This window comes from Providencia sp. Me31A (assembly GCF_050487165.1).
GTDB lineage: Bacteria > Pseudomonadota > Gammaproteobacteria > Enterobacterales > Enterobacteriaceae > Providencia.
Genome location: NZ_JBKQGZ010000025.1, coordinates 1 through 57671 on the forward strand (window position 1 = coordinate 1; position 57671 = coordinate 57671).

Below are 57671 nucleotides of genomic sequence, written 5' to 3' on the forward strand. Positions count from 1 at the left end.
TTGCAGCTCTAGAATTGCAGTCCAGTATTCTCGTTTACTTTGTTGTTCCATAGTCCCTCCAATGAAAAAGCTACTATGGCAAATGACGAGTTTGTTTAGTATGTGTGGTTCATTAACCGCTTACGTTGATTTGAAGATATTAAAGCTCAACTCTTGGCGGTAAAACTTCCATTGGTATTTTGCGGCATCAATTTTATTTTGAGTCATACCCGAGTCGGTACGATAATCAGCAAGTACATAGGGGCAGCAGTAAGCAGTATGACCTTGAGCAAGTATTTTTAACCATAATCCCATATCCTGTCTTTTTCTAATCAATGGCATAAACTGCTTACCTAATATTTTTGTGTCATAGATAGCAGTTAAGCAGCCAATAACGTTACAATAAAGTAGTTCATTGTATGTCACTGTATTTGGTGGGATTACCAGCTTTCCTTTTCCATCTTGTGTAAACTTCTGATATTGAGTATACGAGAGAGGGTGGTTTCCTTTTACCATATACTTTAATTGCGTTTCCAATTTATTTGAGCGCCATAGGTCATCACTATCTAAGAAAGCAATAAATCGACCTTTTGCCGCTTTAATACCCGTATTTCTAGCGACACCTGCCCCACAGTTTTGTTCTAATCTAATAAGTTTGATTCTATTATCACTAAATGAATTAATAATATTAATTGAATTATCTGTAGATAGGTCATCAATAATAATTAACTCAAAGTGAGAATAGGTTTGAGTTAATACAGAATTAATTGAGTCTTTAATATATTGCTCAGCATTATAGCAAGGCATGATAATAGAAACTAATTCTTGGGTTACAATTTCAGACATATTATCACTACTAAGTTAATCATTTCCAAACAAATCTCGAGTATAGACTTTATCCGCTACATCTTCGATTTCAGGTACCATACGGTTAGCGAGAATAATGTCGCATTGGGTTTTGAATTCAGCCAAGTCATTCACCACTTTTGAATGGAAAAAATCAGCTTCTTTCATCACTGGTTCATACACCACAACTTCAATACCTTTAGCTTTGATGCGTTTCATCACGCCTTGCACCGCAGAAGCACGGAAGTTATCAGAGCCCGCTTTCATCACTAAGCGATAAACCCCGACTTTATGCGGCGCTTTGGCGATAATGGCATCCGAAATGAAGTCTTTACGGGTACGGTTAGATTCCACAATGGCGTTAATCAAGTTATTTGGCACGTCATCGTAGTTGGCCAACAATTGCTTGGTATCTTTCGGTAAACAATAACCCCCGTAACCGAATGAAGGGTTGTTATAATGGCTACCAATACGTGGGTCTAAAGAGACGCCCTCAATAATTTGACGGGCATTTAACCCTCGGCTTTCTGCGTAGGTATCGAGCTCGTTAAAGTAGGCGACACGCATCGCTAAGTAGGTGTTAGCAAACAATTTAATGGCTTCGGCTTCCGTACCATCGGTAAACAGCACAGGTACATCTTTCTTAATCGCGCCTTCTAATAGTAAGTCAGCAAAGATTTTCGCACGCTCAGAACGTTCACCCACCACAATGCGAGATGGATACAGGTTATCCCACAATGCACGGCCTTCACGTAAAAATTCAGGAGAGAAAATCACGTTACTGTAGCCATATTCTTCATGTAAACGGGCCGTAAAGCCGACAGGAATGGTGGATTTAACGATAATGGTCGCGGCTGGGTTGATTTCATTCACATCATGAATAACGGACTCGACTGATTTGGTATTGAAATAGTTAGTTTTCGGGTCGTAATCTGTCGGTGTCGCAACAATGACGTACTGAGCCTCTGTGTAGGCATCAACTTTGTCTTCCGTCGCGCGGAAATTCAATGTTTTTTCCGCTAAAAATTGTTCAATTTCGGCGTCAACAATCGGCGATTGCTTATTGTTTAACATCACCACTTTTTCAGGAATGATGTCCACCGCCACGACTTCATGGTGTTGTGACAGTAACATGGCGTTAGATAAGCCGACGTAGCCGGTTCCTGCGATTGCTATTTTCATAGATATAAAATACCCAAAATTATGAGAGGTTATTGAATTTTAGTTTGAAAATTAATGTGTTCCATGAATGTCGATTTGAAAAATCGACATATGAGCCTGATTTACTTTCATCTAAATCAGGCTCATTATTAAATACGTCTGCGAAGCTTTCAGGAGTATTTTTAGGTACATATGTAACTAAACTAGGAAAGTCTTCATAAATGCTTTTAGTGGCGGTGTCTACATTTTCTATATTGCTATCTAATGCAACAATTGGTAAGCCACTACAAGAGGCTTCTAACAAAACTTGTCCAAAAGGTTCATAAGTTGAAGGAAGGCAAAATACATCACTAATACTATAAAAGCTTTCAGGGTTTAATGTTTTGTCAAAAATATAAACTCTATCATCTAGGTTGTTAATTTTAATAAACTCTTGATATGAGGTTAGTTCATTACCACTCCCTACAAGTATTAATATGTGATCATTATTAACGAGAGGCATAGCTTGGAGTATGGTATGAAAATTTTTTATTTTTACGAACCGACCAATACATAAGATGATTCTTTTTTCTAGAGGAATATGTAGTTCTCTCTTTAAAATCTTCTTGTCTTCTGCTGATATTTTATGGAATCTTTTTGTATCAACACCTGGTGATATTAACTCTATATTTTTATTCTTAACAATGCTGGAAATTTGATCTTTCATTGACTTGCTAAATACAAAAATATTTTTGCTATTTTTAAAGGCTGCTTTTTCAAATTGGCAGTGAATTAAGTACTTAATTTTTTGTATTATATTAAAGTTAGTCTTGTTCTGGTATTTATAGACCCCTGGTACAATGAAGTTATATTTATGACAATTTAATAAGCTTAAAGCTAATGATGTTACAGTGCTTCTACTTATAATTATATTATAACTTGATAGATCTGATTTTTTTAATAGTTTAATTAGATTTATAAAACCTAGCCCTAATTTTCCTTGCTTGTATCTGGTTACTTTTGCTCCAAACATGTATTCGATTGGTTTAAGTGTGAAGTTATCACTCGCTACTATATCAACCTCCCAACCTTGTTTAGATAATTCTTCACTTATACTTCTAAACGAATTTTCTACTCCGCCAATATTAGGATAAAAAGAGGTGTTAATTAATAATGCTTTCATGGCTATTTATACTCTCTTTTTGTAATTAAGGATATAGCATTAGTGAAACTGTGAATGGAATCAAATTTTTTTATGTTTTTAAATAAGTAAATAATATATAATAAACTACCATTGAATTTACCAAATATCCTTTTGAAACAGAGCAATCTAGATATGAAAGCATTTTTATTATTGAAAATGTTGCCACTCGATTCCACTGGATGATACCCAATGGAAATAGGTATATAATAACCATCAATTCCTGACTTGATGAAATTAGACAAAAAAACAGGCTCATCACATAAAAAATATTTACTTCCAGCTCCCATATCTTCAGGGAATGTAATTGATAAGTTTGTTAATAGTGCTTTTTTGCAAGATATTTGAATTGTGCCGATGCTTAAAATTGTAAGTAATGTATGTTTGAAACTATTATCTTTGAATTTTTTAGATTTGATCTTTTTTATATCTTCAGTGTATGCAAATGTGAGAAAGCCTGCATGAATATTTTCTCTGTATGCATTTAAGATGTTTTTTTGAATATCACCATTGTATATGACATCATCATCACAGAAAAGTAAGATTTCACCAGTTGATTTGGCTATTGCTAAGTTTCTACTTTTAGTAACGCCTTTATCATTAGAAGAAAAGTAACGAATATCTTTCCTATTATTTAATAAATCTATATGCTTTTGATATTCATGCGGGGCTCTGGTTTGATGTATTATTATTATCTCAGTATTATAGTGTGCTTCTGGTAGATGTTCAATTAATGAAATTAACCTATCATCATAAGTTGCGTATAGCATGCTTAGTTTCATCTTTATCTCTTGGGTTGGCGGCTAGTTGATAACATACAAATATAATTGAGGAGATCCAGGAAAAATGAGTTGTAGTATATTCTGACCGATATATAGATGTAATAAGTAAGCTTAGGAATAAAAATAAAGCGATGGTGCCATATTTATTATTCCTAGCAGAGCGATTAAGACTTAAAAATAATAGGAAGAATCCAAAAGAAAAACAAAAAAGACCTATTAGACCAGAATCCCATAATATATCAATGTAAAGGCTATTTGATACCGAGAAATTTATATTGTAATTGTTATTCGCTAATTCATTAAATAATTGTAATGTATTGACTCCGTGTCCAAATAGTAAATTAAGGAAACCTGAGTTGAAAATTTCATATATAATGGTGGAATAAATATATGTTCTGCTGGATTCACCATTCATTTCATTTAGTAATTTATTGGTAAAATAATTTTCTTGCAATGTTAGATAGTAAATAAGGGAAAGTAAAGAAGTTAATAGTATGATTGTTGTAATTAACTTTGTTAATTTATTTCGCCCAATAAATATAAATAAAAGAATCGATATTAATGCGAAGTGGATATATGCACCAGTTGAATAAGTTTTATATATAAGAAAGATGCTAAATATAACATAAAAATATAGTGTGCTTCTTTTTAGAAAAAGAAACGAAAGTAAAAAAGACTCAATTAGTATAGGGGCATAAAAATTTGGCTCTCTAGCTATAGATGTGATTCTTATACCAAGGCTCTGTTGTATTTCGTAGGATGCTCCGTATATGTATGAACGTGTTTCTATAAATGGTAAATTATAATGATGAGCTAAAATTTGGTAAATAGCGATGACGGCAAATATAATAGTTGAAAAAAAAGCGATTTTAAGAAAATTAAGTAGTTTTCTAACTTCTTGATTGTGAATCCAAGTTGAGATACAGATTAAAATTATTAACGTTAATGATATAGTACTTAATCTAGATAATAGATTTGTTAAGTGATTTTCTGATGTTATATCTGATAAAGAAATTAATGTGCTAAACAGACCGATTAAGCTAAATGCGAGGTATGAAAAAATAAATATTTTATTAACTCTATTGGTATGAGTTTTTTTTTTATTTATTGATATTAGAAAGAATAAAAATGAAAATAATATAACGCAAAATATCAAGTTATAAGAGTCAAGAAATGTTGTTGATAATGGTCCTATAAATGCAAATGTATATACAATAAAATCGGTAGGGTTAACTTTAAAAGTTTTCATTTTCATGTTCATAAATTGTTTTATATTTGTCTATATAGCTCTCTATGGATTTTATTTTTTGGGCTGGATTTCCGGCATAGACACTGTTACCTTCTAAGTTTCTTGAAACCACAGAGCCTGCAGCAACGATAACGTTATCACCAATATTTACACCAGGCAAAATAATAGTCCCGACCCCTATAAATACATTATTTCCAACATGAATAGGTTTACGATATGATTTTCTTGAGCCTTTCAAGTACACATTGTTTTTTAAAACTAATTCTTTCAAAAATAATGTTGGGGATGCATCATGCCCAATAAAGGTTGCTCCAGTGATTGTACAATTATCGCCTATATGAAAAAAATCACCTTTATTGCTGTGAGAGAATTTTGTATTATAGATAATGGTGTTTTTCCCTATTAATACATTATTCATCTTCAGAAGTTTTTTTTCTAAATTATATAGACGAAATCGTATGTAGTCATCGATGGAGTTAAATTTTGGTGAAATGTGTAGTAGTGTGCGCAATATAATTTTCTCAATTTTTAAAAATAATTTATTTATTTTCATATTTCCTCTTTGTTTTAGGTCATGATAGATATTTCACAATGGTCAGCTGTATATTGATAATTGAGTAAAATATAGGATAAATAAAGCCGGAGATAAATGATTTTATAGCATAGCTACCGCACTGGGTTATCGGGTCCCAGAGCACCATTGAATTTGTAAATGCATACTTATTAATTGAAAACGTTAGAGTTTTTGCTATCGCGATCAATTGATAAGCATGGCTTATTGTTTTTTGACCGCCAAAGGGTATTCCTGATGGCTTGTGTGGTCAAGTAAAAGCGCCTAATAATACCACTAAATATATCCAGTGACTATCGTAGTGATAGTCTTAGAGAATAGTCTTAATAAGAGTGTCAATAGAATAAATTATTTTAAATTATCAGGTTATAATACTATTGTTGCACTCTACGCGCTATTAAATATTTAAGTTAAGTTACTCCTTATATATCATTGTCTTTTATATAGACAGAATAAGTGTGTAATCAAAAGATATTTGTATTCACACCAATTCTGAGTATAAATAGATGATTAGATTGTTTGATTGATTACTTTAATTAACCGAAAAAAAAATAGGATTCATTTACCTGATATAGCTTTTCCTTGAAATAAGGATATTTATGATAAAAACGGATTATGCGCAAAACATAATCCGTTTTCTTTGTTGTTTAGGTATTATCTATGGGGATTACCACTTAAATGGCACGTTTACCGTTACTGCAGCGCCTAAATCATTGCGTGTTTCGTAATCAGTTTTAGAAATCCAAAATTTGGCATCAGTACTGATATCATTTTCAAAGTTATGCCACCAACCTAAATCAGCACCTTTAATGGTTTCAGATTTAGGGAATAGTTTGTTGCCATCAAAGTTAGATTTATTCACTTTCGCATACATTAAACGAGTACTGACGCGGTTATCATCATCAAGAGTATATTCCACTTTGGTGGTGAGCATACGGCCATCACCGCCCATGGCATGACCTAGCGCTGCACCTTGCTGATAGTAACCATCTTTATAAATAAAGTGCCGATACATAACGTTATCTTTATCCCATGTACTATGGGTATTAGCACCTTCAAGATACCAATTTAGAGGTTGTCCCCACAGGGTGTGGTAACCCTCAATCCCACCCATAAATGCATTTTGTGATGGGAAGAAATTATTAACATCTTCCCCAACTACTTGGCCATAAAGACTGACAGGTAAGTCAATTAATGGGTAAAGTTTTAATTTGAAATCTAAGCCAGCCAGTTGGTTACCTGGATCTTTGTTGCGGTCACCTGTGTTATCATCACCTTTAGCGGCATCCCAGAATGAGTTCCAGTTATTTGGTCGCCCATCTCCACCCCACATAATGACGCGAGAACCACCGAGTTCAAAGAAATTAGTCGGATTCATGGTCATACGCAGCCCAAAGAGCTTGGTTTCAGGGACTGCAGCATATTGTTTAATCTGCCCAGCGGTTAATTGATACTGCCATGAGCCAATCCAAGAAAGCCAAGGGGTTTCAAATGGGCTTTGGTCTGCACGTTGAATTAAGAATCCTGTCACAGGGCGGGCTGCATCGGTACGAATTAAGCTACCATCATGGCCGGGTCCCCACCATTGCGGGATTTCACCAAAGGTCACCCACTGGTTCCAAATTTTGACACCACCGTATGAGCCATTCAGGTTATAGTCTGAGCCGTTTTCAACGCGTAGTGCGCGTTCGCCATTAGCGGTGAGGTTTAAATCGATATCGTCAGTGCTATAGTTACCGGAAACCGTGTATCGAATGTCACTTTTTTCACTTTGAGCAAAACCTTGCGGCATAGAATTGTGGCTAGATGCGAAGTGAGTTTCTAATTGAACGCTATTCTTAGTGCGGTTTAGGTTCTTTTTAACGCGTTGAATAATCGCTTCTTGTTCGCTATTGGTGATATTGGCATTGTTTAAAGAGCGGGTGATCTCTTCTTGAGATAATGGCCAAGTTGATAAGCTAATTTGAATAACATTACGTTCAGAAAGCCATGCAAGGTCGCTACGTAAGTTATTGTTTGGCAGGACTAATCCCCCCGCAATGCTGTGTGTACTTATCGCGCCTAGTACAGCAAACATCGCTAGCTTGGTAAGCTTGAATTTTTTCATTGATAAATCCATTTGAAGTTGAGTTCGCCTAATATTGAACAGGTTAATAAATTAAAAACCTATAAATTGAATCGATTTAAAACATGATTATTATCAGTACATATTATAAGTATCTTGATTTGAACTGAATTGGGCTTCTGTGCCTTCTTATCATGTTTTAATTACTACACATTAATTAAGAAAAATAGAATATCAGATTAATAAGTTAGGTATAGAAAGGGGTAACACATTCAGAAATAGAGTTATGTTTATTTTTTAAAGTTTATATTTCAAAAATACAACATACCCGTGTCAATTATTCTTATGTTTCTCAGTATTTGTTAAGAAAAAAGAGTTATCTATTGGTGCGGTGTTTAGGGATTATTGCTTTTAGAATGAATATAGGAATATTCTATACCAAACAGGTTTACATTGACTTTGCATATAGATATAGAAAAGCCTTCTTTATAAATAGAAGGCTTTTAGTGAGTTAGGCAAAACGAGGCTAGCGGCCGTGCTCAGGTAACCAAATTTGTAACCTTAAACCGCCAAGTGGGCTATCATCAGCTTTAACCCAACCTTTATGCTGTGTAATAGCAGTTTCAACAATCGCTAATCCTAATCCTGTTCCGCCAGTTTCTCGGTCTCGTGCTTCATCAGTACGATAGAATGGACGGAAAATATGTTCACGGTCAGCTGGGCTAACACCTGGACCATCATCATCGACAGTGATTAGGATACCGTTGTTTTCTTCTTTAAAATCAACAGCAATATGTGTATTTGAATAACGTAATGCGTTACGTACAATATTTTCAAACGCACTGCCGACTGCGGATGGGTTGCAGTATAGTGGCCAAGAGCCTGGATGAGAGGTGACATCTAGCGTCTTGTTCATCTGCTCAGCTTCAAAGCTGGCATCGTCTAAGATATCTCCCCAAAGCTCGTCAGCTTTAATATTTTCACGCAGGATCTCATTTTTGTGCTGACTGCGAGAAAGAACGAGTAAATCATTGATCATACTGTCTAAACGGTGCGTTTCGGTCTCAATACGTTCCAGCTCTTTACTTTCTCCATGTCGACGACGTAATAGCGCGGTAGCTAACTGTAACCGCGTGAGTGGGGTACGCAATTCATGTGAAATGTCAGAGATTAAACGTTGTTGAGCGCTAACCATGCCGTCGAGTGCGCTGATCATCTGGTTAAAACTGTTCCCCGCAGAGAGGAATTCTTGTGGCCCGGCTTCAAGTTCAGGGTGAGGGCGTAAATTCCCTTTCGCGACATCGTCTGCTGCCATTTTTAATTTACGGGCAGGACGGGCGAGGCTCCAAGATAGCCATAATAGCAATGGCGCACTGATTAACATCGTGGCAATCAGTAGTAAGAATGGCCTATCAAACAATAAGTTAATAAAGTCAGATTGTGGACTGCTTGCTGGACGAACTAAATACAGCTGATAGTGGTCTTCCCCATCTCGGATAGAGAATGGGCCTAGAATTTCGGCTCGACCGTATTTTTTCTTTTTAGGGTGGTCTGCGTTATCAGACTGCCCAATGAAGTTACGAATAACTTGCATTTCACTTGGCATTGCACCAATCACACGGCCTTCACTGGTGACAATAATGAGTCGCTGGCCGGGAGGAGCCCATTTTTTGATGGCATTAGAGATACGCCGCCACCAAAGTAAGTCATTCATCGGCGCTTGTGCGAGTTCTGCTTCTATATGTTGCTCAAGCATTTCTCCTTGGCGTTGTTCACTTTCCATTAAAACAGTGATTTGCCGTGAGTCGAGCTTGGGCACCATCAGCACTAGCATTAATACTAGTGCGAGGGTAAACCAGAAAATTGCAAATATCCTTGCGGTTAAACTGTTGATCATGTGGCAGAAACCATTAAGTACCCGCGACCACGTAGAGTTTTAAACCACGGTTGGCCATCAGTACGTTCCGGAAGTTTGCGGCGTAAGTTGGAAATATGCATATCAATAGCACGGTCGAACGGTGTTAAGCGCTTCCCAAGGACTTCTTGGCTAAGGTGCTCACGAGAAACCACTTGGCCTAGGTGCTGTGCGAGTAGATATAACAACGTAAATTCAGTACCGGTTAAGTCCAAAATTTCATCATCAAAGCTGGCTTCTTGGCGACCTGGGTTAAGTTGCAGTTTATCAACTTGTAAAACAGGGGTATTGCTATTGTCCCCTTGAGTTTGCTCGCTCCAGTTAGAACGGCGTAATAAAGCGCGAATGCGTGCGACCAGTTCACGGTCATTGAACGGTTTTGGCAAATAGTCATCTGCACCTAATTCTAAGCCCAATACTTTATCAAGCTCGCTGCCCCGAGCCGTTAACATTATGACGGGAGTTTGGTGTAATTGGCGCAATTCTTTTAATGTCTCAATACCATTTTTTTTCGGCATCATGACATCAAGTAATAGCAGGTCAATGGATGAGTCTATTTGTTGCAATGCCTGTTCACCATCATAGGCGATGACAACATTGAAACCTTCCATTTCCAGCAGTTCTTTTAATAGCGACGTGAGTTCACGGTCGTCATCAACTAATAGGATTTTATGCATTTTTTAAGTCCTCCAACTGCCAAAATACGATAACAATCTGCACGATTCCATGACTTTACGTTCTTTTACATGCTCTGACGCTAGTTTGCAGCCATAGGTGTATATTTGTTCACATTGAATCACGAGCACAGTTCGGAGACAAGGTGTCAAATGCTGAGAACAACGCATAGCAAAGTACATAATACAGTACATAAAACTGCAATGTTAGTTTTAGCTTCTGCATTTGTGTTCGGGCCAACAGTTGCTTTCGCAGAAGTTTCGCAAAGCCCTGCAAGTGAAAGTTCAACGCCTTTGATGTTACAAATGCAAGCTGAGACTCCGGCATCGACGGCTCATGCCGTTGTGCCATTTCAACATAATGAAATGTTTAGCAGCGAAGAACGTGCAAGTACTTTTATGTTTAATGGTATCACGTTAAATGAAAAACAGCGTCAGCAATTGCGTGATTTAATGGCAACACAGCGCCACTATCATGTTGATAACGCAGCTGTAGCCCAAGAGCGAGAGGCGTTACACAAATTAATTATAGCGGATAGCTTTGATGATAAAGCAGTTCGTGAGCAACTTGAAAGAAGAATGCAAAAAGAGCTGGAACAACGTGTTGAAATGGCACGAATTCACCATGAATTATACCAGTTATTAACACCGGAACAGAAAACAGAGCTTGAGCATATTCATCAACAAAAAATGGCTGAATATCAAGCAATGCAGTTTCAGTAAAGCCTGCAATAGTAATGCAGCTAGTTAGTTTCATATCTTGAGTTCTAAAGTAAGTAGTGAAGTAGCAATAAGTGAAGTTTTTCCTTGCCATAGACACCATCCCTGTCTTTTATAGCCCCTATTAGGGGCTTTTTTTTCAATAAGTCATATCTTCAATCTTTTAAAAACAGCAAGTTATAAACTTTCAAAAGGCGATGAAAGTTCATCAAAGTTCGTAGCGGTGGACGGAAAGTGGACAGTAGCCTACCTCGAGTTAATTGTTTTGGATTGGGAAATGCGATGAATTCACCATATAATTCATAATAAGAATCACAGTGAACGAGTATGGTTTTATTGGTTGGATAGATTATATCCCAAATCAATAAAAAATCAGGTTGTATGTGGCATTCATGGTAAGAGCTACAATTTTAAACTGGTTTTTAAAAAGACATTTTTTCTTGAAAGTCTGCTATTTTTATCTTTCTTTCTCACTATAAAAAAGTATCCACTAAAGAATGGTTAACCTTATGGCTCAGATATTAACGATGCAAGATTATCGCAATATGCCTTGGAAAAACGGCCAAGGATCGACACTTGAATTGGCGCGGAGCCATGGTGAGGGGTTAGATGATTTTGATTGGCGAGTGTCAATAGCAGATGTTAAAACGGCAGGATCGTTTTCTTTTTTTCAAAAGCGGCAACGTATTATTGGCGTATTGGAAGGAAAAGGACTTATTTTGCATGTTGATAAGAAACCTGCGGTGACATTAAAGCAAAAAGAGTTTTTTGCTTTTAATGGGGAAAGCGAAGTTTACGCAGAACTCGTTCAAGGCGCAATTCGTGATTTTAATCTCATCTATAACCCCGAAAAATATCAAGCTCGATTACAGTGGGTGGATTCCGCGCTCATTAATACTTGGGTGAGTGGAGCAAGTGAGATCTTAATTTTTAATATTACGCCCAATACGAGTATTAATATCAATTCAGCTTCCTTTTGTTTAAAGCCATTTGATACTTTACTAATCCGAGAGAATCGGGAAGTCCTACAATTTATTGTTGAGAATAATACCAGAAATGATTTTTGTATTATTGAACTATTTATTAAATAGTTAGGGTGATATTTGGCCATTGCTCTAATGGCCATTTGCATGCAATCTATATGTATTTATTACTGGAATAATATTCTGTCTATTTTGCAATTTTAATAAAAACGTTATCAAATTCATATATTGGGTAATTATGGCTTTATTCCTATTGTTATTTTTCGCAGAATTTATAGTCTTTAGCGTCATTAAAAAATAATACCTATATATTAATATTAAAGGAAAAATGTTCTATGAAGATGAAAGCGCTTGTGGCAGTTGCTGTTTCTGCTGTTATTTTAACGGGTTGTAAAAATTTAGACCAAGGGATGTTAACAAATTCAGGCATGCAATTATTGCAAGCTGCGACACTGAGTGACTCAGATGTTAAACAATTAAGCGACCAATCTTGTAAAGAAATGGATGCGCAAAATAAGATTGCCCCAGCTTCGAGCAAGTACTCGAAACGTTTAGACAAAATTGCAAAAGCGCTGGGTAATGAAGTTGGTGGTACTCCAGTAAACTATAAAGTTTACCTGACCAGTGATGTGAACGCATGGGCAATGGCAAATGGTTGTGTGCGTGTATATAGCGGTCTGATGGATGTAATGAACGATAATGAAGTTGAAGGCGTTCTGGGCCATGAAATGGGTCATGTGGCATTAGGCCATACGCGTAAAGCAATGCAAGTTGCTTATACAGCGGTTGCAGCACGTACTGCCGCAGCGTCAGCGGGCGGTCTTGCAGAACAACTGAGCACATCACAATTAGCTGCTCTGGGCGAAAAACTGGTGAATTCTCAGTTCTCTCAGCACCAAGAAAGTGAAGCGGACAATTTCTCTTATGATCTACTGAAAAAACGTGGTGTGAAAACTGACGGTTTAGTGACTGCCTTTGAGAAATTAGCAAAAATGGGTGGCCAAGAGACAAGCATGTTTGATTCTCACCCACCTTCAAGTGAGCGTGCACAAAATATCCGTGACCGTATCGCTGCAGACAAAAAATAATACTTAATTATTTACAGTTTGCTTGGTGTAGTAATATCTATAAGGTATTACTACACCAATTGCCTATTATTTGCTATCTATCTCATTATCCCCTTTCTTATATTTAGAAATCAGAACTTATCCCGTTGAACTCCCAGAACTGACTCTCTATCTTAATTATTAAACGATATTCAGGTTTTTTTCATAATTTTGCTGTTTTAGTTTGATAAACCATAAGCAAGGAAAAAAATGGAAAAAGTGCAAAAAGTTTCTCTTCTTGCGAAGGGGATGGGCATGCTGTTATCGGGAACTTGCCGTTTATTAACTGGGGTTCGCACCCGTTGGGTTGGATGTCAACCATCGATGACATCACGTATTTACTATGCCAATCATTCGAGTCATCTGGATGGGTTAGTAATATGGTCAGGGTTGCCACCTTTAATGCGCCATTTTGTTCACCCTGTTGCTGCAAAAGATTATTGGGATAAAACGCCATTTCGTCGATACTTGGTTAATAAGGTTTTTCGTGCAGTATTGGTCGACAGAAAAGGGAATAAGCCAATACAACATAATATATTAGAACCTTTAGAATCCGTATTGGATGCCCAGCACTCGCTGATCTTCTTTCCTGAAGGAACTCGAGGTGATGGTGAAAAAATCAGTCAATTCAAAAGTGGTTTATATCATCTCGCCAAAAAATACCCCCATGTTGAGGTTGTTCCTGTGTATCTAGAAAATTTAAACCGCGTGTTACCAAAGGGCTCGAAGTTAGTTGTACCGATAATTTGTTCTGCAATGGTAGGAAAGCCATTGTCGTTTTTGATGGAAAATGAAAGTAAAACCGTATTCTTGCAGCGAGCAAAAGAAGCGCTTGAGGAGCTAATGCCATGAGTTTTTGGGATAGTGAGTTAGCGCTATTATTATTTGGTGTGTTTGGTATTCTGGTTTTTGCTAGTGTGATAGGGGGCGTTTTAGCTTATCGTTATTCAGGGGAAAAAAGTAACCCAACGATTGATAACCTGAATGCACGTATACGTGCATGGTGGGTTATGTGTATTGTGTGTGTTCTCGCCGTAGTGATAGGTAATATCGGTGTGGTGATCTTATTCGCCTTGATATCATTTTTTGCATTACGTGAGTTTATTACGCTAACTCCAACGCGTAGGAGCGATCATGAAGCGCTGTTTTGGTGTTTCTTTATTTTTATTCCGCTGCAATATGTATTAGTGGGGATCGAGTGGTACGGGTTATTTTCGATTTTTGTTCCTGTTTTTGTGTTTCTTTTTTTACCGACCCGTATTGCGCTTGCTGGGGATACCTTTCATTTCCTTGAACGTACAGCAAAAATTCAGTGGGGCATGTTAGTTGCTGTTTTTTTGTTTGAGTCATGTGCCTGCTTTGCTGATGTTAAATATCGAAGGGTATGAAGGGGAAAATGTAAAACTATTACTGTTCCTGATCATCGTGACACAGATTTCAGATGTACTTCAGTATGTCTTTGGTAAATTAATAGGTAAACGGCCGATTGTGCCGAAACTAAGTCCAAATAAAACTATTGAAGGTTTTGTGGGGGGGATTTTATCGTCTGTACTCATTGGGATTTGTCTTTATTGGGTGACCCCATTTAGCTGGTGGATTGCTGGTCTGATGTCATTCGCAATCACTATAATGGGTTTTGTAGGAGGCTTATGTATGTCAGCTATTAAACGAGATAGTGGAATTAAAGATTTTGGGGCAATCATTGAAGGACATGGTGGAATGTTAGACCGAATTGACTCACTGTGTTTTGCTGCCCCCATTTTTTTTCATTTAACGCGTTATTACTATACTTAAGCGTATTTTGTTTTCGTTTTTGTTCGTTTATTAAAATAAGCACTAAATGAGCACTAAATGGTGCTTTTCTTTTATTTTGTAGATACAGCATAGGTGGAATTTAAGTGTTATCATCAGCCCTTAATTTTTACCTCAAATTAAAATGCGCGGTACTAACCGTACGCATTAGCAGCTGTGTGAATACTTTTTCCTAGCTGAAATATTTACCTGTTGGGTTCATTCACTAGAATTATGTAAACTGGATCACAATAAAACATAAAATCTTGATTGAAAGCAGAGGCATAATCATTACTTTACCGTATTATGCCTGTAGTTGAATCAATTCAGCAGAAGTTATTGTGCGCAATGAGCGCCAAAAAATTGAGCCGCTTAATGGTTTTTACAGATTTGCAATTTTATATTCATTAATCAGAGGTCATCATGGTCAAGCAGATTAAAAGAATTGGGGTTTTAACGAGCGGTGGTGATGCACCGGGAATGAATGCTGCGATCCGCGGTGTAGTACGCGCAGCATTAGGTGAAGGTTTAGAAGTCATGGGGATTTTTGATGGATATCTTGGCCTGTACGAAAACCGCATGAAGCAATTAGACCGCTATAGCGTGTCGGATATGATTAACCGTGGTGGCACATTCTTAGGTTCGGCTCGTTTCCCTCAATTTCGTGACGAAAAAGTACGTGCTATCGCATTCGAAAATCTGAAAAAAAACCATATTGATGCGTTAGTGGTTATCGGAGGTGACGGTTCTTACCTTGGTGCGAAATCACTCACAGAGGCTGGATTCCCCTGTATAGGTTTACCGGGCACGATTGATAATGACGTAGCGGGTACTGACTACACTATCGGTTATTTTACTGCGCTTGAAACCGTTGTTGAGGCGATTGACCGCTTACGTGATACATCAACTTCCCATAAACGTATTTCTATCGTAGAAGTGATGGGACGTTATTGCGGCGATCTCACTTTATCTGCGGCGATTGCAGGTGGGTGTGAATTTTTAGTATTGCCCGAGCAGGAAATGGCGTTTGACCGCGAGGAATTGTTGTCTGAAATTAAACGTGGCATCGAAAAAGGGAAGCGTCACGCTATAGTTGCTATCACTGAACACGTTTGTGATGTTAGTGAATTAGCTAGATATATTGAGCAAGAAACGCATCACGAAACCCGTGCAACAGTGCTTGGTCACATTCAACGTGGTGGCTCACCGGTTGCTTATGACCGTATCTTAGCCTCGCGTATGGGGGCATACTCTATTCAGCTATTGCTAGAAGGCTATGGCGGTCGCTGTGTGGGTATTCAAAATGAGAAATTAGTGCACCATGATATTATTGACGCTGTAATGAATATGAAGCGGGCCTTTAAGAAAGATTGGTTTGATACAGCGAAAAAACTGTACTAATCCGTCTATAATTGCAAATCTCTCCTGCATAGTGCTTTGTTGCTATGCAGGTTTGATTTAGTATCCCACCAAATGTTCTATTCATATATTCCTCGTAAGTATAAGTTTTTCTTTTTAATTATTTCCCGTGATTGATTCTATCTGTCAGCCTTGCTTTATCTTAAATTTGGCGAGGGTAAAAAATGGCACATTCATGGCAAGTTACAAAATCACAGCTTACAACAGCATTGCTATTGGTATTGACGACAGGAGCGTGGGCGAAAAACATTCAACTGCTAAATGTCTCTTATGACCCGACGCGTGAGTTTTATCAGCAATATAATCAAGAGTTTAGTAATTATTGGAAAAATAAAACGGGTGATTCTGTGACGATTCGCCAGTCTCATGGTGGCTCGGGAAAGCAAGCGATATCGGTGATGAATGGATTAGAGGCTGATGTAGTGACGCTTGCATTGGCCTATGATGTGGATGCAATTGCAGACAGCGGGCGCATTGATAAAGGTTGGATTAAAAAACTTCCTGATAATTCAGCGCCGTATACTTCTACTATCGTATTTTTAGTCCGTAAGGATAATCCCAAAAAGATTAAAGATTGGGATGATTTGATTCGCAAAGATGTCTCAGTCGTCACTCCAAATCCGAAGACATCGGGCGGAGCTCGCTGGAATTATTTAGCAGCATGGGGTTACGCTTTAGATAAAAACCAGCAAGATCCTGAAAAAGCAAAACAATTTGTAAAGCAGTTATATCAGAATGTTGAAGTGTTAGACTCTGGTGCGCGTGGTGCAACAAACAGTTTTGTGGAGCGTGGAATAGGGGATGTATTAATTGCTTGGGAAAATGAGGCGTTACTTGCTATCAATGAGTTAGGGGAAAGAGGGCAATTTGAAATTGTGACACCAAGTATTTCTATTTTGGCGGAACCCACGGTGGCAGTGGTGGATAAGACTGTCGATAAACGTGACCACAGAGAAGTTGCTCAGGCTTATTTAGCTCACTTGTACTCATTAGAAGGGCAGGAAATAGCTGCGAAAAACTATTATCGCCCACGAAATGCGGAAGTGGCTAAAAAATATCAGTCGCAGTTCCCAGAGCTTAAATTACTGACGGTAGATGAAAGTTTCGGCGGCTGGCAAGCGGCACAAGCAACGCATTTTGCTAATGGTGGAGTATTTGACGAAATCATTCGTCGGTAATACTCGCCATATTCCGCACTGTAGCGTTATTGGCTGCGTTTGCTAACCCTAGTCACATACTGGTGTATGCTCCTAGGGATTAGCTTCTCTTGCCGTGGTGCTACAGTACGAGCTATTTAGAGTATTGTTTTAGACATGGCATAGGTAATAATTAATGAGAGAATAGGGATACTTTACTGCCACTGGTATTTCACACCTAATTGGCCGAGGTAGAAAGTTTGACGATTATTACTGCCCGAAGTGATCCCAGCATTTTTCGCATTTTCCCATGTACTCGGCTCAACTGCAAAGCCACCCCATAGGGTCAGTTTTGGTGTTAAGTTATAGAATACTTGTGTACCTACACGGTAGCCATCTTTCACTTTCTGGGTCGTACGTTTGTTACTGTCGTAGTTATGTTCGTTTAAGTAGTAGCGAAAATAAGGCATGACACTCCAATCTTGATTGAGTGTAACTGGAAAGTAGCCACGGATTTGGTTCTGCTCCCAGGTTTTGTTGAAATCTTTATCCCATGTCCAGTCGGTATACATGTAGACTTTTGCTGTTGCGGAATCATTGATTTTGTAAACTAAGCCATGCTCAGACTCCCACTCATAGCTATTTGGCGCATGGAAATTATCATAGTGATAAACGGCATCCCAGAAGTTAAAGGCCCATTTATCTGTAATGTTGTAAGTACCACTAGGCATCAGCCAAAACATGGTGTTAGACGGGCGCGCCTGAGTACCCGGTGCAGAGTCATTAGATTCTTTTCGATAAGTGACATTTAGATTGAACTGACCGAGATCACTCGCATACATTTTCCGTGTAGCACCAATTTGTGTACGGTTGCGAATGAATGAATCTTTAGATGTTGAGAAGTCGTGGTTATAGCTTCTGAGTGATTCTTTATGCTCAAGGAAGAAGCTCCATTTTGATTCAGGATTAACTAAAAATAGTTGTCCCACCATACTTGTTTTGTCAAAAACTTTGCGGCCGCTAGTGTTGTGGTGTCCTTCAAATTTTTCCAGTTCCATATAAACGTTGGATGATATACGCCAATAATCATTGGTTGGTAGTTCGGCAGCGACAGTGGATGCGCTTAGGCCAGATAGAGTAACAAGAAGTAAACCATTTAGTGAAGTTTTCATTTTAACCCTTTAATTTTTATATGTTTTTATTTTTAATCGCCTTTATTGAAGGCGTTAGTCTCTGGCCTGGTATAAAGGCTAATGAGTTGATGATCAGTAGAAATTAACGTGCTGTGTGGTAAGTTTCACCATGGCCATAAGGGAATAGAACTTGGTTCCCTTGCGGATTTTTGATATTGACAGGCAGCAATCCTTTAGGCGAATTAAGTGGTTGAGCGTTGCTATTTGCAAACAAGGTACGCAGCCCACTACGGATATTGGTTTCGAGTGAGTTACGGTTGTTATTAGTAATATCAAACCCAGTAATTCCGTAAATTGCGATATTGGCTTTGACATCATTGAGATAAGCAATATCGTAAGGGTTACGTGAAGAAATCACGACCAGTGGAATTTTGGCTTTATTTGCAGCATCAATAATTAGTTGAGCATTTTTTGGGGTGTCTTTTAGGTTATAAGTGGCCAGTAAAATTAAATCTTGGTTGGTAACGAGCTTTCTCACATCACTTTTTGACAAGGTATCCTCATTTAATTTCACTACCTGTTCACTGCTCTTGATGGTGACAGCCGTTTCAGCAGCGATATCATTTAAATGTTTTTGGATCAGAGCATTGCGTGGTTTTTCATCTGAAATGACTAAAATACGGTTCTGTGGTTTTAGGACATAAGGCAAAATATTATCATTTTTGACTAGTGTAATAGCTTGTTCTGAAACCATATTTTCGAGATCTTTATGGCTCTTTGAGGCAACAACTTGTTCAGCTATAGCGACATCAACAGGTTGAGCTGTAATTTGTTGTTGAAGTTTTTTCAATACGACGCGCTTTGCGGATTCATCAATACGTTTTTGTAGCTCTGGATTTTTCGCCGCTTGTGTTTCTAGATAGCGATACATATTATCTAGGCGCGTAATGGCTTCTGTATCCCACATTTTAATTGGCATTAGGACAATATCTGAGCCTGCAAGTAGCGAGGTCTCTACCGCCCAATTGATATCAAAATTGTCCGCAATAGCCCCCATGTCCATCGCATCTGTGACAATCAGCCCATCGTATTTTAGTTCGTTGCGTAAAATGCCATGTAAAATGGGTTTTGATAATGTTGCTGGTGTTCCCACTTCTTTGCCAGTGAGTGTAATAATTTTATTATTATCAAGGGCTGGGACGATGATATGTGCTGTCATAACCGCATCAGAGCCATGAGCGAGTGCATATTGAAACGGAGCCAGTTCAATAGAGCGCCATGTTTTGGCATCAGAGTTTACAATAGGTAAATCAACATGAGAGTCAGAGGAAACATTACCATGACCTGGAAAATGCTTAAGGGAGGTCAGCAGGTTATATTTATGAACCCCTTTGATGTAGTTGATAGATAAGGCTTCAACTAAGTCTTTGTTATCCGAGTATGAGCGAACACCGATGACTGGGTTATTTTGATTGTTATTTATATCGACAACTGGGCCGAAGTTGACATTAAACCCAAGGCTGGAGAGCTCATATCCATGGATCATTCCTGTTAGTTCTGCAAGAGCTGGATTGCGAGTGGCTCCTAGAGCCATATTTCCAGGCATTTCAGTGCCAACCCGCAGGCGAGTCACGTATCCCCCCTCTTGGTCGGTACCGATGAACAGTGGTAAATTGCTGCGGGATGACTGTAATTGATTGATTAGCTCAACAGTTTGTGGGGTATCAATCAAGTTTTCACGGAACAAGATAACAGATCCAAGGTGATATTGGTTGATCACTTTGGAGACTTCATCATTCATGGTAAGAAATGGTGCAGGTTCCCCATTGCTGTCTTTATTCCAATATCTAAAATCGAGCATGAATAGCTGACCAATTTTTTCAGCTTCTGACATATTGCTTACTATTTCTTCAGCTGATTTTTGTTTATCTTTCCATAGCTCATTAAGCTGAGCTTGGGTCATGGGTTCCGCGATGGATAACGCGCTGAAAAGGCAAGCGGTAAGTAAGGTAAGCTTTTGCATGTTATTCTCTCTGGGTTATTTTTCGAGGAATAATAAGTAGCTAAGTTTATTTATGATGTGAGAAAAATCACAGTTGATAGTATTCTTAATTTTGAATTAATGAGAATATGGGATAAACCCTTAGTTATAGTAGCTTAGTGTATTTGTATGATATTAAAGGTAAATTAAATCGGAATAGTTTATTTTTAGTTGGAATAATTTCGGTTTGGTATTATTTGGATATGTGATCTATGCCCTAAACACGAGCAAACAATATATTAATCTTTAATCTGTTTGAAATTGTTTATTTAAAAACTATAAATTTGTTGTTTATCATTTTTTATGTGTTGGTAAATATAAAATTAGATATGGAATAGATAAGCCACATGAAAATAGTATGCAGCTTATTTTTCACAATAAAATAACTGAATCTTACTAATAAATGATTACCAATTATATTTCATGCCTATTTTCCCGACATAGAGCACTTGTTTATTATTTTCACCTGATGTGATTTTATTATGTTTAGCATAATTCCATGTAGTTGGCTCATAAGCGACCCCTCCCCATAGTGCTAAGGACGGTGTTATTTGGTATTGCACATCAGCACCAACACGGAAACCGTTATTAACTTTTTGAGTTAAATAACCATTTTTATCGTAAGCATGCTCACCTAAATAATAACGCAAGTAAGGCGTAAACTGCCAATTTGAACTAAGTTTGATAGGTAAATAGGTACGAATCTGTGCTTGTAAAAAACGATCGTGAAAGCTTTTATCCCATAATTTATCAATATAAATATTTAGTTTGGCACTTATGGTGTCAGAGTGTCGGTAAGTCACGCCATACTCTGTTTCTGCTTCATAACTATTAGTATTGAAATAATTACTGTAATAAATATAGGAAATCCAATAATTAAAAGACCAAGTATCATCAAAGTTATAGCTACCTGATGGAGTCACAGCATAAAGACGATTAGCTGATCGTGCTGTAGTTCCCGGCGCAGAGTCATTGGATTCTTTACGATATCGAAAACCTACAGAGATATTCGATTTCTTTGATTTTATGAATTGTTTGATAGCCTCAAACTGTGTGCGGTTGCGAGTATAAGAATCCCGTGACATGCTAAAATTACGCCCATGATTTCTTAGGGTTTCTCGGTGTTCAAATAAAAAACGCCAGTCTGAGGTGGGATTATTGAGACTTAGCTGCCCAATGGTGCTGATTTTATCATAGACTTTATTATTAAATGAATCTTGTTGGTCTTGGTATTCCTCTATTTCCATGTAAACATTCGTTTTGACATACCAATTATTATTTTCCGCAGTACATAACGTAGGGAATATAATTATGATGCTATAAATTAGACTAATTATATATTTCATATTTATCCTTCATAACGACTTTATTAACTTTCCATTTTTTTGCAGGGTAAATCTGAATTAATTTTTATTTTCTGTCTATGATATTTATTTGTGGGAATAGTTATTAAATTGATTATTAACCAATGCTTTTGTTTTAATTTGCTGTTATTTATGATTTTTTTGTTTTTTCTCTTGATTGTTTTTTTTGAAAAAAAAGTCAAACATTCGTTTTTTAAATGATAATAATTAAATTTATTGGCTTTATATTAAATATGATTGTTTATTATTGTAGATAATGGAAAGTAATAATATATAAAAAAACCGCCAAGGAAAAAGGCGGTTTAATCATAGAAATCTTAAAAGATTATTTTGCTTTTTTAGCTTCAGCCGCAGCTTTAACGATGACAGCAAATGCATCAGCTTTCAGTGATGCACCACCAACTAGTGCACCGTCAATATCTGGTTGTGTGAATAACTCAGCAGCATTGCTGGCATTAACAGAACCGCCGTATTGGATGATGACTTGTTCAGCAACTGCCGCATCTTTCTTCGCGATATGAGTACGAATGAATTTATGAATTGCTTGCGCCTGTGCTGGCGTTGCAGATTTACCAGTTCCAATAGCCCAGATTGGCTCATAAGCAATCACTGCACCTTGGAATGCTTCTGCGCCCAGTGAATTTAGTACCGCATCAATTTGACGAGCACAGACTTCTTCCGTTTTACCCGCTTCGTTTTCTGCTTCTGTTTCACCGATACACAGAACTGGAATTAATCCTTGTTCTTTTAATACAGCGAATTTTTTTGCAATAAATTCATCACTTTCTTTGTGATAGGTACGGCGTTCAGAATGGCCGATGATGATGTATTTAGCACCGACATCTTTGAGCATTTCAGCAGATATTTCACCTGTGAATGCGCCTGATAAGTTAACGTCAACGTTTTGTGCACCTAATGCAATTCGGCTACCTGCTAAGGCATGTTTAGCTTGAGTTAGGTAGATTGCTGGTGGCGCAATCGCTACATCACAGCCATCAACACTGCTAAGCTCATTACGCAGACCGGCTACCAAGTCATTGACCATATGGGTGCTACCGTTTAGTTTCCAGTTACCCATTACCAATGGATGTCGCATGTTATTTCCTCCAACCAGACAGTTTAAATGTTAAATCAATAAATTATTCATTGTGCTTATCTTTCATGCACAATGTGACAGTTCTGTCGCCATTCACCGACTGTATTATAAGAACAATAGGTGATAATAGCTTTGCTTTTGATCACGCTTGTTCTTAGCGCGTGATCACAGCCAGTTTAGGGTGTTTGTTGTTCTAGCTTAATCGGTTCAACAGCAAAAGTAAGCACATTATTGTCACTTTTTACTAAAATATATCGTAAAGCTCCCAGTTTTGCTTCTTCCGCATGGGTCGAATCTTTATTCGCCACGAATTTACTCAAGGCGTTAGCCAATTCAGGGGCTTTATCAAGAGAGACCTCTGGCGCAAACTGGTGGATCAACGCAATAGTATAGCGTTCCATAAGTTGTCGATTTTCTGCGGCTTCTTGTGGGTTATCAGTTGGCAGTAACGTGATTTGTAAGCTTTTAATTTTTTCACTTCCTCGCTCTAATACGGCGGAGGAGTAAATCTGTTGGTTGATACGAGAAGCGGCTCGAATATAGGGAGCGGCGATATCTTGGCTCGCAATGACTTTATATTCATGAAGATATAAATCTTGATAAGCTTGATTAAATTGATTGCGTAATTCAGGAATGGTGAGGTCAAAAGAAGGAGCGTCGGGCGCTAAATAGGAGACCTCAAAGTCTGAATCTGGCAATGTTGGGACTTTCTGTGCGAACGTGAGTTGTGGCACACTAAGTGCGAAAATAGTTATGATGGCGTATATTGAGCGAAATAAGGTTTGAGTCATTTTTCTGGCCACGCATTTTTTGGGGTTTCACATTGTATCAGGATTATCGGTAATGACATTACAACAATGGGCTTTTTCCTTCAAAGGCCGCATGGGACGACGGCCATTTTGGGCAGGTATTGCCGCTATTTTTATTTTAATGACGGTCGTCAGCTTATTACAGAGTGCATTTTTATTGCCTGAGATATTAACACTTTTCTTATATATTTTACTACTTTACCCGTTAGCGGCGATTTTTGTTAAGCGCTTGCATGATAGGGGAAAATCAGGTGGTTGGTTCGCATTAATTTTACTGGCTTTTGCATTATTTTCGATTGATGTCAGTCAGTTTGAACCTATTTGGCAGTGGGGTATTGGACGATTTTTACCCCTATTAATTACCATGATTATGATATTAGATTGTGGTGCCTTTTTGGGGACGGAAAGTGCCAACACATATGGTGAAAAAACAGAACTTGTTGATTATTTATAGTTATCGAGCCCCTGAAAGGCGCCAGTGGCTCGATATCGCAAATTTACCAGTATTGCTCACTGGAGATATGGCCGGGTTTACGGCGTAGGTGTTTGATCATTCCATGACTATTTTTTAGCATATCACGAGTGTCTTTCACCATTTCAGGGTTACCGCAGAGCATGACGTGGCAAGTATCTGGAGATAGTGTTAATCCGACGCTATTTTCTAAGGTATGGTTTTCGATTAAAGCAGGTACACGGCCATGTAATGCTCCCTCAGATTGTTCTCTGCTGACTACGGTAATTATTTTAAGTTTACCTGAGTATCGTTTTTCGAGCGCTTTCATTAATGGTAGATAACTTAAGTCTTTTTCGTAACGAACGGCATGTAATAACACAATATTTTCGAAACGTTCCAAGTCTTTACCTTCTTGTAAGATTGATAAGAAAGGGCCAATCGCTGTACCTGTTGATAGCATCCATAAATTTTTACACTCGGGGATTTCGTCTAGCACAAAGAAACCAGCGGCTTCATCCGTAATTTGTAATGTGTCATTAGGTTTGAGTTGTGCAAGTTTTGGACTGAGTTTTCCTTCAGGGACGATGACAAAATAAAACTCAAGTCGGCTATCACTGGGAGCGTTGACATATGAGTAAGCACGCGTAATGCGTTCACCTTCAATTTCTAACGCAAGTTTAGCGTATTGACCTGCAGTAAATGGTTTAATAGGTGCATCGATTACTAGGCTGAATAGTGCATCAGTCCAAAATTTGGCTTCAATAACTTTTCCGGTTACCCAATTTGCCATATTTCCACCTCTTATTATTTCAAATAGCTCACTTCAAATAGATTCATTAAGTGAATTAGTTGGTTCATTGCTCATTAGGATTTAATACTAAAACAGTTCACTATTTATGCTTATCGATAATGTGTCTCAGTGATTTATTCTTAGAAAAGGTACATTGACAATTTCAATGTACAGTTATGTTGACACTCTTGGCGAATATTGCTGCCATTGATAAATAAACTAATATGTCGTACTACTACGAAAAAAAGTTAATTTTTGTTATCTTAATCACATTAGAGTAAAGCGTATTATTTGCTGTTTATTTGTAGTGGCTGCAATGTGTTAAACAACAAATAAATTAATAATTAAATTCCTAAATAGTTTCTGTGTTATTTCATTTTAATAACGCAGGGTCACTATTTGTCTGAAATTTTTGGTGTATCTGAGAGAAAAATGAGAAAGCTGGAACATTTCAATCTGTTATTAATGTTAATTGCATTAGCTGCTGTCGGGCAAATGACACAAACTATTTATGTCCCGGTGATAGCTGAAATTGCCGTGTATTTTGATGAGCCTTCTGGGGCTGTTCAGAAAGTTATGGCTGCCTATTTGTTTTCTTATGGTTTTTCGCAGTTATTTTATGGGCCATTATCCGATCAAATTGGTCGCCGTCCTGTTATTTTAGCGGGGCTGACAATTTTCTTATTTTCAACTATTGTGGCGATTTTTTCACCGACGTTAAATACATTAACGATTGCGAGTGGTTTACAAGGATTAGGTACTGGAGTTGCGGGTGTTATGGCTAGAACTATGCCCCGAGATTTATACAAAGGTACCGCGCTGCGCTACGCAAATAGTTTATTAAATATGGGAGTATTAGTGAGCCCACTATTAGCGCCAATGTTCGGTGGAATATTAGCGCATTTTTGGGGATGGCATGCTTGCTATATTTTCCTATTTATCCTAGGGGCATCCGTATTATTAAGTATGTACCATTGGTTGCCAGAAACACGTCCCATCGCGCCTGAAAAACGAAAAATGCTAGACTCTTATAAAGTGCTATTAGCAAACGGCCCATTTATTTCGTATTTAGCGATATTAATTGGAGCATTAGCAGGGATAGCCGTGTTTGAAGCAAGTAGCGGCGTGTTAATGGGGGGGGTTCTTGGCTTAAGCAGTATTACGGTGAGTATATTGTTTATTTTACCTATCCCTGCGGCATTTTTCGGTGCTTGGTATGCAGGGCGAGAAGGCAAAACCTTTTATAGTTTGATGTGGCATTCTGTTCTCATTTGCCTACTGGCGGGGGCTATGATGTGGGTACCAAGTTGGTTCGGTATCATGAATACATGGACATTATTGGTACCTGCGGCAGTATTTTTCTTTGGGGCGGGCATGTTATTCCCATTAGCGACAACCGGTGCGATGGAGCCATTCCCGTATTTAGCGGGGGCTGCTGGGGCGCTAGTCGGCGGCTTGCAAAATGTTGGCTCTGGTATTGCCACGTGGATTTCGGCATTGATGCCACAGCATGGGCAATTCAGTTTAGGATTGTTAATGTTCTTGATGTCTGTGCTGGTCTTATTGTGTTGGTTACCGTTAGCACGGCGTATGAGTCACTCAGAAAGAACAGTTTAGCGAGAATAGTTTAGGCGGCATTGACCGCCTGAACCATAAGTTAAGCTATTAAAGGGCTACTGATGTATTTGATAGGTGGAATTTCTGGATAAGATATTGACCTGTGTGAATGCATTTGGGTTTCTGGCATAGAAGAAAGTAGCTCTGGTCTATTGATTATCGAATTAAATTCAACGGGCCGGTCATAATTAAGAAACTCTGTATTTTCTGCTAATTGCCCGACTTTATTTTGATAGAGCCAAATAGAGCTCGGTGCGACATTATCATTTAAATGTTGATCAATATGTATTTGTATACCCTCTAGCGTTAATCCTGGGGTACTGTTAATCGTCCCCTGTACTGTCAGCTGCTGACCTTGTGTGAAAAAATACCAATTTTCAATGGGTTGGATGCTTTTTGGTTGACCGTTACTATCGTGCATGATTAATGTCACCCAATAATGATATTGACCTTCCGGCAAATTTAACTCACTAATATCAATCTGTTGTTTGATATTCATATCAGCTATCAATAATTGTTCAGATGGAATATTAATATGAAAATCAGGTAAATGATGTTTTGATTGGCTATCAAGGTGATTTAATGGTGTAAAATGTTGACTTGTCATTGCCCTAGTCGCATCTCCAAATGGGTCAGAAAGTGAGAAATAACGTTGCTGCAATCGTCCATTTTCAACCCAACGGGCCATGATTGTACTTTCTGGTGAAATCTTTTCTATATTTATCATCCCACTCGCAAAATCAATTAAGTTTTCATCTGTTGTAGCCCAAAAAATAGGGCTTCCTTGCCAGTAATTATCAAGGATTAGCTGATTGGGGAGTTTGTTATCTATGCTATTGCGAAATACGCGGCTGGCTAATGACGTTGGGTTGGTATACTGATAGATAATATTACCCAGTGTTTTTTCTGCGGTTAAGGTTTGTAAGGTGAATTTTACGAGTTCGCCTTTATCTGCGATATTGAGGCTTATGGAATAAGGCTCGATATCAACTTGTAGAACATCGGTCAGTAGACCATGAGATGTATCGTAAATGACAGTTAATGCATGAGAGCGATAGGGGAAATATTGACGACCATGTCCGGTCTTTAAGTTGTGGTAGTCGGCAGGGAGGTTTCCGATAGTACGACGAATAGCCATCGTATTATAAGGATGTGGTGTTCCATCTATCAGGGTGAATCGCTCACCGTGGAGCCAATATATTGGGACATCACGTTGGTGTGGTAGCTGCTCAATCTGCGTTTGGCTATAGTACTGGGTATAATTATGTTGGTTTAACGTCACCCATTTTTTGGCATCATTATCCCACCGTTGATAAAAGCCTTCTCCTGCAAAATTACCATCTTCAATATCCTTGCCTTTAATCTTATTTGGTTGCCAGCGAATTTTGTTACTTAAGAACTGATGTATTTGCATATTGTTGCAGTCTGCATGGGGTAAAAAAGCATCCTGTAAATTGCTGGTGAAAAACGGGGGATGTGGAAACATGGTTGGGGACATCTGTTTCGGTTGATTATTTTTATTACGATATTTGTAGGTTATATAGTGTTGTCGGTACTGGTTATAGGCAGGGTTTGGTCCATGGGAGTTGGCATTAAAAGGGTATATCGGCTTCGTCTGGTTACGTTGTTGTGTTGTATGTGGCAAATTTAAACCATGACCAAAAATTTCATGAAATAAGGTATTTGGATGATGAATTCCACCACCATAATGAGGCGAGGCTAAGCCCAATAATGTATTATTAGGCATTGATTGGCGAGATATAGCCGTATAGTGGTAAATAGCGTCATCGCGATTGGCTTTATTGAATTGTAGGCTATTTGTGTTTGCCCATTTGATCTGTGAGTCTGCTTGGTACTTAGTGATTTCTGGGGCGTCGTATCGAGGATGAAATAACGGAGCCTCAAGACTATTATTTTTCCGGTAAGGCATTAGGCTTGGATAAAGGTGACTCGCAGGGGTACAAGAGAGGGTAAGGTGACTGATAGGCAAAATAGCCGTAGCTTCTAGCCCCCAACTTAATGGTGAACTTGTGTATATTCCCTGTCCTTGCCGATGTAAGCTAAAGTTATCAATATGGACATCGAGATGACTATCAAGAGTCACTTTAGGCGAAAAGACGCCATATTTGTCAGAGTCTTTGGTAATAATGGGTTTATTATCTGCGAAGATAATAATTTTTATATCGGGTTGCATCCACTCCGCCTTTAATGGTGCGGTAAAGCTTTTCTGGTGCCAGTCTTTAGCAGTGACATTTGGAATACTGGGAAATTCGACAAGTTTATCTGGCAAAGTTTCAGGCCCAGTTAATCTGACTCGTCCTAATATTTTCCTATCTTTATCGCAGACAACGGCTTCTATATCAGGTGAGTTAGCTTTGCTCTCACTCGTAATATCTAATTTTAATAATGCCCATCGATTAGCGGTTAAACTTGAGTATTCATCAGTTATGCTTTGTAGATGTGTTTGGGCTAGTTGAACGTTATGCGCTCGCATATCACTCGGTATCGGGTGATAACGCGCTTTAGGGGCATAATAAATAGGGTCGGGTATTGAAAAAATTCGTTTACCTGGCGTGATAACCTGTGGTGCGGTTTCTGTTTGTAACTGAATTGAAATTGGTGAAGATAGTTGGCCATTATCCATGATGGCTATCAAATCAAACTGATCTGATTGAGTGTCTAACTGGCTTTTATCAGCGGTATATTGCCATTCGTGTGTATATTGGTTAATTTCTACACGGCCAAATTTGGGGTGTTCAAGGATCTTATACTGTTGAATACGTTTATCATGCGGTAACTTTCCTATTATTGCACCAATCGTTATTTGATTTGGTATTTCATCTGGGTTTTCGGTGACATGAATAGGGAGTATTTGTTCACTAAACGTTAATTTTCTGTCAATTGGTACTATTTGCTTGGCCTGCTTTAATTGAAACTGGCTGAACGTCATGTCAGTGCCAATAAGTTTTAATGTATTGTTTTCATAAGTTATACGAATTAATGGTAGTGCATATTTTGTTAGTAGCTGGTTTATTTGAGTTTCAATGGAATATGCAATGGCTTGCCATGAGACATTTACGCTGATTGGTGCATTATGAATGGTAAGAGGGGTGTCGTGGTTAATCGGTTTTATTTTTATTGAGAAATATTGTGCATTTTCACGTAAATTATCCGTCAATTTTAACTGACTCACTAAATTTGATGGTAAATGAATAGTTTGTGTTAACGGTAGGTTATCTAAGAACAACGATGGGCTTTCTGTTGGCTGGATGGGTTGTATTTCATCGATTAGCTTTTTGATTGAAGGAGAGGTTGGTTTATTTTTATTTTTAATGATTAATAAGCTTCCTCCGGTAAGCGCCATCCAATGGCGGATTAACTTTACTTGTGTGTCATTGGCGTTTTCAGGCAACACGACGACATTATAATGACGATGCCACTGGCCGCTAGGTAGCAGTAAATCAGCGAGTTGGTTTTGTGCTCTCGGCTCCCCATCTTTCCATTCGTGATAAGAATCAAAACTTTCAATAAATAAGCCTTGTTTGGCGTGAAAATCAAAACCGGAGAATTCACTGGTTGGTAGTGTGCTTAAGATAAAATGCTGCTTATCATCACCCTCCATACGTGGCTTATCAATTAACCAACTGAAAAAGTGGTAAGAAGCCTCGCTCTCTTTTGTCATCGTTGGGTTTTCTTTTAACGCAGTTAATAATGGTGAATCTGCATCAATGACCGCAATCCTGCTTCTATTTTGGTTTGATTGTACTCGGGGAAGGGGGCTCTTTGACGATTTTTTGTTGTTATCCATAACTGTTCCCTATTATTATTCCTTTAATATAAGTGAGATAAGTAACAAACGTCTGATGATCTTAAATAATCTAACTTCTCCTTTCTAATTTATTATTAATCTGATTATTGGCTTTTCATTTATTAACTAATTAGTTTTTTAAATAAAAAAAGCAGCACCCAAGTGCTGCCCAGACTGCCGAAGAACATATTCTGTTTGGCGGCAAGTCATACAGGTTTTGAAAATAAGCTAGGAAAATCAATCCATTGATTTTCGACTGATAACACAAAGCGGGAAAAACCACGCTTTTATCCCGCTTTGTCAACAACCTCAGCAGCACCCAAGTGCTGCCTCAGATAAAGAATTACCAGTTAAAATTAGCCGCGATCTTCCCACTCTTGAGCGCGTGCTACGGCTTTTTTCCAACCTTCATATTTGAAATTACGTTCAGTGGTCTCAATACTCGGTTTGAAGACACGCTCGATGGTAGCTTTGCTTTGCACCTCATCCAAGTTACTCCAGAAACCGATCGCTAAGCCTGCAAGGTAAGCCGCTCCCAGAGCCGTACTCTCACGAATTTCAGGGCGCTCAACTGGCGTGCCAAGAATATCGGATTGGAATTGCATCAAGAAATTATTGGCTACAGCACCACCATCAACACGTAGTGCTTTCAAACGTTCACCGGAATCAGCTTGCATGGCATCAAGAACATCACGAGTTTGATAAGCGATAGATTCTAAGGTTGCACGAATGATATGATTACGGTTTGCCCCTCGAGTCAGGCCAAAAATGGCACCGCGTGCGTATGGGTCCCAATATGGCGCACCTAAACCTGTAAAGGCAGGTACAACATAGACACCATTGCTGTCTTTCACTTTATTCGCAAAATATTCAGAGTCGGCTGATTCATCAATTAATTTCAATTCATCACGTAACCATTGAATAGAAGCACCGCCCACGAATACAGCACCTTCAAGGGCATAGTTAACTTCTCCTCTTGGCCCACAAGCGATAGTCGTTAACAACCCGTGATTTGAACGTACGGCGGTTTCCCCTGTATTTAGTAGTAAGAAACATCCAGTTCCATAGGTATTTTTGGCCATGCCCGGTTTCACACAAAGTTGGCCGTATAGAGCAGCTTGCTGGTCACCGGCTATACCTGAAATAGGAATACGTGTTCCGCCTTTCCCGCCGATATTGGTTTGGCCATAAACTTCGGAAGATGGACGAACCTCTGGGAGCATGGCTCGTGGAATATTGAGGGCTTTAAGAATTTTATCATCCCACTCTAAGTTGCGGATATTAAACAGCATAGTACGGGATGCATTAGTGTAGTCAGTGATGTGTACACGGCCTTGTGTCATTTTCCACACGAGCCATGTATCCACGGTTCCAAAGAGTAATTCCCCTTTTTCTGCACGTTCACGAGCACCGTCAACATGGTCTAAAATCCATTTTACTTTAGTACCAGAAAAATACGGGTCAACAACTAGCCCAGTATTTTGGCGAATGTATTCTTCTAAATCTTTCTCATTTTGTTTGAGGTGGGTGCAGAAGTCTGCGGTACGACGGCATTGCCAAACTATTGCATTATAAATCGGTTTACCAGTGGCCTTCTCCCATACGATAGTGGTTTCACGTTGGTTAGTGATCCCAATTCCCGCCACTTCATCTGTACGGATATCTGCTTTTGCAAGGACTTCAACTAATGTTGAACTTTGTGATGCCCAAATTTCCATTGGATCATGTTCTACCCACCCTGGCTTAGGATAAATTTGTGTGAATTCACGTTGTGAAATGCTTACAATATTTGCATCGTGGTCGAGTACAACCGCGCGTGAACTGGTTGTGCCTTGGTCGAGTGCGACAATATATTTTTTCGCAATAGTGGTTTCAGTTGTCATAATTTAAGCCTGTTCCGAGGATTTGGTGTTTTTAACGGATGATGTTTCTGTTTTGGTCTCTTCTTCACATACCATGCAAGGTAAGTGGCGACCAATAAGTTTTCGATAGGCGAATGCCCCTAGCAGACCACCAACAATAGGTGCTGTCAATGGTACAAGAAAATATGGTATATCGCGGCCGCCAGTGAGGGCGATATCACCCCAACCTGCTAAATAGGCAACAACCTTTGGCCCGAAGTCACGAGCAGGGTTTAGTGCAAAGCCGGTTAATGCGCCAAATGACCCACCGATAACGGCGATTAAAATACCAATTAATAATGGTGCTAATGGGCCGCGAGGTACGCCATTGCCATCGTCAGTTAATGCAAGGATTAAACAAACGAGAATGGCGGCAATGATCACTTCAATGAAGAAGGCATGAGGTACGCTGATTTGAGGAGCAGGATAGGTGGAGAACACACCCGCAGTATACAAACTTTCTTGGGTGCCTCTAATGATATGATGGGCTTGCTCGTAATCGAAAAATACAGGGGAGTACATTGAATAAACTAACGCTGCGGCGAAGAAGCCTCCGAGCATTTGGGCAATGATGTAAGGCACAACTTTACGTTTATCAAAACAAGCAAATAACCATAATGCTAAGGTAACCGCAGGGTTTAAGTGAGCTCCCGAGGTTCCTGCTGTCAGGTACACGGCTAAGGCAACACCAAAGCCCCAAATAATACTGATTTCCCAGAGGCCAAGTTGTGCTCCTGCAATTCTCACTGCGGCAACACAACCTAGACCAAAAAATACAAGTAATGCAGTTCCTAAAAATTCGGAGATGCATTGACCTGTGAGTGAGGTAGTCGTCATCTGGCTCATATGTTTCTATCCTACGAAAATGGAAATTATTGTAATGTTTTTTAAGTTGAGATTTTCTAACTGAAAACTCTTAGCTGTAAATTTATCGTTAAAGAACATAAACGAGAAATATCGAAATTGAAAAATGTGTGTTACATCACTAAAGCGAAACAAAACAATCAAAAATAGTGACGAAATCGACCTTTGCGATGTGATCTGACCAGTGTTTTTCATCAAGAGTTATTAGGATTCGGATGGAAGAAGCTGGACAGGGGAGATCATGCTACTTACAATCGTGTAATAGCTGATAAGGGAGGCCTAACATATGTCATTTGAAGTATTTGAGAAACTCGAGTCCAAAGTTCAACAAGCGATTGATACAATCACATTGTTACAAATGGAAATTGATGAATTAAAAGATAAAAATAGTGCACTGAACCAAGAATTAGAAACTGCAAAATCAGGTACTGACTCGCTGGTGCGTGAAAATGAACAATTAAAACAAGAGCAGCAGGCATGGCAGGAACGTTTGCGTACTCTGCTAGGCAAAATGGAAGAAGTTTAATTCTCGTCATACTTCGTGTTGTAGGGGTGTTGGCTACGTCTCTTCGCCCTAGTCACATACTTGTGTATGCTCCTAGGGTCTTATCGACTTGCCGCCTACCTACAACACGAATTATTTAGAGAAACGCTCGTCATACTTTGCGCTGCAAGGGTTGGCTTCGTCTCTTCGCCCTAGTCACATACTTGTGTATGCTCCTAGGGTCTTATCGACTTGCCGCCTACCTACAACACGAATTATTTAGAGAAACGCTCGTCATACTTTGCGTTGCAAGGGTTGGCTTCGTTTCTTCGCTCTAGTCACATACTTGTGTATGCTCCTAGGGTCTTATCGACTTGCCGCCTACCTACAACACGAATTATTTAGAGAAACGCTCGTCATACTTTGCGCTGCAAGGGTTGGCTTCGTTTCTTCGCCCTAATCACATACTTGTGTATGCTCCTAGGGTCTTATCGACTTTCCGCCTACCTACAGCACGAATTATTTAGAGAAACGCTCGTCATACTTTGCGCTGCAAGGGTTGGCTTCGTCTCTTCGCCCTAGTCACATACTTGTGTATGCTCCTAGGGTCTTATCGACTTGCCGCCTACCTACAATATGAATTGCTTAGATAAAATAAGGGCCACTATTCATCATAGTGGCCCTTATTTTTTGAATAGGGTTAGATTATACGTCGATATTGTCATCTTCAATAAAATCAATGTCGACATCTGAAGTTAATGGCTCTTCAGAAAGAATGATCCCCGTATTGTCGGCATAGAGGTAATCTCCAGAAAAAAAGGTGACACCTCCAAAATTGACTCGGATATCACTTTCGCCAATGCCTTCATCAGGGCAACCCGCAGGCATTGCCGCAATCGCTTGAATGCCAAGGTCTAACTCCATTAGAGCATCCACTTGACGGACGGCACCGTAAACCACAATACCTTCCCAGTGATTAACAACAGCCAGCCTTGCGACTTCAGCGTCAATGAGTGCTTTACGTACAGAACCGCCACCATCGACGAGTAGGATACGGCCAGAACCATCTTCTTCCAGCAAATCATACAGTAGGCCGTTATCTTCAAAGCACTTAACTGTAATGATTTGACCGCCAAATGAAGTACGTCCACCAAAGTTAGAAAAAAGAGGTTCTACCACATTAACGCTTTCTTGGTATATATCGCAGAGTTCGGAAGTATCATATTTCATAGGATTTAGGTCTTTTTTGCTGCAAGGGGTAGCCAGTATATCCCTTTTGAACCGTACTTGGCAAAGCCACCCGCCTAAAAATAGGCGGGGAAAGTCAAAAAACAGTCAAATAATAAGGGTTATTTGCTTATCACTACGCCAATCGAGAATAAAATGTTGGTAATAAGGGCTGCTTTTACCATGTTTTCAAGTAAAGGACGCATACCCTCTGGGGTTCGGTCACTCAAAACACGGCGTAAATGATTCATTAGCATTGGTATTGCTAATAGGAATAGCCAGCCGCTCCAACCGTGTAAGTAAATTAGGTTAAAAAATACCAAACATAGAATGGCGAGCACAATAATAATGGCGTGATAAATACGTGCGCCCTGTGGGCCTAAGCGTACAGCCAAGGTATTCTTACCTGCTTTGATATCATTTTCGATATCACGCATATTATTGATATTTAATACAGCGACAGAGAGCAATCCACAAGCTGTGGCAGGTAGGATAGTAATGATATTGAAACTGTTAGCTTGTAAATAGTAGGTTCCAATAACGCTAAGCCAGCCAAAAAAAATTAATACGGAAATATCTCCTAACCCCAAATACCCATAGGGCTTTTTACCGACGGTATAGGTGATGGCTGCCACAATGGCAATGAGCCCTAGTGCCACGAAACCAATGGCATCTTCAGGTTTTTCGCAGGCAACAATAATCAGTAGTAGGCCAGAAATACAGGCGGCAGTAATATTTAATTTTAGTGCCTTTTTCATATCCGCTTGGGAGATCACGCCTTTTTGCATCCCACGTAATGGGCCAATACGTTCTGCGGTATCAGAACCTTTGACGGCATCTCCGTAGTCATTTGCAAGGTTAGATAAAATTTGCAGTAAGCCTGCTGTGATCAGCGCTAATAACGCGACAGGCCATTTAAAATTGTCGGTTAAATAAGCCAAAGCCGATCCGGTTACGATTGCAATAACGCCAAGAGGTAAAGTTTTAGGACGTAGGCTTTCTACCCAAGCTTGTTTGCGGCTTATTGTGTTTATGGTTGGTGAGTTCATTTAATCATTTCACAGGTTCATACTCGTCATATTTCAAATTGTAGGGGCGGCTGTTTTCTGTCACTTGCTGCCTTTCAGCCTCTTTAGCCATACAGGGCTAATACTGTTTTTGTTTTTTCTACAATCAGAGCCATTTAGAGTCGTGTTCTTAAAAATTTAAGTAACTTAACGCGCTGATAGATATCGTTATATTTCAATGCGATAAGCTGAATATTCCATAGAAAAAAGTGCAGCGATAAAGCTGCACTTTAGTCGATGTATATTAAGGATACATGAAAACCTGATAATTAATAAGATTATAAAATAAATCTACTCAGGTCTTCATCAGCCACTAGCTCATCTAGATGCTGTTTAACATACTCTGCATCAATCTGAATGGTCTGTCCTTGACGGTCGCTGGCATCGAAAGAGATGTCTTCCATTAGGCGCTCAAGTACGGTATGTAAGCGACGTGCGCCAATGTTTTCCGTTGACTCATTCACTTGCCATGCGGATTCTGCAATCTTACGAATACCATCTGTTGTGAATTCAATATTTACGCCTTCTGTTGCCATCAGCGCTTTGTATTGTTCAGTTAGAGAGGCATTTGGTTCGGTTAGGATACGTACGAAATCTTCAGTGGTCAGTGCTTGTAGCTCAACACGAATAGGTAAACGGCCTTGTAATTCAGGGATCAAGTCTGATGGGCTAGATACTTGGAATGCCCCTGATGCGATGAACAGAATATGATCAGTTTTAACCATACCGTGCTTCGTGGAGATGGTGCACCCTTCGATTAATGGCAGCAAATCGCGTTGTACCCCTTCACGGGAGACATCTGGGCCTGAACTTTGCCCGCCGCGTTTACAGATTTTGTCAAACTCATCGATAAACACGATACCGTTTTGCTCAACGGCTTCGATGGCTTGTTCTTTTAACTCTTCCGGGTTAACTAACTTAGCGGCTTCTTCTTCCACCAGCAGTTTAAAAGCCTCTTTGATTTTCATCTTACGAGGTTTTTGTTTTTGTCCTGCAAGATTTTGGAACATAGATTGCAGTTGGTTGGTCATTTCTTCCATACCCGGAGGTGCCATGATTTCGACACCCATAGGCGTTGCTGCAACTTCAATTTCAATTTCTTTATCGTCTAACTGACCTTCACGTAATTTTTTACGAAAAGCTTGACGAGCTGGTGAATGTTCATCGGAGGGCTCAGATTGCCCCCAGTTATTTTTCGCCGGTGGGATAAGAACGTCTAAGATACGTTCTTCAGCCATTTCCTCTGCACGATAGCGATTTTTTTCGATAGATTGTAGGCGTACCATTTTAACGGCAGAATCCGTTAAATCACGAATGATAGAGTCAACCTCTTTACCTACATAGCCAACTTCGGTGAATTTCGTTGCTTCAACTTTAATAAATGGTGCGTTGGCTAACTTAGCTAAGCGGCGGGCAATTTCAGTTTTACCTACCCCTGTTGGGCCAATCATCAGAATATTTTTAGGTGTCACTTCATGGCGTAATACTTCGTTTAACTGCATCCGACGCCAGCGGTTACGCAGAGCAATTGCCACAGAACGTTTGGCTTTGTTTTGGCCAATAATATGATTGTCGAGTTCGCTGACAATTTCGCGAGGAGTCATTTCGGACATGCTAGCAATCCTTATGATTTTGAAGAAATTTCTTCAAAATTTACATTATGGTTGGTGTAAATACAGATATCGCCTGCAATGGCGAGTGCTTTTTCCGCGATTTCTTTCGCGCTAAGGTCGGTATTTTCAAGTAGCGCACGTGCAGCGGATTGTGCATATGGGCCACCAGAGCCAATTGCAATTAAGTCATTTTCAGGCTGAACGACATCACCATTACCCGTAATAATCAGGGAAGTGTGTTCATCTGCGACGGCAAGAAGAGCTTCTAGCTTGCGTAGCATACGGTCAGTACGCCAATCTTTTGCCAATTCAACGGCCGCTTTAGTTAAGTGACCTTGGTGCAGTTCGAGTTTACGTTCAAACAGCTCAAAAAGTGTGAATGCGTCTGCGGTCCCGCCTGCAAATCCGGCAATAACCTTGTCATTATATAAACGGCGAACTTTGCGGACATTGCCTTTCATGACGGTATTACCCATCGTCGCCTGCCCATCTCCACCAATTACGACTTGGCCATTACGGCGAACACTTACGATTGTTGTCATGAGTTAGCCCCAGGTTTTATTACAAAAAGAATGCAGCAAATTTTGATTTCCAAGAGATAAAATTCAAGTGATAGTTGTTTAATTAACTATCACTTGAACTGTGTCGAAGATAAAACCGCTGCTCATAAGTACATTAAAACAGTACATGGGGTGGGGTGTGAGGTTTTTCAACCCCCTGAAGCACGAAGAATACAACCTGAAACACCAACACCTGCTGCACGGTCGCGCATTTTCTCTGCGGTCGATTTAGAATAAGGGCCTAGCATAATACGATGCCAGCCACCGCCGGTGGTGACGCGGCTCTCAATACCAGCAAAGGCGAGAGTCGCACGTACAGACTCAGCTTGGTCTGCCGTTTTAAATGACCCACATTGAACTAACATATTTTGCATATTATTAGCCGATTTTTGTTCCACAGGGGCTGTAGGCTGTGTTGACGCTATAGGTGCAGCCGGACGTGTTTGGGGCTTAGGTTCATTATTCACAACAGGCTTGCGTTGTACAGGCACAATAGGTTGTGTTGGTTCATTGATGATAACCTGAGAGCGCGGCACGGGTTTACCGTTTGCAGGAATTTCTTGTAAGTTGGTGACAGGCTGGCGTCTGTCCGAATCAATTTGTTCCAATAACTGGCGCTGTTCAGGGGTTAAATCAGATGGACGCAGAATATTACTCCCCGTACTCGGTTGCTGAATACTTGGCAAATCCACACCACGACGTTCGAGTTCTTTAATATAGCGCCAGCGTTCTTCCGGTTTAGGCGGCAGCGTACTAGCTGGTTGAGTCGTAGGCACTACGGTTTGTGGCAAAGGTGCATCCTTTTTATTTTGGGTGATATAAAACAGGCCACCAACAAATAGCACAACAATTGCCACAGCAACGACCAACGTGGTCATTGGTAACCCTTGTGATTTCTTTGACTTTCCTTTGCTTTTTTTACGGGCGGATGAGCGCCCTCGAGCTACATAATCTTTTTGTGCCACGCTATTAATTCACTAGTTATCAATTGTTAGTCGTCATTTGGCTTAACATGTTACTTAACCTGAAAGACTTTGACTAGCTTTTAGGCGCTTTTGTACTCTCTCTAATGATTAAATCAGAATCTAGGAGACGCGAACCAGAGGTCACATTGTTGCCATGGATCTGCTCAAGCAGCAATTGCATGGCATGATGACCAATTTCTGCTCGTGGCTGATTGATAGTCGTCAGTGCTGGTAACGTATATTTTGCCAGTTCTAAATTATCGAAACCGACAAATGAAAGATCATCAGGCAACTGTAGCCCCATTTTCTTTGCTTGCCATATAGCACCTATGGCCATGATATCACTATGGCAAAAAATAGCGGTTGGTGGCTCAGGGAGAGATAGCAAGGCTTTAACCGCTTTAGCGCCTCCTTCGTGGGTAAAATCACTGCGAATAATATAATTTTCACGTAATTTTTCGCCAGAGCGTAACATGGCTTTTTTATAACCTTCTAAGCGGTACTGGCTCAGAGGCATATGTTCGGGGCCTGTAATACAGGCTATCAGTCTATGACCTTGTTTTTGCAGGTAATGTGTCGCATTAAATGCGGCTGTTAGGTTGTCAATATGAACGGTAGGTAGCTTTAACTCAGGGGCGAATTCATTCGCCATGACAATCGGCGGTAAGTTTTTCTGTTCTTCGGTTGATATATCAAATGGGATATTTGAACCGAGTAAGATCATGCCATCGATTTGTTTTGTAATAATCAGATTAATAAAGGCATTTTCTTGTTTTTCTTGGTGTTTGCAGTCACCAATTAACACGAAATAACCTTCTTGGGCAGCAATTTCTTCGATACCGCAAACCACATCACTGAAAAAGGGATCACGGATATTGGGAACAAGTACTAGAATCGTTTTTGATTCATTGCGCTTATAGCTTCTCGCTAAGTTGTGGGGGTAATAGCCGACATCCATAACAGCTTGTTCGACTTTTTGGCGCGTTTGCAAAGAAACCTTTTCAGGGTTCATTAATGTTCTAGAAACTGTCGCTGTCGAAACGCCGGCGGCACTGGCTACGTCTTTCATCGTTGCCGTATTATTGTGTTTTTTACTTTCCACAACGCCTTCCTTAGATTGATTTAATCGTTTGCTTTTTTGAATAGCCAAACAAATCATGATTGATGACTAGATGCCATTCTAATCCGTTTCTCAATAATGTCTGTTACCTAAGTTGCATAAAAAATGTGACAGACATCATTTTTTAGAGCTACTTCGCAAATTTTAAAAATAATTTCTCGAAAAAAAATAAATGAAACTCAATTTGCACAAAAATAATACAAAAATCTGTTATGGAAAAAAGATGACTTATAAGATCAACAAGATATATGCAACATAATGAAATTACTGATGGAAGACATTATGAGAGATTAGCTCATATATTTTCACTCTTATTAATAAGTTAGCTATCTGTTGGGTCGACATCAATATTCCACTTAACTTTACGACTGTCTGGTTTTTGCTGTATTTCTGGTAGCAATTTTGCCATAAATTGTTGTAAATAGAGCCGGGAAGGATGCTGTAATAGTAATTGCCAACGGAACCGCCCGCCGCGCTTGGCCTGAACGGATGGTGATGGCCCTAAAATCCATAACTTAGCATCACTTTGCGGGTGCTCGGTAATGTATTGGCGTACATTTTGTAAAAATTGACGAGAATCGTGGTTATTATGATCCTCAGAACGGATCAATACATGGCTAGTGTATGGTGGCAACATGGCAACACGGCGCTCTTCCATCGCTTCTTGTGTAAAGGCGTTATAGCCATTTTCAAGTAGTGTGAGTAGTAAGGGATGTTCAGGGTGATGGGTTTGTAGGAATACTTCGCCTTGTTTGCCTGCTCTCCCCGCACGCCCAGAGACTTGCACATATAACTGGGCAAACCGCTCTGCGGCACGAAAATCACTGGAAAATAGTGCGCCATCCACATCCAATAATGCCACAAGGGTGACGTCGGGAAAATGGTGACCTTTGGCTAGCATCTGTGTGCCGATGAGTATTCGCGCACCACCTTCATGGACTTGACTTAAATGCTGTTCTAGTTCCCCTTTACGGCTGGTTGTATCACGGTCAATTCGAGTCACAGGGGTGTCAGGAAAAAGTGTGGCAATCCCTTCTTCAAGTTGCTCAGTTCCCATGCCTACGGGGACTAAATGGGTTGAACCACACTGCGGGCATTGGCGAGGAATTGGTCGCTGGCTATCACAGTGGTGACAACGCAACTGGTGAAAATTTTGGTGCAAGGTGTAATAGTGGTCACACCGTTGGCATTCGGCTATCCAGCCACATTCATGGCAAATCAGGGCGGGAGAATACCCCCGGCGATTTAAAAATAAAATGACTTGGTTATTTTTCGCCAAATGCTCCTTAATATGTTGGATCAACAAATGGGAGAGACCATATTTCAGTGGTTGGCCTTTTAAATCAATTAAATGCTGTGCGGCAGGGCGTGCATTACCTGCACGAATAGTTAGGTTTAATTGGCGGTATTTATGTTGTTGAACATTGAATAAGGTTTCCAATGAAGGGGTCGCGGTACCCATTACAATCGGTATATTGTTCTTTTTTGCGCGAAAAACGGCGAGATCTCGCGCATGGTAGCGCCAGCCATCTTGCTGTTTATAGGAATTGTCGTGTTCTTCATCGATAATGATAATTCCTAAGCGGGAAAAGGGCGTAAACAGTGCGGAACGCGTGCCGATAATAATGGCGTTTTGCCCTTGTTTCGCTCGTAACCATACTGCCAAGCGTTCACTGTCATTCAGCCCTGAGTGTAAAACATCCACTGGTGCATTGAAGCGTTCACGAAAACGGCTAATTGTTTGCGGGGTAAGACCAATTTCGGGCACCAAAACTAATGCCTGTTTACCTTGTGAAAGCACATTTTCCAAGACACTTAAGTAGACCTCTGTCTTACCAGAGCCCGTGATCCCTGCAAGTAACCAAGGTGAAAATTCGTCATCTTGTGCTCGGATAGCCCCGACCGCGGTCGCTTGCTCGCTGTTAAGGCGTAACCTTTCGCCACAAACAGTAAAATTAGGTTGCCACCTTTCGCTAGCGGGTTGTACGGGGTGTAAATCAATATAGGCTTTCTTTTTCAGTGCTTGCAGGGCGCTTTCGCTGATTTCGAGCTCACTCACTTGATGGCGATAAACTGGCCTACGACGCAAAAGCGCCAGAGCTTGCTGCTGTTTTGGGGAACGTTTGAGCGCATTGAGATCAGTCGCAAGGCCTTCTTCGGTAACTTGCCATTGCCAAATTGGGGTAAATTCTGCTGGTTTACCTTGACGCAGTAGGGTCGGTAAGGCGTGAAAAAGCACCTCACCAATAGGGTAATGGTAGTATTGGGAAGACCATAATAGTAGTTGCCAGACATCGTCAGGGAATAAGGTTTGGTTGTCGAGCACCAAATCAAGCGCTTTGAGTTTATCCTCTGTAAATTCACTTTTATCACTGTGTTTTACTACAACGCCTAGTGCTTGGCGTTTACCAAATGGCACCATGACACGACAGCCAATGGCGGGCAGTGGCATGTTATTGGGGAGTAGATAGTCAAATGTGCGATTTAAAGGAACAGGTAAAGCCACCTGAACGACGATCATAGCTGGATTTCCGTCTGTTTTTTATGCGATGATAACAATAGAATTTTACTAGAGTATCACAAAATTTACGCGGTTTTCATTGCGTGGTTAATAGAATTTCTGTATGATCCGCCGCCTTTGGTAGTTATTTTTGCCAATATATTAAATTCAATCAACACGACGTGTGGTGTCCGGCGTTAGGGCTGGAATGGCGACACGGCCTTAATAGAGGTTCTCCCATGAAAAAAGGTATTCACCCTAAATACGAAGAAATTACGGCAACTTGTTCTTGCGGTAATGTGATGAAAATTAATTCAACTGCTGGTCACTCGCTGAACCTGGACGTTTGTGGTAACTGCCACCCGTTCTATACTGGTAAACAGCGTGATGTTGCGACTGGTGGTCGTGTTGATCGCTTTAACCAACGTTTCAGCATCCCAGGTTCTAAAAAATAATCGAACTTGTGAAATGCAGAAAAAAAGGGAAAACATGTTTTCCCTTTTTTGTCGGTAAAATTAGCCGTTAGAAACGGTAAACCACACCAAACATAATATCATTGCTACGTACTTTTACTTTCGATTTCATATTGTCACCGTCAGCGTGATAGCTGACCTCGGATTTTCCTGCATCTAAGAAACGATAGCTTAAATCTAATGACAGGTTGTCATTAATAGCGTACTGCGAACCCAGTCCTAAACTCCATGCAAAGTTACTGTTGGTTTTAGATTTTGAGTGTGCATCATACTCGCTGCCATCTGAATTTACTTCTGAGAAACTGTATTGCGTTTTATGCTTGATACTTGCTAGCCCTAAACCCACAGAGACATAAGGCGTGAAATTAGTTTCATTTTTGAAGTCATAGTAGGTGTTGATCATAAAGGTATTGAGTGTAATATCGTTCTTAACGTCTTCATTAGCCGAAAACCAGCTACCGTTGCCATCATTACCTGCTGCTCTACTTAAATTATATTTAGAAGACGCTTTGCCTCGAAGGGTAATATCCAGTTCGGTACGCAAAGGTAATGAAGTCATATCATATAAGTCATAACCGAGAGCAATTCCCCCACCAAATACGCCTTTGGTTTTGCTACCACCGCTGGAGTGTTCATATTCACCAAGGTCATCAATACCTTGCCACTTCTGGTCAGACAGTTTGAGGATTGAGGTGCCCAGCTTGCCAGAGACATAAAAACCACTATTCGACGCCATAGCCATGCTAGACACAAGGCTTAAAAGAGACACTGCAATTATTTTTTTCATTGAGAACACCATTTAGTTAGTTTATTTAGCTTAAGTATTTATTATAGGTTAATTTACTTAAAATAGTTTGAAATTTTATGGTTAAAAGCACAATTATTGAAATTTATCAATAACACTAGATAATTAAGGTGATTAATCTTGAAAGGTTGAGTTTTTTAGTGTTTGGAACTACGTGAATAGGTAGGTGATTGGTTAAGGACGCACCCTTTATACAGAGTGCGTTGTTCTAATGATATTTAGCGTTTTTTGCACGGAGCTGGGGCATATTGCGTATCTGCTGGGAAAGGGTTGGCTTCACAGTCAGGTAATTCTTCATGGACTTCAAAAATGGCAAAACCAATAACGCCAATATTTCGTTCATCGCCTTGAATATTTTGGTTTACATACGAATCTTCAGGGGTGGCAAAACGGAAAGCGGCGACTTGGTTTTGGCTTTTACGAAATCCTTCAATGGTCACTTCGCTGTTTGGGCGGACTAAATAACCACTATTTTGATATGAGCCTGCGCGGCCATTTAGCACGTCAATACCATCAACGGTTGTGACCACTTCATAGCTTCTATTTCTATCTGTATTGGCAATAGTTAACTGGTAACGCTGCCCCTCTTTTGCGGGTAAAACATATCGCCCTTGGTTATTACGATAGATTGACATGTTGCGACCATGTTGATCAGTGACTTTGATTTCCACAGGTGATACGGCGATATAATTCATGGTTTGAATGTGCTTTGGTACTGCTTCACCACGGTAATATATAGTCGCTGTATCAAAAGGCGTATTAGTTAAACGAGAGGCACTTACCGTTGTTACCGCTGAATTAACATCTTCTCCCCATTCAGTGCCTAATTTTTCAGCTGATGGTTGTATATCATCGGTTGCTCGATACGTTTGGGGACTTGTAGTGGCATGGTTTGCACACCCAGCAGTAATGAGTAACGCGGAGCCGATTAGTCCAACTAGAGCCTGATTGTATGTATTCATTACACTATCCTTCATGATTTTAATTATTCGTTGTTGTTATGGTGGTTAATAGGATGCAGTGTAGAATTTCGAATAGCATAACGCCTGAGGGAGATTCTGAATTCTAGACAATTCAGAGGAATCTAAACGCAGCATAGAGGAAGGCACTACGTCACAAGGGGTGCGACGTAGTTAAAACTAGAAAAATGCGGGCGTAGAAAATGAAAATTAATACTCCCAAGTTTCTGGGTTAATACCTAATTCGCGCATGATTTCTTTTGCGGCTTCAGGTATTTCATCATTACGCTCTTTACGCAGATCTTCATCATTTGGCAGTGGTTGCCCAGTGAATGCATGCAAAAATGCTTCACACAGTAATTCACTGTTTGTGGCGTGACGCAAATTATTAATCTGACGACGAGTACGTTCATCAGTTAAAATTTTAAGTACCTTCAATGGGATAGATACTGTAATTTTCTTTACTTGCTCACTTTTTTTGCCATGTTCAGCATACGGACTGACATATTCACCATTCCATTCAGCCATGGGATACCTTGGATATTTTCAGTAATAATAAAAAATAATATGCATATTGTTTTTAAGAGAAACTTAATCTAAGCCTCAATTAGCGAACATCTGCATATAAGTTAGAAGAAACTTTGCTCAGTTTACCACATTTTTTTCTGTGAAATTAACTAGCTAGCTCTATTTATGTTATTGAATATCAATTTACACATAATTATTAAGGCTGATTATTCCATTACTTGATATAAACGTAAAGAAGTTTAGACGTCTAGATATGTTGACGTCTAAACATCCGGTGGGTATGATTTGGGCTATTATAAATTAGGAGAAGCGTTTATGGCTTACAAACCGTCAACTATCGCAATTCATAATGGATTAAACGAAGACCAACAATTTGGCTGCGTTGTGCCTCCCATTTATTTGTCTAGCACCTATAATTTTACGGATTTTAACGAACCTCGGGCACACGATTATTCTCGACGCGGTAATCCTGGGCGGGATATTGTCCAAAAAACATTAGCTCAGCTTGAAGGGGGGAGTGGCGCAGTTATGACGAACAGTGGTATGTCTGCGCTCCATTTAATTTGTACGGTCTTTTTGCAGCCCGGAGACCTGCTAGTGGCACCTCATGATTGTTATGGAGGAAGCTATCGGTTATTTAATAGCCAAAGCCAACGCGGGGCTTATCAAGTTGAGTTTGTGGACCAAAGTGATGAGTCTGCATTACAAGCGGCACTGGCTAAAAAGCCTAAGTTGGTTTTAATTGAAACCCCCAGTAATCCACTATTAAGAATTTTTGATATACAACATATTGCTCATTTAGCGCATGAAGCTGGGGCATTAGTGGTGGTCGACAATACGTTTTTAAGCCCAATTCTACAGCAACCGCTTTCATTAGGTGCTGATTTTGTTGTGCATTCATGTACAAAATACCTTAATGGTCATTCAGATATTGTAGCCGGCGTTGTCATTGCTAAAGATGAAAAATGGGCAATAGAGCTAGCGTGGTGGGCAAATAACATCGGTGTCACAGGTGGAGCATTTGATAGTTACTTATTGCTAAGAGGTATTCGGACTTTATCTCCGCGTATTTTACAACAGCAGCAAAATACACAAGAAATCGTAAAGTATCTTAAATCACAGCCGTTAGTAAAAAAATTGTATTATCCTGCATTGGAAGATCATCCGGGACATGAAATTGCACTCAAACAGCAAAAAGGGTTTGGGGCAATGTTGAGTTTTGAATTTTTGGGTGATGAGTTGCAGTTGCGTACTTTTCTTCGTGCGCTCAGTTTGTTCACATTAGCAGAATCATTAGGTGGCGTTGAAACATTGATATCCCATACCGCAACAATGACACATGCGGGGATGTCTGCACAAGCACGAGCTCAAGCGGGCATTACTGATAGCTTACTGCGAATTTCAGTGGGAATTGAAGATCCTCAGGATTTAATTCACGATTTAGACCAAGCATTTAAGGTTGCAGCACAACGTTAGCGGAGTTTTTTGATGAGTGTACTAACAGCGGTTGAGGTGGCACCTTGTCACCGTCAGTTACATAAGTTTGGGGGAAGTAGTTTAGCAGACGCAAAGTGTTATCAACGAGTTGCGGCTATTATGGCAAACTATAGTCAACCCGGTGATTTAATGGTGGTTTCTGCTGCGGGTAGTACAACTAACCAATTGATAAACTGGCTAAAATTGAGCCAAAGCGATCGTATATCGGCTCATCAAGCTCAGCAATCTTTACGGCGCTATCAACTTGATTTAATCGAGTCCTTACTACCTGAAAAAAAGGCAGAAGCGTTAAGCCAGTTGTTTGTTCAAGATTTGGAACGTTTGAGCGCATTACTTGATAGACCGACAAGCGATGCAACTTATGCAGAAGTGGTCGGTCATGGAGAAATTTGGTCTGCACGCCTTATGGCTGAAGTCCTTGCGCAAGCAGATATGGCAAGTGCTTGGTTAGATGCGCGCCTGTTTTTACGTGCTGAAAGAGCAGCACAACCGCAAGTGGATGAAACTCAGTCTCGGTATTTATTGCAGCAACATCTCACACAACTACCAAACCGCCGTATTGTTGTCACGGGGTTTATTTCGCGCAATCAACTCGGGGAAACCGTGCTGCTTGGGCGTAATGGCAGTGATTATTCAGCGACCCAAGTTGGTGCTCTCGCCGATGTTGAAAAAGTGACAATCTGGAGTGATGTCGCAGGGGTATATAGCGCTGACCCACGTAAAGTGAAAGATGCCTGTTTATTACCACTATTACGTCTAGATGAAGCGAGTGAGCTCGCGCGTTTAGCGGCTCCCGTGTTACACACCCGTACTTTACAGCCTGTTTCGGTGAGTAATATTGATTTACAGCTCAGATGTAGTTACCAACCTGAGCAGGGCTCAACGAAGATTGAACGCGTATTAGCATCAGGTGCGGGTGCAAAAATTGTCACCAGCCATGATGATGTTTGTGTTATCGAACTACGCATTGCGACAGGGCGAGATTTCAAACAAATCTGTAAAGATGTAGATTTGTTGCTAAAACGCGTTCAACTGCGGCCATTAGCCCTTGGTATTCATCATGACCGCGCTTTACTGCAACTTTGCTATACCTCAGAAATTGTCGAAAGTGCGTTAAATGTCCTTGAAGAAGCCGCTTTACCGGGGTCATTATCGTTACGTGAAGGTTTTTCTCTTGTGGCCTTGGTTGGCGCAGGTGTTGGTAAAAAACCATTACATAGTCATCGGTTTTATGAAGAATTAAAAGGCCAGCCGGTTGAGTTCATCTGGCATTCGGAAGATGCAATTAGCTTAGTTGCCGTATTGCGTTCAAACCAAACAGAGCATTTGATTCAAAGGATGCATCAAAGTCTATTCCGTGCGGAAAAACGCATCGGGTTAGTGTTATTCGGCAAAGGTAACATAGGGGCTCGTTGGTTAGAACTCTTCGCTGCTGAGCAACCGAATATTTCCGCACGTAGTGACTTCGATTTTGTGCTTGCAGGCGTGGTGGATAGTCGACGTAGTTTACTTAATTATCAAGGGATTGATCCAAGCCGTGCATTAGCATTTTTTGACGATGAAGCGGTGGAGCATGAGGACGATAGCCTATTCTTATGGATGCGCTCTCATCCATATGATGATCTAGTGGTTCTAGATGTTACGGCAAGTGAAACATTGGCAGATAACTATGTCGATTTTGCGAGTTATGGTTTTCATGTTATCAGTGCCAATAAGGTGGCGGGGGCGGCACCAACCCCACAATATCGCCAAATCCGAGATGCATTTTCAAAAACAGGCCGCCACTGGTTATATAATGCAACGGTAGGAGCAGGGTTACCAATTAACTATACGGTGCGTGACTTAAAAGAAAGTGGGGACGTAATACTGACGATCAGCGGTATTTTTTCTGGCACCTTATCATGGTTGTTCTTACAATTTGATGGTTCTATCCCATTTAGTGAGCTCGTTGAGCAAGCATGGCAGCAAGGTCTGACAGAGCCTGATCCACGAATTGACCTTTCTGGTCAGGATGTGATGCGTAAATTGATCATTTTAGCGCGTGAAGCGGGTTATGACATTGAGCCTGATGATGTCCGTGTTGAGTCGTTGGTGCCGAAACAGGCACAAACAGGTTCACTCGACGAGTTTTTTGAAAATAGTGCGGTTATTAATGAACAGATGCAGCAACGTTTAGAAGCGGCTCAAGAAATGGGTCTAGTATTGCGTTATGTTGCGCGTTTTGATGCGGTAAAAGGTAAAGCTAAAGTGGGGGTTGAAGCGGTAAAACCAGAGCATCCATTGGCTTCACTATTACCGGGGGATAATGTATTTGCCATCGAAAGTCGTTGGTATCGTGATAACCCATTAGTGATCCGTGGCCCGGGGGCTGGAAGAGATGTCACCGCAGGCGCTATTCAATCGGATCTAAACCGCCTTTCTCAACTACTGTAATAAAATCATTTTATCGGTGTATTGGTGCTATTAATGTAAATTTGGTACCAATACACGATGAAAATTATTATTTGGCTTCTTTGTTTTCTACCTTTTTATTCTGATGATTTAATTATTAAGCATTATTCATGTCTTTAAAGTGCTGAATCGACGATATATTGCGCTGAAACAATACTTAAATAAGAAAAATTAATAAAAATAGGTCTGTAATTAAATTTCAGAAAAATCCCCCAAAGTCATTTTTTTCTGATATGAATATACATTGAAGGGTAAATTTAGCGGCCTGCATCACAAAACGACAACTCTAACGCAGCCGACTGAAATTTTGTTACAGGAAACAGGTCGCAGTCTGTTAACCGTGATGGTGCGGGGATGCATTCTGCCAGAAGCACAAGGTCAGGAGTCTCATGAATCAGCAATATTCCGCAATGCGCAGTAATGTCAGTATGCTGGGTAAGTTACTCGGCGATACCATCAAAGAAGCTCTCGGAGAGGATATACTCGATAAAGTTGAGTCCATTCGTAAGCTTTCTAAATCCTCCCGTGCGGGTAATGAAGTTCAGCGCCAAAAACTGCTGATGACATTACAAAACCTCTCTAATGATGAGTTGCTCCCCGTTGCAAGGGCATTTAACCAATTTTTAAACCTGACTAATGTTGCTGAGCAATACCACAGTATTTCTCCTCATGGTGAAGCTGCAAGCAACCCAGTGGCACTGAAAAATCTATTTGCTCGTTTAAAAGATAAAAATTTTACCGATGCGGACATCCAAAAAGCGGTAGAACAGCTTTCGATTGAATTGGTTTTAACGGCTCACCCAACGGAAATCGCTCGTCGTACTTTGATCCATAAATTGGTCGAAGTAAATACCTGTTTATCCCAACTTGATCACGATGATATTGCTGACTATGAGCGTAATAACATCATGCGGCGCTTACGCCAGTTAGTCGCTCAGTCATGGCATACCGATGAAATTCGGAAAAGTCGCCCGACGCCTATTGATGAGGCAAAATGGGGCTTCGCTGTCGTGGAAAATTCACTGTGGGAAGGTGTTCCTGCATTTTTACGTGAATTTAATGAACAGTTGGAAGACTCTATTGGTGCAGTGCTACCTGTTGAAGCTAACCCAATCCGCTTTACCTCATGGATGGGAGGAGACCGTGATGGTAACCCGAACGTGACTGCGGATGTGACTCGCCAAGTATTATTACTAAGTCGTTGGAAAGCGGCAGATTTATTCCTCAAAGATATCCAAGTGCTGGTTTCTGAGTTGTCGATGACCGAAGCGACACCTGAATTGCGTGCACTCGCGGGAGGGGATGAGGTTGATGAGCCATATCGCCAAATTGCTAAGAATTTGCGTAGTCAGTTATTTTCAACATTAGACTATTTAGAGCGTCGTGTTAAAGGTGAGCAAGTATTGCCGCCTGCCGATTTATTAACAGACAACGCACAATTATGGGACCCGCTATACGCGTGCTACCAGTCATTGATCGCCTGCAATATGAAAATTATTGCTAATGGTCAGTTACTGGATACTTTGCGTCGCATCCGTAGCTTTGGTTTACAGCTGGTTCGTATTGATGTACGCCAAGAAAGTACTCGTCATACTGAAGCGATCGCTGAGCTAACACAGTATCTGGGATTAGGTGACTATGCCGAGTGGTCAGAGGAAGAAAAACAACAGTTTTTATTAGCGGAGCTTCAGTCTTTACGTCCACTTATTCCACAAGATTGGCAGCCAAGTGCGGAAACTCAAGAGGTTTTTGAAACTTGCCGAGTGATTGCAAAAGCCAAAAATGACTCTATCGCAGCCTATGTCATCTCAATGGCAAAAGTGCCTTCAGATGTGTTAGCGGTTAAATTGCTGCTAAAAGAAAATGGGGCTTCGGTGCGTCTTCCTGTTGCGCCATTATTTGAAACACTTGATGACTTAAATAATGCTGAAAGCGTGATGCAAAAATTACTGAGTATCGAATGGTATCGTGACTTAATCGATGATCGTCAAATGGTCATGATTGGCTATTCGGATTCAGCAAAAGATGCCGGCGTGATGGCCGCATCATGGGCTCAATACCGCGCACAAGATGCATTGATTAAGCTGTGTGAGAAAGAAGGCGTTACATTGACGCTATTCCACGGACGCGGTGGCACAATTGGCCGCGGTGGTGCGCCTGCGCATTCGGCATTACTGTCTCAGCCTCCAGGAAGTCTAAAAGGTGGCTTGCGTGTTACTGAGCAAGGGGAAATGATCCGCTTCAAATTCGGTTTACCGCAAGTGACCATCAGCAGCTTGGCGTTATACGCAAGCGCAATATTAGAAGCGAACCTATTGCCACCGCCTGAGCCTAAAAACGAGTGGAAATCGGTGATGGATTCGTTATCGGATGTTTCTTGTGCTATGTACCGTGATTATGTACGTGAGCAACCGGATTTTGTTCCCTATTTCCGTGCCGCAACACCGGAATTGGAATTGGGTAAATTACCATTAGGGTCACGGCCCGCTAAACGACGCCCGACGGGGGGCGTTGAAACTTTACGTGCTATTCCGTGGATTTTTGCATGGACACAAAATCGCTTAATGTTACCTGCATGGCTAGGCGCAGGAGCAGCATTGAAGCATGTAATTGAACAAGAAGGTAAACAATCGGTTCTTGATGAAATGTGGCAGCAATGGCCTTTCTTTAATACGCGTATTGCGATGCTGGAAATGGTGTATGCAAAAGCAGACTTATGGCTGGCGGAATATTATGACTACCGCTTAGTTGAAGAGCGCTTATGGCCGCTAGGTCAAAAATTACGTGACCAATTATCTGAGGATATTAAGAGTGTGTTGGCGGTGTCGAAGGATGAAGCGCTGATGGCGGATTTACCGTGGATTGCAGAATCCATCGCGTTACGTAACGTTTATACCGACCCACTGAACGTGTTGCAGGCTGAACTGTTGCACCGTTCTCGTCAGCAAGAACACCCAGACCCTCGCGTGGAACAAGCTCTGATGATCACCATTGCTGGTGTTGCTGCGGGAATGCGTAATACAGGCTAGTTTTTTTAATTAAAACGTATTGCTCTCCAATGAATAATGGCTGCCAATAGGCAGCCATTATTGTTTATCTTAATACATTATTTCGGGTCATCTTTTGGCTTATCATCATGAATTAAATGATAGGTAGAACGCGCCCGAGGGTGAATAAAGAAGTGATCTTTAGGGGCATTGTGAGTTTTGATATGAACCATTGAAACGGGTATGGTTTTGCCTTTCTTATTATGAAATGCATAGATAATAAACGGCAGCAAGAAAATAATCACAAAACAGACAACGAGTAATGAAACATAAGTATCATCACTTGCTCCACCCGGTAGCGAACTTGGTGGGAAGAAAGAAACGATAAACGCTAAGATGGAAATCGTTAATCCAGCCAATGCGACGAGGACTTTAAAGCCGTTTCCTCCCGGAATATTGAACGCACGTTTTTTCTCGGGTTGCTTACGCACTAAATGGATATAACCCAGAAATAGCATAAAATAGCTACATAAATAGATAACAACTGTCAAAGCCAAGGCAATTAAGAAAGACATATTACCGCCACCACCCGTATTGGTTAGCACGATGATAGCGATGGTTGTAATAATTAATTGAGAAATAACCAATGTGACAGGTACACCATTTTTATTCACTTTGGTAAAGCTTTTCGGCAGTATCCCTTTTTGTGCTGCCACATACATCCCTCTTGATGGGCCAACGATCCAAGAGGCAATTTCTGCTAATACCCCGAGTACTAATAAAGCAGCGATGATCCTAGCGGCCCATTCTAACGTTGGATTAAGATGGGTGACGAGTACGTTAAATGTTTGAACAACACCGGCGGACAGGTTGATTTCACTGTTTGGGATCACGGAGGCAACTGATAAGCCACCTATCGAGCTTAAACAAATGGCAGCAATCATCAGTAAGAACATCGCTGCTGGATAGTCCCTGCCAGGGTTTTTCATTTCATTGACGTGAGTTGCTGATGCCTCTACCCCCATATAACTTAAGATAAAGGCCACAAAAACAACCAGTGTACCGATTTTAGTAAAATCAGGGAAAAAGGTTGATGTGCTTATTTCAATTGCTAAAGGAGCCCCACTGGCTAAATAGCTAATCGCTAAACACACTAAGATGAGTGCGGGGAGTAAAATACCGGCGAAAAAACCAATTTTTGCAATAGTGGCAGTATATTTTGTCCCACCAAATTGAGTGAAAGCCAGCACCCATAAAATAACTAATGCACCTATTGTTTTGGTTACAGGATCGGTGTTGAGTTCAGGCCAGTTAAGAATGTATGACAGCGCTCCTAATACAAAATACAGCATTGGAATGAAGCCTATGGCAATTTGCAGGTAGCCAAAGGAAATTGCCGCAAATCCCCAACGTTCACCGAGGGTATTTGAAACCCAAGCAAAAACACCACCTTCTTCCCAACCTTCAACTGTTGCCATCTCAGCCGCACATAATGCAACAGGAATAAACCACAGCAATCCACCTAATAATAAGAAAAAGACAAGACTAAAGCCCGATGTCGCAAACGTCGGGTATTCATAGACGGCCATTACCATAGAGGCTGTTATCGCAAAAAAGCCTAACAATGTTAGCTGTTTTGCGGCTGGAGCGGTCGTTGTTGTTGCCATACGAATTCTCCTTAAATCCAAAAATAGTCTGCTAGTTGAAAGCAGATTAGAATAGAAGCCAAAGAACGAGATGTTCTTTGGCTTAATGGAAAAAATTAATTAGCTATGGTTGAAACCACGGCCTTCTTCTTCTGTGAGTGGTTTATTGACAGGGTGTTTGTCAAAATAATCAAGGGTGCGTTTAAAGTCATCAATCAGCAATGCTGCTAAGTCTAAACTCACTCCGTGGCGCACTAAAATACGCTGAACAACTAAGTCCTCACGATTTGCAGGCATCGAATAGGCAGGAACTTGCCATCCGCGACTGCGCAGTTTATCTGCAATGTCATATAAGGAATAATTGCTGGCGGTAGCCTCTTTCTTGAGTTTCCAAGCTAGTGCAGGAATCCCTTTTTGGCTGTCGCCATCGAAGAGCATTTCAAACGGCCCTAATTTTTCTATTTCACGTGCCAAGAATTGTGCTGTAGCGTAGCAGGCATTATGAATTTTTGCGTAACCTTCTCGACCGAGTCTGAGGAAGTTATAGTATTGCGCAATAATTTGCCCACCAGGGCGAGAGAAATTGAGTGCGAAGGTTGGCATATTGCCACCTAAGTAGTTCACATTAAAAATTAATTCTTCTGGTAAGTCTTTTGCTTCACGCCAAACTACCCAGCCAGCACCTAATGGAGCTAAACCAAATTTATGGCCAGAAGAGTTAATTGATTTCACTCGCGGTAAGCGGAAATCCCATTCTAAGTCTGGTGCACAAAATGGTGCTAAGAATCCACCACTTGCGCCATCAACGTGAATAGGGATATCAAGCCCAGTGTCTTTTTGCAATTTATCAAGCGCATCATGAACGGCTTTTACCGGTTCATATTGACATGTGAATGTCACACCTAAAGTAGGGACGACACCAATGGTATTTTCATCAACGCGTTTGAGAACTTCTTCAGGGCTCATAATTAGGCGATCACCTTCTAATGGGATCTCCCTAAGCTCAACATCAAAGTAACGTGCAAATTTATGCCAACAAACTTGCACTGGGCCACAAATCATATTTGGCTTATCGGCCGGTTTTCCTTGAGCAATGCGTTTTTTACGCCATTGCCATTTTAACGCTAAACCTCCTAACATTGCGGCTTCGGAAGAACCTATGGTTGAGCAACCAAGGGTATTTTCGGCATCAGGAGAGTGCCAAAGATCCGCTAGCATATGTACACAGCGGTTTTCTATTTCAGCTGTTTGAGGGTATTCATCTTTATCTATCATGTTTTTATCGATAGATAAATCCATTAAATCACGAATTTCGTCATCAACCCATGTTTGGCAAAAGGTGGCGAGATTTTGACGTGAATTACCGTCTAACATTAACTCGTCACGCACCGCACTAAATACATTACGTGGGTCTTGTTCTTTTAATGGGAACTTATTCTTAGGCAAAGATTTTGATAATTCTAGTGATGCATAAATATCATCTATTTCACGATGTTTTGAATTTGAAATATTATTACCCATACTTAATACCCCTCAATAACGATGTGGTGATTATTTGATGTTAATATTTGAACCGAATATTAAATATACGCCAAATTTTAATAATATCCAAAGCAATGAGTGATTAAATTAAATGAAATTTTAATTTTTCAGGTGATTTAAAAACAGGTAATGCTTGTTTAATATAAGCTTTTAATTAATATGTAGGTTATTTAATATCATGTTCTTTACTTCGCCAATAGTCTCTTTTGGTTTTTTAGCTTGTAATTATTGCAATATTTAGATTATACATCTGTTTATTTGTTATTTTTGTTATTTTTGTTTTATTTGTTATGTCATTGTGTAATTAGGTCAATATCCGCTATAGTTTATACATATCTAAAGTTTCATTCATGTTAAATGCTGTAACTGTTATTTAAATGATAGTCGTTATAGTATTTAAAGTTATTTAAAGTGTTAACTATAAAAATATGATGCTCTAAATATGATGTTGTTTTTAATTATGAATTAAATATTCTATTACCATTGCTATGGTTTAATTGGTTGAGTTTAATAGTTTAATAACTTCATAGTGGTATGGTTAATTATATATTTCAAAAGTATAGCTCGTAAATAAACTGATAATGATTATTCGTAACATAGTACCATTCGAATTATCGAGAATAGAGAGTTCATTAAGGGGGGCGAATGTTAACAAGTAATACCCACTATCATGTTTTTGCATGTACTTCATTAGCAATTACAGATCAAAATAAAAATGTTTATCATGGTAGAACATTAGAGTTTTCATCAGACGAGCCTGAGTCAATTTTGACTTATTATCCCAAATCACATGTCTTTCAGAGAAAAGCACCAGATGGCTCGTTGGGGTTAAAATATAAAGTGAAGTATCCTTTTTTAGCGATAACAGCTCCAGTGAGTATTGTAGGGGAAAGGGATGTACTCGAAGGCGTGAATTCTGCAGGGCTCGCATTTAGTCTCAATATGATAAATAACTCAGAGCTTGCCCCTTTAAGTCCTAGAGAATATGCCAAAGCGGTGCCGATAGCCTCGATTGGAGAGTGGGCATTGTCACAATATGCTACGGTGGCAGAGTTAAAAACAGCAATCCCTAAAACAGCATTTTGGTCGCAAAAACTTTTATTACTACGTAATATGCCCAGCCCTTTTCATTATGCATTTTATGATAAAACCGGGGCATGTATTGTGGTTGAGGTCTCGGGTGGTATTTTACACGTCTATGATAATCCGACACGTTGCATGACTAATGGCCCTGAATTTCCTTGGCATTTAACGAATCTTAATAATTATACTCAACTATCGAATCTCGACGTATCATCCAGCACACTGGGGAATATTAAGATATCACAGCCTGATAGCGGTATTGCGCTTGCTGCGGTGCCAAATTCGGACACTTCAGTAGGACGCTTTGTACGTGCGGTCTATTATTCTACGTATTACCATAAAGTTTCCGACCCCAATGTACAGATGGTTGAACTAGGGCATATTATGAACAAGTTTGATCGGCCTAAAAATGCATCAGTAGACCCACTATTAGGGGAAGATGATATATTCAAACTATATTTAACGGAGTTCTCTGTCTGGACGGTACTGACCGACCTTCAAAGGGGAATACTTTTATTTAGGGGTTATAACAACCTTAACTATCAAAAGTTTACGTTAGAGCAGTTTGTCAATGAAAAAGAGCCTGTATTCATTAAGGTAAATATCCCAGACCCTGCACTAGTTTAGCTCATTTATAATATAGAGGTATACATTGATAAAACAGGCGTTATGGCTTTCATCATCGTGAACGGATTAAGGTCTAACGCCAA

General features: G+C 40.1%; 45 protein-coding genes and 1 pseudogene (1 of these 46 running past the window's edge). 15 read left to right on the forward strand and 31 right to left on the reverse strand.

Going from position 1 to position 57671, the window contains the following annotated elements; all coding sequences use genetic code 11:
- Positions 1-120: 120 nt before the first annotated feature.
- The 9 genes from ACLPIE_RS18370 to cpxR form a co-directional block, all read right to left on the reverse strand.
- Positions 121-825, reverse strand: a complete 705-nt coding sequence (locus ACLPIE_RS18370; protein ID WP_430263150.1) for a glycosyltransferase family 2 protein — start codon at positions 823-825, stop codon at positions 121-123.
- A 15-nt stretch (positions 826-840) separates the two neighbouring features.
- Positions 841-2007, reverse strand: a complete 1167-nt coding sequence (locus ACLPIE_RS18375) for a nucleotide sugar dehydrogenase (RefSeq protein ID WP_430263151.1) — start codon at positions 2005-2007, stop codon at positions 841-843.
- Positions 2008-2026: 19 nt separating this feature from the next.
- Positions 2027-3148, reverse strand: a complete 1122-nt coding sequence (locus tag ACLPIE_RS18380; RefSeq protein WP_430263152.1) for a glycosyltransferase family 4 protein — start codon at positions 3146-3148, stop codon at positions 2027-2029.
- A 2-nt stretch (positions 3149-3150) separates the two neighbouring features.
- Positions 3151-3948 (reverse strand): glycosyltransferase family 2 protein, encoded by a 798-nt coding sequence (locus tag ACLPIE_RS18385; protein ID WP_430263153.1) that lies wholly within the window; start codon positions 3946-3948, stop codon positions 3151-3153.
- Complete coding sequence (locus ACLPIE_RS18390; RefSeq protein WP_430263154.1) at positions 3917-5197, reverse strand: O-antigen ligase family protein; 1281 nt, start codon at positions 5195-5197, stop codon at positions 3917-3919. Before ACLPIE_RS18390 ends, ACLPIE_RS18385 begins: the two co-directional genes overlap by 32 nt.
- Positions 5184-5750, reverse strand: a complete 567-nt coding sequence (locus ACLPIE_RS18395) for an acyltransferase (protein WP_430263156.1) — start codon at positions 5748-5750, stop codon at positions 5184-5186. The genes ACLPIE_RS18390 and ACLPIE_RS18395 overlap by 14 nt, the downstream gene beginning before the upstream one ends.
- Before the next feature lie 685 nt (positions 5751-6435).
- Complete coding sequence (locus tag ACLPIE_RS18400) at positions 6436-7875, reverse strand: capsule assembly Wzi family protein (protein ID WP_430263157.1); 1440 nt, start codon at positions 7873-7875, stop codon at positions 6436-6438.
- Positions 7876-8359: 484 nt separating this feature from the next.
- Positions 8360-9730, reverse strand: a complete 1371-nt coding sequence (cpxA, locus tag ACLPIE_RS18405; RefSeq protein WP_430263158.1) for an envelope stress sensor histidine kinase CpxA — start codon at positions 9728-9730, stop codon at positions 8360-8362.
- Complete coding sequence (gene cpxR, locus ACLPIE_RS18410; RefSeq protein ID WP_430263160.1) at positions 9727-10425, reverse strand: envelope stress response regulator transcription factor CpxR; 699 nt, start codon at positions 10423-10425, stop codon at positions 9727-9729. Before cpxR ends, cpxA begins: the two co-directional genes overlap by 4 nt.
- 150 nt (positions 10426-10575) lie before the next feature.
- Between cpxR and ACLPIE_RS18415 the strand changes: the two genes are divergently transcribed.
- The 7 genes and pseudogenes from ACLPIE_RS18415 (at position 10576) to ACLPIE_RS18445 (ending at position 17619) form a co-directional block, all read left to right on the forward strand.
- On the forward strand, positions 10576-11145 hold the full coding sequence (locus ACLPIE_RS18415; RefSeq protein WP_430263161.1) for a Spy/CpxP family protein refolding chaperone: 570 nt from the start codon (positions 10576-10578) through the stop codon (positions 11143-11145).
- Positions 11146-11651: 506 nt separating this feature from the next.
- Positions 11652-12233, forward strand: a complete 582-nt coding sequence (locus ACLPIE_RS18420; RefSeq protein WP_430263162.1) for a HutD/Ves family protein — start codon at positions 11652-11654, stop codon at positions 12231-12233.
- Positions 12234-12460: 227 nt separating this feature from the next.
- A complete protein-coding gene (gene loiP, locus ACLPIE_RS18425) occupies positions 12461-13213 on the forward strand; it encodes a metalloprotease LoiP (RefSeq protein WP_430263163.1) in 753 nt (250 codons plus the stop codon).
- Positions 13214-13441: 228 nt separating this feature from the next.
- Positions 13442-14083: a lysophospholipid acyltransferase family protein gene (locus ACLPIE_RS18430; RefSeq protein WP_430263164.1), complete on the forward strand. Its 642-nt coding sequence runs from the start codon at positions 13442-13444 to the stop codon at positions 14081-14083.
- Positions 14080-15025: pseudogene (locus ACLPIE_RS18435) on the forward strand (phosphatidate cytidylyltransferase). Before ACLPIE_RS18430 ends, ACLPIE_RS18435 begins: the two are co-directional and overlap by 4 nt.
- A 420-nt stretch (positions 15026-15445) precedes the next feature.
- On the forward strand, positions 15446-16423 hold the full coding sequence (pfkA, locus tag ACLPIE_RS18440) for a 6-phosphofructokinase (RefSeq protein ID WP_430263165.1): 978 nt from the start codon (positions 15446-15448) through the stop codon (positions 16421-16423).
- A gap of 182 nt (positions 16424-16605) precedes the next feature.
- The gene (locus ACLPIE_RS18445; RefSeq protein WP_430263166.1) at positions 16606-17619 is read left to right on the forward strand and encodes a sulfate ABC transporter substrate-binding protein; all 1014 of its coding nucleotides are present in this window, start codon (positions 16606-16608) and stop codon (positions 17617-17619) included.
- A gap of 173 nt (positions 17620-17792) precedes the next feature.
- Here ACLPIE_RS18445 and ACLPIE_RS18450 read toward each other — a convergent pair whose 3' ends face one another.
- The 5 genes from ACLPIE_RS18450 to ACLPIE_RS18470 all read right to left on the reverse strand — a co-directional run bounded on the left by ACLPIE_RS18450 (position 17793) and on the right by ACLPIE_RS18470 (position 24002).
- Entirely contained in the window at positions 17793-18749 is a 957-nt protein-coding gene (locus ACLPIE_RS18450; RefSeq protein WP_430263167.1) for an OmpG family monomeric porin, read from the reverse strand.
- A gap of 103 nt (positions 18750-18852) precedes the next feature.
- Positions 18853-20733 (reverse strand): glycoside hydrolase family 3 protein, encoded by a 1881-nt coding sequence (locus tag ACLPIE_RS18455; protein WP_430263169.1) that lies wholly within the window; start codon positions 20731-20733, stop codon positions 18853-18855.
- A gap of 425 nt (positions 20734-21158) precedes the next feature.
- Positions 21159-22097: an OmpG family monomeric porin gene (locus tag ACLPIE_RS18460; RefSeq protein ID WP_430263170.1), complete on the reverse strand. Its 939-nt coding sequence runs from the start codon at positions 22095-22097 to the stop codon at positions 21159-21161.
- Between the two features lie 343 nt (positions 22098-22440).
- A complete protein-coding gene (tpiA, locus tag ACLPIE_RS18465; RefSeq protein ID WP_430263171.1) occupies positions 22441-23211 on the reverse strand; it encodes a triose-phosphate isomerase in 771 nt (256 codons plus the stop codon).
- A gap of 176 nt (positions 23212-23387) precedes the next feature.
- A complete protein-coding gene (locus ACLPIE_RS18470) occupies positions 23388-24002 on the reverse strand; it encodes a DUF1454 family protein (RefSeq protein ID WP_430263172.1) in 615 nt (204 codons plus the stop codon).
- 52 nt (positions 24003-24054) lie between these two features.
- Here ACLPIE_RS18470 and ACLPIE_RS18475 point away from each other — a divergent pair, with 52 nt between their 5' ends.
- Positions 24055-24474, forward strand: coding sequence for a DUF805 domain-containing protein (locus ACLPIE_RS18475; protein WP_430263173.1), 420 nt, complete (start codon positions 24055-24057; stop codon positions 24472-24474).
- Between the two features lie 43 nt (positions 24475-24517).
- Here the strand turns inward: ACLPIE_RS18475 and fpr are convergent, their stop codons facing one another.
- Positions 24518-25264, reverse strand: a complete 747-nt coding sequence (fpr, locus tag ACLPIE_RS18480) for a ferredoxin--NADP(+) reductase (protein ID WP_430263174.1) — start codon at positions 25262-25264, stop codon at positions 24518-24520.
- A 432-nt stretch (positions 25265-25696) separates the two neighbouring features.
- Here fpr and emrD point away from each other — a divergent pair, with 432 nt between their 5' ends.
- Positions 25697-26881, forward strand: a complete 1185-nt coding sequence (emrD, locus tag ACLPIE_RS18485) for a multidrug efflux MFS transporter EmrD (protein WP_430263216.1) — start codon at positions 25697-25699, stop codon at positions 26879-26881.
- A gap of 40 nt (positions 26882-26921) precedes the next feature.
- Here the strand turns inward: emrD and ACLPIE_RS18490 are convergent, their stop codons facing one another.
- The 3 genes from ACLPIE_RS18490 to ACLPIE_RS18500 form a co-directional block, all read right to left on the reverse strand.
- Positions 26922-30689 (reverse strand): hypothetical protein, encoded by a 3768-nt coding sequence (locus ACLPIE_RS18490; protein ID WP_430263175.1) that lies wholly within the window; start codon positions 30687-30689, stop codon positions 26922-26924.
- A 356-nt stretch (positions 30690-31045) separates the two neighbouring features.
- Positions 31046-32572: a glycerol kinase GlpK gene (gene glpK, locus ACLPIE_RS18495; RefSeq protein ID WP_430263176.1), complete on the reverse strand. Its 1527-nt coding sequence runs from the start codon at positions 32570-32572 to the stop codon at positions 31046-31048.
- Positions 32573-32575: 3 nt separating this feature from the next.
- Positions 32576-33436, reverse strand: coding sequence for an MIP/aquaporin family protein (locus tag ACLPIE_RS18500; RefSeq protein ID WP_430263177.1), 861 nt, complete (start codon positions 33434-33436; stop codon positions 32576-32578).
- Between the two features lie 304 nt (positions 33437-33740).
- On the opposite strand from ACLPIE_RS18500, the gene zapB reads away from it, so the two are divergent.
- Positions 33741-33980 carry a cell division protein ZapB gene (gene zapB / locus ACLPIE_RS18505; RefSeq protein ID WP_430263178.1) on the forward strand — a complete coding sequence of 80 codons (240 nt, stop codon included), beginning with the start codon at positions 33741-33743 and terminating at the stop codon, positions 33978-33980.
- 663 nt (positions 33981-34643) lie between these two features.
- Here the strand turns inward: zapB and rraA are convergent.
- The 7 genes from rraA to priA all read right to left on the reverse strand — a co-directional run bounded on the left by rraA (position 34644) and on the right by priA (position 43011).
- Entirely contained in the window at positions 34644-35168 is a 525-nt protein-coding gene (rraA, locus tag ACLPIE_RS18510; RefSeq protein ID WP_430263179.1) for a ribonuclease E activity regulator RraA, read from the reverse strand.
- A 119-nt stretch (positions 35169-35287) separates the two neighbouring features.
- On the reverse strand, positions 35288-36214 hold the full coding sequence (locus ACLPIE_RS18515; RefSeq protein ID WP_430263180.1) for a 1,4-dihydroxy-2-naphthoate polyprenyltransferase: 927 nt from the start codon (positions 36212-36214) through the stop codon (positions 35288-35290).
- 296 nt (positions 36215-36510) lie between these two features.
- Positions 36511-37845 carry an HslU--HslV peptidase ATPase subunit gene (gene hslU, locus ACLPIE_RS18520; RefSeq protein WP_430263181.1) on the reverse strand — a complete coding sequence of 445 codons (1335 nt, stop codon included), beginning with the start codon at positions 37843-37845 and terminating at the stop codon, positions 36511-36513.
- Between the two features lie 11 nt (positions 37846-37856).
- Positions 37857-38387 carry an ATP-dependent protease subunit HslV gene (gene hslV, locus ACLPIE_RS18525; protein ID WP_004265304.1) on the reverse strand — a complete coding sequence of 177 codons (531 nt, stop codon included), beginning with the start codon at positions 38385-38387 and terminating at the stop codon, positions 37857-37859.
- 167 nt (positions 38388-38554) lie between these two features.
- Entirely contained in the window at positions 38555-39370 is an 816-nt protein-coding gene (gene ftsN / locus ACLPIE_RS18530) for a cell division protein FtsN (RefSeq protein WP_430263182.1), read from the reverse strand.
- A 73-nt stretch (positions 39371-39443) separates the two neighbouring features.
- Complete coding sequence (gene cytR / locus ACLPIE_RS18535) at positions 39444-40472, reverse strand: DNA-binding transcriptional regulator CytR (RefSeq protein WP_430263183.1); 1029 nt, start codon at positions 40470-40472, stop codon at positions 39444-39446.
- Positions 40473-40812: 340 nt separating this feature from the next.
- Entirely contained in the window at positions 40813-43011 is a 2199-nt protein-coding gene (gene priA, locus ACLPIE_RS18540; RefSeq protein WP_430263185.1) for a primosomal protein N', read from the reverse strand.
- A gap of 218 nt (positions 43012-43229) precedes the next feature.
- On the opposite strand from priA, the gene rpmE reads away from it, so the two are divergent.
- Entirely contained in the window at positions 43230-43445 is a 216-nt protein-coding gene (gene rpmE, locus ACLPIE_RS18545; RefSeq protein WP_430263186.1) for a 50S ribosomal protein L31, read from the forward strand.
- A gap of 67 nt (positions 43446-43512) precedes the next feature.
- On the opposite strand, the gene ACLPIE_RS18550 is transcribed toward rpmE, so the two are convergent.
- From ACLPIE_RS18550 to metJ, 3 genes are all read right to left on the reverse strand, one after another.
- Positions 43513-44250: an outer membrane protein gene (locus tag ACLPIE_RS18550; protein WP_430263188.1), complete on the reverse strand. Its 738-nt coding sequence runs from the start codon at positions 44248-44250 to the stop codon at positions 43513-43515.
- 236 nt (positions 44251-44486) lie between these two features.
- Positions 44487-45230, reverse strand: a complete 744-nt coding sequence (locus tag ACLPIE_RS18555) for a hypothetical protein (protein WP_430263190.1) — start codon at positions 45228-45230, stop codon at positions 44487-44489.
- A 207-nt stretch (positions 45231-45437) separates the two neighbouring features.
- Positions 45438-45755, reverse strand: coding sequence for a met regulon transcriptional regulator MetJ (gene metJ, locus ACLPIE_RS18560; RefSeq protein ID WP_369309164.1), 318 nt, complete (start codon positions 45753-45755; stop codon positions 45438-45440).
- Positions 45756-46070: 315 nt separating this feature from the next.
- Here metJ and metB point away from each other — a divergent pair, with 315 nt between their 5' ends.
- From metB to ppc, 3 genes are all read left to right on the forward strand, one after another.
- Positions 46071-47231, forward strand: coding sequence for a cystathionine gamma-synthase (gene metB, locus ACLPIE_RS18565; protein WP_430263192.1), 1161 nt, complete (start codon positions 46071-46073; stop codon positions 47229-47231).
- Positions 47232-47243: 12 nt separating this feature from the next.
- Positions 47244-49685: a bifunctional aspartate kinase/homoserine dehydrogenase II gene (locus tag ACLPIE_RS18570; RefSeq protein ID WP_430263193.1), complete on the forward strand. Its 2442-nt coding sequence runs from the start codon at positions 47244-47246 to the stop codon at positions 49683-49685.
- 407 nt (positions 49686-50092) lie between these two features.
- Positions 50093-52732 (forward strand): phosphoenolpyruvate carboxylase, encoded by a 2640-nt coding sequence (gene ppc, locus ACLPIE_RS18575; RefSeq protein WP_430263195.1) that lies wholly within the window; start codon positions 50093-50095, stop codon positions 52730-52732.
- A gap of 77 nt (positions 52733-52809) precedes the next feature.
- On the opposite strand, the gene gadC is transcribed toward ppc, so the two are convergent.
- A complete protein-coding gene (gene gadC / locus ACLPIE_RS18580) occupies positions 52810-54357 on the reverse strand; it encodes a glutamate:gamma-aminobutyrate antiporter (RefSeq protein ID WP_430263196.1) in 1548 nt (515 codons plus the stop codon).
- Between the two features lie 99 nt (positions 54358-54456).
- The gene (locus ACLPIE_RS18585; protein ID WP_430263197.1) at positions 54457-55857 is read right to left on the reverse strand and encodes a glutamate decarboxylase; all 1401 of its coding nucleotides are present in this window, start codon (positions 55855-55857) and stop codon (positions 54457-54459) included.
- A 666-nt stretch (positions 55858-56523) separates the two neighbouring features.
- Between ACLPIE_RS18585 and ACLPIE_RS18590 the strand changes: the two genes are divergently transcribed.
- On the forward strand, positions 56524-57588 hold the full coding sequence (locus tag ACLPIE_RS18590; RefSeq protein ID WP_430263198.1) for a linear amide C-N hydrolase: 1065 nt from the start codon (positions 56524-56526) through the stop codon (positions 57586-57588).
- Positions 57589-57654: 66 nt separating this feature from the next.
- Here the strand turns inward: ACLPIE_RS18590 and metF are convergent, their stop codons facing one another.
- Positions 57655-57671, reverse strand: the end of a protein-coding gene (metF, locus tag ACLPIE_RS18595; protein ID WP_430263200.1) for a methylenetetrahydrofolate reductase. Its footprint extends 868 nt past the window's final position; only the last 17 of its 885 coding nucleotides appear in the window; its start codon lies beyond the right edge, outside the window; its stop codon occupies positions 57655-57657.

Excerpts from the sequence above, each read along its gene's own strand:
- ACLPIE_RS18370 (WP_430263150.1), bottom strand. The coding sequence starts at position 825 with ATGTCTGAAATTGTAACCCAAGAATTAGTTTCTATTATCATGCCTTGC.
- ACLPIE_RS18375 (WP_430263151.1), bottom strand. The coding sequence starts at position 2,007 with ATGAAAATAGCAATCGCAGGAACCGGCTACGTCGGCTTATCTAACGCC.
- ACLPIE_RS18380 (WP_430263152.1), bottom strand. The coding sequence starts at position 3,148 with ATGAAAGCATTATTAATTAACACCTCTTTTTATCCTAATATTGGCGGA.
- ACLPIE_RS18385 (WP_430263153.1), bottom strand. The coding sequence starts at position 3,948 with ATGAAACTAAGCATGCTATACGCAACTTATGATGATAGGTTAATTTCA.
- ACLPIE_RS18390 (WP_430263154.1), bottom strand. The coding sequence starts at position 5,197 with ATGAAAACTTTTAAAGTTAACCCTACCGATTTTATTGTATATACATTT.
- ACLPIE_RS18395 (WP_430263156.1), bottom strand. The coding sequence starts at position 5,750 with ATGAAAATAAATAAATTATTTTTAAAAATTGAGAAAATTATATTGCGC.
- ACLPIE_RS18400 (WP_430263157.1), bottom strand. The coding sequence starts at position 7,875 with ATGAAAAAATTCAAGCTTACCAAGCTAGCGATGTTTGCTGTACTAGGC.
- cpxA (WP_430263158.1), bottom strand. The coding sequence starts at position 9,730 with ATGATCAACAGTTTAACCGCAAGGATATTTGCAATTTTCTGGTTTACC.
- cpxR (WP_430263160.1), bottom strand. The coding sequence starts at position 10,425 with ATGCATAAAATCCTATTAGTTGATGACGACCGTGAACTCACGTCGCTA.
- ACLPIE_RS18415 (WP_430263161.1), top strand. The coding sequence starts at position 10,576 with ATGCTGAGAACAACGCATAGCAAAGTACATAATACAGTACATAAAACT.
- ACLPIE_RS18420 (WP_430263162.1), top strand. The coding sequence starts at position 11,652 with ATGGCTCAGATATTAACGATGCAAGATTATCGCAATATGCCTTGGAAA.
- loiP (WP_430263163.1), top strand. The coding sequence starts at position 12,461 with ATGAAGATGAAAGCGCTTGTGGCAGTTGCTGTTTCTGCTGTTATTTTA.
- ACLPIE_RS18430 (WP_430263164.1), top strand. The coding sequence starts at position 13,442 with ATGGAAAAAGTGCAAAAAGTTTCTCTTCTTGCGAAGGGGATGGGCATG.
- pfkA (WP_430263165.1), top strand. The coding sequence starts at position 15,446 with ATGGTCAAGCAGATTAAAAGAATTGGGGTTTTAACGAGCGGTGGTGAT.
- ACLPIE_RS18445 (WP_430263166.1), top strand. The coding sequence starts at position 16,606 with ATGGCACATTCATGGCAAGTTACAAAATCACAGCTTACAACAGCATTG.
- ACLPIE_RS18450 (WP_430263167.1), bottom strand. The coding sequence starts at position 18,749 with ATGAAAACTTCACTAAATGGTTTACTTCTTGTTACTCTATCTGGCCTA.
- ACLPIE_RS18455 (WP_430263169.1), bottom strand. The coding sequence starts at position 20,733 with ATGCAAAAGCTTACCTTACTTACCGCTTGCCTTTTCAGCGCGTTATCC.
- ACLPIE_RS18460 (WP_430263170.1), bottom strand. The coding sequence starts at position 22,097 with ATGAAATATATAATTAGTCTAATTTATAGCATCATAATTATATTCCCT.
- tpiA (WP_430263171.1), bottom strand. The coding sequence starts at position 23,211 with ATGCGACATCCATTGGTAATGGGTAACTGGAAACTAAACGGTAGCACC.
- ACLPIE_RS18470 (WP_430263172.1), bottom strand. The coding sequence starts at position 24,002 with ATGACTCAAACCTTATTTCGCTCAATATACGCCATCATAACTATTTTC.
- ACLPIE_RS18475 (WP_430263173.1), top strand. The coding sequence starts at position 24,055 with ATGACATTACAACAATGGGCTTTTTCCTTCAAAGGCCGCATGGGACGA.
- fpr (WP_430263174.1), bottom strand. The coding sequence starts at position 25,264 with ATGGCAAATTGGGTAACCGGAAAAGTTATTGAAGCCAAATTTTGGACT.
- emrD (WP_430263216.1), top strand. The coding sequence starts at position 25,697 with ATGAGAAAGCTGGAACATTTCAATCTGTTATTAATGTTAATTGCATTA.
- ACLPIE_RS18490 (WP_430263175.1), bottom strand. The coding sequence starts at position 30,689 with ATGGATAACAACAAAAAATCGTCAAAGAGCCCCCTTCCCCGAGTACAA.
- glpK (WP_430263176.1), bottom strand. The coding sequence starts at position 32,572 with ATGACAACTGAAACCACTATTGCGAAAAAATATATTGTCGCACTCGAC.
- ACLPIE_RS18500 (WP_430263177.1), bottom strand. The coding sequence starts at position 33,436 with ATGAGCCAGATGACGACTACCTCACTCACAGGTCAATGCATCTCCGAA.
- zapB (WP_430263178.1), top strand. The coding sequence starts at position 33,741 with ATGTCATTTGAAGTATTTGAGAAACTCGAGTCCAAAGTTCAACAAGCG.
- rraA (WP_430263179.1), bottom strand. The coding sequence starts at position 35,168 with ATGAAATATGATACTTCCGAACTCTGCGATATATACCAAGAAAGCGTT.
- ACLPIE_RS18515 (WP_430263180.1), bottom strand. The coding sequence starts at position 36,214 with ATGAACTCACCAACCATAAACACAATAAGCCGCAAACAAGCTTGGGTA.
- hslU (WP_430263181.1), bottom strand. The coding sequence starts at position 37,845 with ATGTCCGAAATGACTCCTCGCGAAATTGTCAGCGAACTCGACAATCAT.
- hslV (WP_004265304.1), bottom strand. The coding sequence starts at position 38,387 with ATGACAACAATCGTAAGTGTTCGCCGTAATGGCCAAGTCGTAATTGGT.
- priA (WP_430263185.1), bottom strand. The coding sequence starts at position 43,011 with ATGATCGTCGTTCAGGTGGCTTTACCTGTTCCTTTAAATCGCACATTT.
- rpmE (WP_430263186.1), top strand. The coding sequence starts at position 43,230 with ATGAAAAAAGGTATTCACCCTAAATACGAAGAAATTACGGCAACTTGT.
- ACLPIE_RS18550 (WP_430263188.1), bottom strand. The coding sequence starts at position 44,250 with ATGAAAAAAATAATTGCAGTGTCTCTTTTAAGCCTTGTGTCTAGCATG.
- ACLPIE_RS18555 (WP_430263190.1), bottom strand. The coding sequence starts at position 45,230 with ATGAATACATACAATCAGGCTCTAGTTGGACTAATCGGCTCCGCGTTA.
- metJ (WP_369309164.1), bottom strand. The coding sequence starts at position 45,755 with ATGGCTGAATGGAATGGTGAATATGTCAGTCCGTATGCTGAACATGGC.
- metB (WP_430263192.1), top strand. The coding sequence starts at position 46,071 with ATGGCTTACAAACCGTCAACTATCGCAATTCATAATGGATTAAACGAA.
- ACLPIE_RS18570 (WP_430263193.1), top strand. The coding sequence starts at position 47,244 with ATGAGTGTACTAACAGCGGTTGAGGTGGCACCTTGTCACCGTCAGTTA.
- ppc (WP_430263195.1), top strand. The coding sequence starts at position 50,093 with ATGAATCAGCAATATTCCGCAATGCGCAGTAATGTCAGTATGCTGGGT.
- gadC (WP_430263196.1), bottom strand. The coding sequence starts at position 54,357 with ATGGCAACAACAACGACCGCTCCAGCCGCAAAACAGCTAACATTGTTA.
- ACLPIE_RS18585 (WP_430263197.1), bottom strand. The coding sequence starts at position 55,857 with ATGGGTAATAATATTTCAAATTCAAAACATCGTGAAATAGATGATATT.
- ACLPIE_RS18590 (WP_430263198.1), top strand. The coding sequence starts at position 56,524 with ATGTTAACAAGTAATACCCACTATCATGTTTTTGCATGTACTTCATTA.